The sequence below is a fragment of the Vibrio sp. OY15 genome (assembly GCF_000742455.1).
In the GTDB taxonomy this organism is placed as follows: domain Bacteria; phylum Pseudomonadota; class Gammaproteobacteria; order Enterobacterales; family Vibrionaceae; genus Vibrio; species Vibrio alginolyticus.
This window is the reverse complement of the sequence record NZ_JPIL01000006.1, coordinates 402,926-460,596: the sequence shown is the minus strand read 5'-3', so window position 1 is coordinate 460,596 and position 57,671 is coordinate 402,926. Positions and strand designations below refer to the sequence as shown.

The following is a 57,671-nucleotide window of genomic DNA, read 5'->3' as shown; positions in this document are numbered from 1 at the left end:
TTTGAGCATGTGTTTATCTCTGGTGGCCCTGGCATCACACCTGAAGAGCTAGAACGCAAACTGTACGTACTTCGTAACTACACTGTACGTGTTTGCCTAGAAAGCGTTTCGAACATTGGTGACGACTTCTACATTAACTCCATGTCTTACAAGACATTGGTGTACAAAGGTCAGTTAACGACCGAGCAAGTACCTCAGTACTTCCTTGATCTGCAAAACCCGACCATGGTGACTGCACTAGCACTGGTACACTCTCGTTTCTCTACCAACACCTTCCCGAAATGGCGTCTTGCACAGCCTTTCCGTTACATTGCCCACAACGGTGAAATCAATACAGTTCGCGGTAACTTGAACTGGATGAAAGCCCGTGAAGCAATTCTAGAATCAGACCTGTTTACTCAGGCTGAAATCGACATGCTTCTTCCAATCTGTCAGGAAGGCAGCTCGGATTCATCTAACTTCGATATGGCACTTGAGCTCCTAGTTCTTTCTGGTCGCAGCCTGCCACACGCATTGATGATGATGATCCCGGAAGCATGGCAAGAAAACAAAAACATGGATCCTAAACGTCGCGCGTTCTATCAGTACCACGCGAACATCATGGAACCATGGGATGGTCCTGCTTCAGTATGTTTTACTGATGGTGTTCAAGTTGGTGCGACACTAGACCGTAACGGTCTGCGCCCTTCTCGCTACACAGTGACCAAAGATAACTTCCTAGTGATGGCATCTGAATCTGGTGTTGTGGATATTGAACCAGAGAACGTAGAGTTCCGTGGTCGTCTACAACCGGGTCGTATCTTCGTTGCAGACCTAGAGCAAGGTCGCATCATCTCCGATGAAGAAGTGAAAGACACCATCGCAACGGCACAGCCTTACGAGAAATGGGTAGAAGAAAACCTACTGAGCTTGAAGAAGCTGCCAGATGCGAGCAACCAGTTCAGCCAACCTAAGCCAGAACACCTTCTACACCGCCAACAAGCGTTTGGCGTAAGCACTGAAGAAGTGAACGAAATCATCGTTCCAATGGCGAATGACGCGAAAGAGCCATTATCAGCAATGGGTGCCGACTGGCCTCTTGCGGTTCTATCTCATCAGTCTCAGCACCTTTCAAACTACTTCAAGCAGCTGTTTGCACAGGTAACCAACCCGCCGATCGACCCGATCCGTGAGCGTATGGTTATGTCGCTGAACACTTACTTGGGTAAAGACCAAAACCTTCTGACTGAAACACCACTTCACTGTCAGAAAGTCGAATTAGAATCGCCGGTTCTGGCGAACTCAGAGCTTGAAAAACTGCGTGCGATCGATAACGAGCACCTACAAGCGAAAACGTTGGATATCGTATTCCAAGCTAGTGAAGATCAAGGCAAACTTGAGCGTGCATTAAAACGTATCTGCCAATACGCAGAAGACGCGGTTATCGATGGTTACTCAATCATCCTACTCACTGACCGCGCAGTGAATTCAAACCACGCGGCGATTCCAGCAATGCTGGCAGTTGGCGCAGTGCACCACCACTTGATCCGTAAAGGTCTACGTGCGAAGTGTGACATCGTGGTTGAAACTGGTGACGCGCGTGAAACGCACCACTTTGCAACGCTACTTGGTTACGGTGCGAATGCGGTTAACCCTTACCTAGTGATTGAAACCATCATTGAACTTCAACGTACGAAGAAGTTGGATCCAGAAGCGAACCCTCGTGATCTGTTCAACAACTACCGTAAAGCGATCAATGGCGGTCTTCTGAAGATCTTCTCGAAGATGGGTATCTCAACGCTACAGTCGTACCATGGTGCGCAAATCTTCGAAGCCTTGGGCATCCATAAATCCGTGGTAGACAAATACTTCACAGGTACAGTTTCTCGTATCCAAGGTCTAACCCTTGATGATATCGCCAAAGAAGTGCTGATCCGTCACCGCATCGGTTACCCACAACGCGAAATCCCAATTCAAATGCTGGATGTTGGTGGTGTTTACCAATGGAAACAGCGTGGTGAGAAGCACCTATTCAACCCAGAAACCATTTCTCTACTGCAAGAGTCTACGCGCAACAAGAACTACGATCAGTTCAAGCAGTACGCGACAGCCGTAGATAAACAAGGTGACAACGCAGTAACTCTGCGTAGCCAGCTAGAATTCATTAAGAACCCAGCAGGTTCTATCTCTATCGACGAAGTCGAACCAATTGAAAGCATCGTGAAACGCTTCGCGACGGGCGCTATGTCATTCGGTTCTATTTCTTACGAAGCACACTCCACACTAGCTGTTGCGATGAACCGTCTTGGCGCGAAATCGAACTCTGGTGAAGGTGGTGAAGACCCAATGCGTTTCGAGCGCAAAGAGAACGGCGATTGGGAACGCTCTGCAATCAAGCAGGTGGCTTCTGGTCGTTTCGGCGTAACCTCTTACTACCTAACTAACGCTGATGAGCTGCAAATCAAAATGGCTCAAGGTGCGAAGCCAGGTGAAGGTGGTCAGCTACCAGGCGATAAAGTAGATGACTGGATCGGTGCAACGCGTCACTCGACTCCGGGCGTTGGCCTTATCTCTCCACCACCACACCACGATATCTACTCAATCGAAGATTTGGCTCAGCTTATCTACGACTTGAAGAACGCGAACCGCGCAGGCCGTGTAAACGTGAAGCTGGTATCAGAAGCAGGCGTAGGTACGATCGCTTCTGGTGTAGCGAAAGCGAAAGCGGACGTTGTACTAATCGCAGGTTTCGACGGCGGCACTGGTGCATCCCCAATGTCTTCAATCCGCCATACAGGTCTTCCTTGGGAACTTGGCTTGGCAGAAACGCACCAAACGCTACTGAAGAACGGTCTACGTAACCGTATCGTGGTTCAAGCGGATGGTCAGATGAAGACACCTCGCGACCTTGCAGTGGCAACACTACTCGGTGCAGAAGAATGGGGCGTGGCAACCGCAGCATTGGTGGTTGAAGGTTGTATCATGATGCGTAAGTGTCATAAGAATACCTGTCCTGTTGGTATCGCGACTCAAAATAAGACACTTCGCGAGCGCTTTGATGGCCGCGTAGAAGACGTCGTAACCTTCTTCCAATACATGGCACAAGGTCTACGTGAAATCATGGCTGAACTTGGCTTCCGCACTATCGATGAGATGGTCGGTCAAGGTCAGAAGCTGAAGATTCGCCAAGACGTTTCTCACTGGAAATACAAGAACCTAGATCTGTCTCCTGTTCTTCACGTTGAGCAACCACGTGAAGCTGATGGTGTATTCAACCAAGCTCAGCAGAACCACAACTTAGAAGAAGTGCTAGACCGTAAGCTGATTCAAGCAGCGATTCCTGCACTCGAGAAAGGCGAAGCGGTGAATGCCGAGTTCCCTATCGTTAACACGGACCGCTCTGCAGGTACCATGTTGTCGAACGAAATCTCGAAAGTGTACAAAGATGCCGGTCTACCTCAGCCAATGAACGTGAAGTTCAAAGGTTCTGCGGGTCAGTCATTCGGCGCATTCCTAGCTAAGGGCGTGAAGTTCGAAGTAGAAGGCGACGCGAACGACTACTGGGGTAAAGGCTTATCTGGCGGTACCTTAGTACTTTACCCAGATGCAAAATCAAGTATTGTCGCGGAAGACAACATCGTGGTTGGTAACGTGTGTTTCTACGGTGCAACTTCGGGTGAGTCTTTCATTCGCGGTATGGCTGGTGAACGTTTCTGTGTTCGTAACTCAGGCGCGAAAGTAGTAGTAGAAGGCGTCGGTGACCACGGTTGTGAATACATGACTGGCGGTGCAGCCATCATCCTTGGTTCAACAGGTCGTAACTTTGCCGCTGGTATGAGTGGAGGCGTAGCTTACGTATGGGATAAATCAGGTGACTTTGAGTCAAAACTGAACCCAGAGCTAGTAGACCTAGATCCAATCGAGCAAGAAGACAGAGATCTATTACTCGACATGCTAACTAAGCATGTTCAATTCACAGGAAGTGAAGTCGCTCAGTCTTTCCTAGACAACTTTAAAGCAAGCCTAGCCTCTATGGTTAAGGTAATGCCGCGTGACTACAAAGCGGTTCTTCAAAAGCGTAAAGCTGAAGCACAGTCTCAAGGAAACGAAACTCAAGTGGAGGCCGTATAATGGGTAAGCCTACTGGATTTTTAGAGCATGGTCGTGAACTACCACAGAAGATCGACCCAGCTGAACGCATCAAGAACAACAAAGAGTTCGTCCTGAACGAGGAGTTTGGTGACAAAATCAATACTCAAGCTTCTCGTTGTATGGATTGTGGTGTGCCGTTTTGTCATAACGGCTGCCCTATCGGTAACATCATCCCAGAGTTTAACGATGCAGTTTATCGTGATAGCTGGGAAGAAGCATGGAACATTCTAAGCTCAACCAATAACTTCCCAGAGTTCACTGGTCGTGTTTGCCCTGCTCCATGTGAAAGTGCTTGTGTACTTGGTATCAACCAAGATCCAATCACTATCTGTAATATCGAGAAAACCATCGTGGAAACGGCGTATAGTGAAGGGTACGCCAAACCAAAAACACCACGCTCTCGAACTGGCAAAACCGTTGCGATCATCGGTTCGGGCCCTGCTGGCCTTGCGGCTGCTGAGCAGTTAAACAGCGCTGGTCATACTGTGACGGTATTCGAGCGAGACGAGAAAGTGGGCGGTCTGCTACGTTTTGGTATCCCAGACTTTAAACTGAGCATGGAAGTCATTGATCGCAAGATCAATCTAATGGCAGAAGCTGGCATTGAGTTTAAAGTAAACCAACACGTCGGTGTTGATGTAAATGCTCAACAATTGCGTCAAGAGTTCGATGTGGTTCTACTAACCGGTGGCTCAACGGTTCCACGTGATTTGCCCGTTCCGGGTCGTGAACTAAAAGGCGTTCACTTCGCGATGGAATTCCTAGGTCAAAACAACCGTCGCGCCAATAACATGGACCTGAAAACGGAAGAAATTCACGCTGCGGGTAAACATGTTGTGGTTATCGGTGGTGGTGATACGGGTTCAGACTGTGTGGGAACATCAAACCGTCACGGCGCAGCAAGTGTAACTCAAGTGGAAATCATGCCGATTCCACCAGAGAAGCGCCCAGCCAATATGCCTTGGCCTCAATACCCAATGATCCTACGTACTTCGACCTCTCATGAAGAAGGTGTCGATCGTCACTGGAACATCCTGACCAAAGAGTTCATCGGAAATGACAAAGGTGAAGTCACAGGCCTTCGTCTTGCTGATATCGTTTGGCAAGATGCAAAACCAGGCGAGCGCCCAAGCTTCAAAGAAGTAGAAGGCAGCGAGCGTGTGATTCCATGTGATATGGCATTTCTAGCGATGGGCTTCCTACACCCTGAACCAACAGGCGTACTTGCTCAACTGGATATCGCACTAGACGATCGCGGTAACGTAGCAACTCAAGATTTTGCTACTAACCAAGAAGGCGTATTTGCTGCTGGTGATATGCGAACAGGCCAATCTTTGGTGGTTCGTTGTATCAATGAAGGCCGCGAATGTGCCCGTGCTATCGATGATTATCTAATGGGTGGCACAAACCTAGAAGCAAAAGCAGATTCACTGATGCTTTCTGCTTAACGAAGCAGTCACGCTTCTCTCTTTCAATTGCCTAATAGCCATCAGCAATATCGATGGCTATTGGTGAAGAAAGAAAACAATTCCTTCCAATCTTTCTATTTTGACCAGCATTTTATGCTGGTCTTTTTTATCTCCCACAGAATCAAATGTTACTTTTTTGTAACAATCAATTTTCTATCTATTTGAAATTATTAAACTATTTTAGCTTATTAAATGGTAAATCGTATATTCACGTGATGATCCACTAATAACTTGACCTTTTTTACAATAAGCTATAGCTTGTGAAGTTGATGAAAATAAAACACTCAAAAAATGTTAAATATTTCACAACTTTTACTGAATAATTATACATAAAGCTATAAAGATGACGCATAGTTAGTCATCGATATCAACGTAAGCAGTGTTGATATATCTGTCGGGATGACGGATAAGCAAAGGGAGAATTGCAATGGCTCTTTATGATCCAAGTCTTGAGAAAGACAACTGTGGATTTGGCTTGATCGCGCATATGGAAGGCGAACAAAGCCACAAGCTGGTACGTACAGCAATTTCTGCACTTGACCGCATGACTCACCGTGGTGGTATCGCCGCCGATGGTAAAACTGGTGATGGTTGTGGTCTTCTATTACAAAAGCCCGATTCCTATTTACGTCTTATTGCCGAAGAAAATGGTTTCAACCTTGGCAAGCAATACGCCGTAGGGATGATTTTCTTCAACCAAGATCCAGTCAAAGCTCAACTCGCTAAAGACATCGTCAACAAAGAACTGGCGCAAGAGACGCTAACTGTGGCTGGTTGGCGTGAAGTACCAACTAATTCAGAAGTACTCGGTCCAATTGCGGCCAACTCGCTTCCAAATATTCAGCAAGTCTTTATCTCTGCACCGGCAGGTTGGCGCGAGCGTGACATTGAACGTCGCCTCTACATCGCACGCCGTCGCATCGAGAAACAAATCACCGAAGATCCGGATTTCTACATCTGTAGCTTGTCGACTCAAGTTTTGGTGTACAAAGGCCTATGCATGCCTGCGGACTTACCGCGCTTTTATCTTGATCTTGCCGATCTACGTATGGAATCTGCTATCTGTCTGTTCCACCAGCGTTTTTCTACCAACACTCAACCGCGTTGGCCATTAGCTCAACCGTTCCGCTACCTTGCTCATAATGGTGAGATCAATACCATTGAAGGTAACCGACAATGGGCACGCGCTCGTGCTTATAAGTTCTCGTCACCACTGCTGCCTGACCTACAAACTGCAGCACCGTTTGTGAACGAGACAGGCTCAGACTCGTCTAGCTTAGATAATATGCTAGATCTCTTTTTAGCTGGCGGCATGGATATCTTCCGTGCCATGCGTATGCTCGTACCGCCAGCATGGCAAAACCACCCGGATATGGATCCGGATTTGCGTGCGTTTTACGATTTCAACTCCAAACACATGGAACCATGGGATGGCCCAGCAGGTATCGTACTGTCCGATGGTCGTTATGCTGCTTGTAACCTAGACCGAAACGGTCTACGTCCTGCGCGTTATGTAATTACCAAAGACAAGCTGATCACTCTGGCATCTGAGGTAGGGATTTGGAATTACGCCCCAGATGAAGTTGCCAAAAAAGGTCGTGTAGGTCCGGGGGAATTGCTCGTCATCGACACTCGTAAAGGTAAGCTTTGGCAGTCTAGCGAGATCGATAATGACCTGAAATCTCGTCACCCTTATCGCGAATGGATGGAGAACAACGTTCGCAAACTAACACCGTTCTCTCAGCTGCCTGAAGATCAAGTAGGTGAGCGCAGCTTTGATGAAGACTTGCTTAAGACTTATCAAAAGCAGTTTGCCATGAGCAATGAAGAAGTCGATCAAGTATTGCGTGTCCTCGGTGATATGGGGCAAGAAGCCGTCGGTTCGATGGGTGATGACACCCCGATGGCGGTTCTTTCTTCGAAAGAGCGCTTGGTGACTGATTACTTCCGTCAGAAGTTCGCGCAGGTCACCAACCCACCAATCGATCCGCTGCGTGAGAAACACGTCATGTCGCTAGCGACCAGCATCGGCCAGGAGATGAACGTCTTCTGTGAAACCGATGGCCACGCGCATCGTGTAACCTTTGATTCTCCAGTACTGCTCTATTCAGACATGCAGCAACTACTAGAGCTGAGTGACGATCATTACCGTAATACCATTCTCGATATCAACTACGACCCACAACAAAAAGATCTTAAACAAGCCATTAATGATCTGTGTGAGCAAGCAGAGCAAGTCGTTCGTGAAGGCACGGTTTTAGTGGTTCTTTCGGACAGAGCCTTGGTCAAAGGTAAGTTACCAATTCCGGCAGCAATGGCAGTCGGCGCCGTTCAAACTCGTCTGATTGACGCGAACTTACGTTGCGATGCCAACATTGTTGTTGAGACCGCAACAGCTCGTGACCCACACCAATTTGCTGTCTTGCTTGGCTTTGGTGCTACTGCGGTTTACCCATACCTTGCTTATGAAGCTTTAGGTAAACTGATTGATGATAAAGCACTAGAGAAAGACTACCGCGATGTGATGCAAAACTACCAATACGGCATCAACAAAGGCCTGTACAAGATCATGTCGAAAATGGGGATCTCAACCATCGCCTCTTACCGCTGCTCACAACTGTTTGAAGCAGTTGGCTTGAGCCAAGATGTGGTCGATCTGTGTTTTAAAGGCGTCACAACTCGAATTGAAGGCGCGAATTTTGACGACTTCCAGCAAGATCTTACAAACTTATCTCGTAAAGCATGGGCGAAACGCAAATCGATTGATCATGGCGGCTTGTTAAAGTACGTCCATGGAGGTGAATATCATGCTTACAACCCGGATGTCGTCGGCACGCTGCAACAGGCCGTTAAATCTGGCGAAAGTAACGACTATCAGAGCTTTGCTAAGCAGGTAAACCAACGCCCTGTTGCCATGCTGCGTGACTTAATGTCGCTGAAAAAATCAGACTCACCGCTGCCACTTGAGCAAATAGAACCACGCACTGAACTGTTCAAACGCTTTGACTCAGCGGCAATGTCTATTGGCGCACTTAGCCCAGAAGCGCATGAAGCACTTGCAACGGCGATGAACCGTCTTGGTGGTTACTCTAACTCGGGTGAAGGCGGTGAAGATCCTCGCCGTTTCGGTACTGAGCGTAACTCACGTATCAAACAGATTGCTTCTGGCCGATTTGGTGTAACGCCGCATTACCTGACTAATGCGGATGTACTGCAAATCAAGGTGGCACAAGGTGCGAAACCGGGTGAAGGTGGACAGCTACCAGGACACAAAGTCACCGCAGAAATCGCAAAACTGCGTTATTCGGTACAAGGCGTGACTCTGATCTCCCCTCCTCCGCATCACGATATCTATTCGATTGAAGATTTGGCCCAGCTGATCTTCGACCTTAAACAAGTCAACCCGAATGCGCTGGTTTCGGTAAAACTCGTCTCCGAGCCAGGTGTCGGCACCATCGCAACGGGTGTAGCCAAGGCTTACGCTGATCTTATTACCATTTCGGGTTACGACGGTGGTACCGCAGCAAGCCCATTAACTTCGGTAAAATACGCTGGTAGCCCTTGGGAGTTGGGGTTGGCAGAGACACAACAAGCTCTGGTTGCTAATGGTCTGCGTCATAAGATCCGCCTACAGGTAGACGGTGGTCTAAAGACTGGTTTAGACGTAGTTAAAGCCGCAATTTTAGGTGCAGAAAGCTTCGGTTTTGGTACTGCGCCAATGGTCGCTATGGGTTGTAAGTTCCTACGAATTTGTCACCTCAACAACTGTGCAACTGGGGTTGCGACTCAAGACGAGACACTGCGTAAAGAATACTTCAAAGGTCTACCAGAAATGGTGATGAATTACTTCATCGGCCTGGCAGACGAAGTGCGCGGATTACTCGCCGAACTTGGCGTTGAAAAGCTGACGGACTTGATTGGTCGTACCGATTTACTTGAGGCAGTAGAGGGATTTACAGCGAAACAGACCAAGCTGGATCTATCCAATATTCTAGAAGCTCCAGTATCACCTGAGGGCCATCCGCTATTTTGGACAGAGCCAAACAAACCGTTTGATAAAGCTGAGCTCAACCAAAAGATCGTTGATGATGCCATGCATGCGGTCGAAAACAGTCAATCGGCAAGTTTCTTCTACAATGTCATCAACACTGATCGTTCTGTTGGTGCACGCTTATCTGGCGAAATAGCAAAACGCTATGGCAACCAAGGGTTGGCGGCTTCCCCTATCAAAATCTATCTTGACGGCACCGCAGGCCAGTCCTTTGGTGTTTGGAACGCAGGTGGTGTAGAGCTTTACCTCACGGGCGATGCGAACGACTACGTGGGCAAAGGCATGGCGGGTGGTAAAGTGGTTATCAAACCTCACCTTGGCACTGCATTTAAGTGTAATGAAGCAACCATCATTGGTAACACCTGTCTGTACGGCGCGACCGGCGGTAAACTATTTGCAGCCGGTAAAGCAGGTGAGCGTTTCGGCGTACGAAACTCAGGTACGATAGCCGTCATTGAAGGTGCTGGCGATAACGCTTGTGAGTACATGACTGGCGGTATTGTTGCCATTCTTGGTGCGACAGGTGTGAACTTTGGCGCGGGTATGACTGGAGGCTTTGCCTATGTTCTGGATGAGAACCAAAGCTTTGAAGGTCGAGTTAATACTGAGTCTGTCGAAGCTATCTCATTGTCCGATCTTTACATCCACCAAGAACATTTGCGTGGCCTAATTGCGGAACACCTTGAAGAAACAGGGTCGAGTCATGCTGAAAATATTTTGGCGAACTTTGATGAATGGATTCCAAAGTTCTATTTGGTGAAACCACAAGCGGCAGATCTTCGCACGCTACTTGGTCACCAGAGCCGCAGTGCCGCAGAGCTGCGTGTTCAAGCACAGTAATCATGGAGGATGTTTGAATCATGAGCCAGAACGTTTATCAATTTATCGATGTGCAGCGTGTAGATCCTGCGAAAAAGCCTATCAAAGTTCGTAAGATCGAGTTCGTTGAAATCTATGAACCGTTCACTAAACAACAGGCGACTGCACAAGCGGATCGCTGCTTAGATTGTGGCAACCCATATTGTGAATGGAAATGCCCAGTCCACAACTACATCCCTCAATGGTTAAAACTTGCCAATGAAGGTCGTATTCTTGAAGCGGTTGAACTATCGCATCAAACCAACAGCCTACCGGAAGTATGTGGGCGCGTTTGTCCTCAAGACCGCCTATGTGAAGGTTCATGCACGCTTAATGATGACTTTGGTGCCGTCACCATCGGTAACATAGAAAAGTACATTACCGACAAAGCGTTTGAAATGGGCTGGAAGCCAGATATGTCCAAGGTGGAGTGGACCGATAAAAAGGTCGCAATCATTGGAGCAGGCCCAGCTGGCTTGGCTGCCGCGGATATCCTAGTGCGCAATGGCGTTAAGCCAGTCGTGTTTGACCGCTACCCTGAAATTGGAGGCCTTCTGACCTTCGGTATTCCTTCCTTCAAGCTTGAAAAAGGCGTGATGGAAAACCGCCGCCGTGTGTTCACTGAAATGGGCGTCGAGTTCCGCATGAACATGGAAGTAGGCAAAGATGTCCAAATGCAAGAGCTACTTGATGAATACGATGCTGTTTTCTTGGGCGTTGGCACCTATAAATACATGCGTGCTGGTCTAGATAATGAAGATGCGCCGGGTGTGTATGACGCGCTGCCATTTTTAGTTTCGAACACCTACAAAGTCATGGATCTTGAGAGTAACCAACCCTTTATCGATATGGCAGGAAAGAAAGTCGTCGTACTGGGTGGTGGTGATACAGCAATGGACTGCGTTCGTACCTCAATTCGCCAAGGTGCCTCCAACGTAGTTTGTGCTTATCGTCGTGATGAGGCCAACATGCCGGGCTCTCGTCGCGAGGTAAAAAACGCAAAGGAAGAAGGCGTGAAGTTCATGTTCAACCTTCAGCCTTTGGGAGTTGAAGTGGATGCGTCAGGCAAAGTCTCGGGGGTCAAAGTGGTGAAAACCGCACTTGGTGAACCTGATGAAGCGGGTCGCCGACGCCCAGAGCCCGTTGAAGGCAGCGAGCACGTTCTACCAGCAGACGTTGTTATCATGGCGTTTGGTTTCCAGCCGCACAAAATGGACTGGTTAGCACCGTTTGATGTCGATTTGGATCAGTGGGGTCGTATCAAAGCCCCTGCGAAGCAAGAGTTCCAATTCCAGACCAGCAATGAAAAGATCTTCGCGGGCGGCGATGCGGTACGAGGTTCTGATCTTGTCGTAACCGCAATTGATGAAGGACGAAAAGCGGCAGAAGGCATTCTCGATTACCTCGAAGTTTAATCTCAGCTAACCTCACAAAAAGGGTCCTGTTATTGGATCCTTTTTCTTTTGTATCCATATAATTAGAAACAAAATTATAAGAGTAAATATAATGAAAAAAGCCGCTCTCCTTTCCATTACTTTGCTCGGCTTAACCGCTTGTAGCCAAGGAGTCACAACCATGACGGATCGTTCTCAATCACCTTGTGGTGACAAACCAAACTGCGTCTCCACCCAAGACACGCGAGAAAAATACAACCTAACGCCATTTATCTTAGTTGATTCAGCGAACATCGACGCTATTGAGCAAGTTGCGCTTGAACTGCCAGGCGCGAAAACCGCGGTGAAAGAAAGCAACTACCTTCGTATCGAGTGCACATCTAAAATCATGCGCTTCGTGGATGACCTCGAACTAAAAATAGCAGGAGACCAACTGATTGTGCGCTCGGAATCTCGTGTGGGCTACTCTGACTTTGGCGTAAACAGAAAGCGCGCCGATCAATTACGAGAAAAGCTCACTCAAGCTAAGCTCATCAAATAGAAAACTGCCAACGGGGAGTGCTATACTCTCGGCCAACTAAAATATTTACCTAAAGAGAGTGTTATGAAAGTTGGTATCATCGGTGCGATGGAACAAGAAGTGACCATCCTGAAGCAAGCAATTACAAACTGCAAAACTGTAAATAAAGCAGGTTGTACGTTTTTCTCTGGTCAAATTAACGATGTCGAAGTCGTCGTACTACAATCGGGCATCGGTAAAGTTGCAGCGGCAGTGGGCACGACAATCCTTCTTGATGAATACCAACCAGACGTTGTGATTAACACAGGCTCTGCTGGCGGTTTCGATTCAAGCTTAAACCTTGGCGATGTAGTTATCTCTACAGAAGTTCGTCATCACGATGCAGACGTAACCGCTTTTGGTTATGAAATTGGCCAAATGGCCGGTCAACCAGCTGCATTCAAAGCGGATGACAAGCTAATGGACTTAGCAGAAAAAGCCCTAGCACAAATGGAAAACACTCATGCGGTTCGCGGCCTAATTTGTACTGGCGATGCGTTTGTTTGTACTGCTGAGCGTCAAGAGTTTATTCGTAAACACTTTCCGTCTGTTATCGCTGTAGAAATGGAAGCATCTGCTATCGCTCAAACTTGTCACCAATTCAACACACCGTTTGTTGTTGTGCGTGCAATCTCTGATGTCGCTGATAAAGAATCACCAATGAGCTTTGATGAGTTCCTGCCTCTAGCAGCAAAAAGCTCTTCCGAAATGGTATTCAAAATGCTGGAACTCATTAAGTAAACGACTCATTCATGGAAGAAGTTTTTCAGTCATTTTATGCCAACGGTGCGCTCCTCATTATGTGGGGTGCACTGATCTTGCACCTTTTAGTGCCAATCCCCCATTCAGCGCACCCCATCACTTTATGGCGAAAGCTAGCAGAGCAGCTAGCTAACAAAGTGAACAATAATCACAATTACTCACAGAGTGTAATCTCAGGCAGTCTTGCACTAGGCTTGATGCTGTTTCCTTGCTTGATATTACTGATTGCAGTAAAGCCATTTGTTTGGCAAATCCCTTTATATGAACTGGTTCTATTGATCCTTGCGCTAGACTGGCGCAACAGCGAAACGTTAACGAAACAGCTCGTCACAAGTATCTCTTCGGAAGACAAAGCCCAATGTCGAGCATTACTGCAACCATATCTTAATCGCGACACTGGTAACCTCTCGATCGTTGGCATAGGTAAAGCTGGCTCAGAAACCCTGATTATGGGATACAGCCGCAACGTGATCGGCGTGCTATTTTGGTACGCACTAACAGGTGGTATTGGTGCGCTAATGTATCGACTCACAACAGAATCAGCGCGAGTGTGGTCCCCTAGCCGACGCCAATATTTGCCCTTTGGTAAACCTGTGATTCAACTGGTTGCTACTCTGGATATTATTCCACTTCGTCTCTTTGCCATACTTTTAGCTGCCGGAAAGAATACAAGTAATGTGCTCTCTGGAATACAACAGCAAGCGAAGTCTTGGCCCTTACCAGGACCTAGCTGGGTGTTATGTACTATCGGACACAAACTACAACTGTCTTTATGCGGCCCTGCTATCTATCAAGGTGTGCGTGCAGAGCGCGCAAAAATCGGTGGGCGCATTGCGCCATCGGCTATTCACCTTTCACAAATACATACGCTGCTCGTTTGGCGCGTCCTGGCTTGGATCGCAATCCAAAGTTTGCTTTTAGGAATAATTTATCAAGGATTATGATGAATAAATTATGCTTCGCATTAACGCTGTTTGTTTCGACAGCGACCTTCGCTCAACCCGCTCAACCCGCTCAACCCGCTCAACCCGCTCAACGCATTATAAGTTTAGCTCCACATGCCACCGAAATTGCCTTTGCAGCAGGGCTAGGAGAGCAGCTTGTTGCTGTCAGCGAAATGAGCGATTATCCAGAACAGGCAAAGCAGCTAGAAAGAGCCTCAAATTATCAAGGAATTAAATTAGAGCGCATTATTGCTCTTCAGCCGGACTTAGTGATTGCTTGGCCAGCCGGAAACCCCGCTAAAGAGTTGGAGAAAATTAAACAGTTCGGTATTCCTATCTATTACTCCACTACAGGTTCATTAGAAGATATCGCCAATAATATCGAGCAACTCAGCCAATACAGCGAAACTCCACAAGTAGGAAAAAAGGCCGCTGAAGATTTTAGAACGCAGCTGAGTACACTAAAAGAACAGTACAACACGAACGAGAAAGTTAGTTACTTTTATCAGTTGAGTGAAAAGCCTATCATCACTGTCGCCGGAAAGAACTGGCCAAGTGAAGTCTTTACTTTTTGCGGTGGTGAGAACATTTTCGCCGCATCTAGCGCGCCTTATCCTCAAGTTAGCATCGAGCAAGTCATTACTCGCCAGCCAGAGGTTATTTTTACTTCTCGTCACGCAATGAGTAACGATGGTATGTGGGCTGAGTGGAGTAATGAGCTTCTTGCTCTTAAAAACAAACACATCTGGTCCCTAAACTCTGATTGGATTAACCGTCCCACACCACGCACATTGAACGCGATCAAGGAAGTGTGTGAGCACTTTAAAAGCGTTCGTCAAAAACGCTAACGATTTCGTGGCAAATACCGTACAATTTCCGCCCATTTTTTCTCACACTATTTAAAGGTACTAAGTAACATGGACTCCATGCTGCTTTATATGATCGATTTGTTTGGTACCGCTGTTTTCGCTATCTCTGGCGTATTACTGGCGGGCCGTTTAAAAATGGATCCATTCGGCGTTATCGTGCTCGGCAGTGTGACTGCTATAGGTGGCGGAACAATCCGAGACATGGCGCTTGGTGCCACTCCCGTATTTTGGATAACAGATACGACTTACTTATGGGTGATATTTGTTACGTGTCTACTAACCATGCTTGTTATTCGAAGACCCAAGCGACTCTCATGGTGGGTATTACCCGTTTGTGATGCCATCGGTCTCGCTGTATTTGTAGGAATAGGAGTAGAAAAGGCACTCGCCTACAATGCTTCTGGGATGGTCGCGGTGATAATGGGGGTTATTACTGGCTGTGGCGGTGGCATTATACGAGACGTGCTGGCTCGCGAAGTTCCTATGGTATTAAGAAGTGAAGTCTATGCTACGGCATGTATTATTGGCGGCATCTTCCATACGATGGCGGTAAACATGGGTTATGACCACTCAACGGCTTTACTCGCTGGTGTAATCTCAACGCTCATTATACGTCTCGGTGCGATTCGTTGGCATCTATCCCTGCCAACTTTCGCCATTAACCGTTAAACACCAACAACATCACTCACCATGGAGTCGACCAAGTGTCGGCTCCTCTCATTTATGCTCATTTGATTCGCCAATTCTTGGGCAATTCGCTAAATTATCTCAACCATTCCTAACTTTCATTAATCATTATGTTGCTTGAAGGTATTGAAACGTTACTTGTCCTCAGTAAAGAAAAAACCATGAGCCGCACAGGCAGTCAACTCTATATTAGTCAATCTGCCGTGAGTAAACGTATTTCAAATCTAGAGAAGAAGTTAGGAAAAAAATTGATAGAGCCGAATGGTCGGCACATAAAGCTGACCTCCGATGGCCTTGCCCTCATCAACACGATCGAGCCAACGTTCAATGAGTTAAGAGGTCAGATCTATGATCAACAACAAATAGAAGATACTTCTTTGATCAAGATAGACTGCTCTGAAACCTTAGTCGCTGGATACCTCAGCATGATCATGGCAGAACACTTTGCCCATGATCAGTACATACGAATATCGACCAATCATACGCCACGCATTATTGAGAATGTGAAATCAGGCAAAGCAACATTGGGATTTTGCGCTGGCTATCTACCACCTCATCATGGATTAATGAGCCTTCACCTCGCCGATGAACCTTTCTCAATTGTCAGTCGACATTCACTTTCACAACTACCTAAAGCTATTTTGACCAATGACCTAACTAACCCTGCCAACACATATCAACAAGCTATTTTATCCAAACACGGAATCGAACCTTTGATGGAAATGGATTCGTATACTGCGGCAGCACAACTGGCTTTGGGAGGTATGGCTCCCGCTTTAATCCCTAAATCTATCCTAACGACACTTAATATCACATCTAAGTTCTGCTATGACTTTGAAGAGCTAGATCAGTTAGTTCGACCAATACATATCTGCTTACGTCACAGCACATATCGTAGCGAACGAGTTAAAGCACTGACAGAATCCATTGCTGATGTTGTTGCCAAAGAAGTTTCGTTGCCATAAGCATCGACATCACTATAACTAGAGGACGAATCCATTTTTGTCCTTTACTTACCACGACCTTCGCTCCTAACTGAGCACCAAGAAAACCGCCAACAGCCATGGTTAAGCCAAGCTTCCACACGGGCAACCCAGCGAAGATAAAAAAGAGTAGTGCCGCAATGTTTGACGTGAAATTGAGAATTTTGGTTCTAGCAGTGGCTTCGACCAAAGAAAAGTGACCTAGTGCAACAAAACAAACAGTAAAAATAGATCCAGTCCCAGGGCCAAAAAAGCCATCATAGAAACCGATCCCGCCACCAATGCATAGCGCAAACATCGCTTCAGATAACTTTGGTTCTCCATCGATTTTTCGCGTACTTGGCGCGAGTAAAAAATAGAGGGAAATGGCTATCAAAAGAACAGGGATCAAACTGGTGAGTACGCTAGCATCAATAAACTGCACAGCCTCGGCACCGATTGCAGCGCCTATAAAAGTGCAGAGTATCGCAAAACGCATTTCCTTTAAGCTAACAATACCGTTACGCACGAAATACCAGCTAGCAGAGAAACTGCCAAACGAACTTTGTAACTTATTGGTCGCTAGAGCTTGAGTCGGACTCAACCCCGCAGCCAAAAGCGCAGGGAGCGTAATGAGCCCTCCCCCACCAGCCATCGCATCAATAAAGCCTGCGGCAGTCGCAACCAAAAATAAGGCCAACAAAATTTCAACCGTGATTTCCACTACACTTCCTTTTTGAAGAGGTATCAAAGAGGAAGAAACGGTAGCACTTATTCACAAAACTACCAATGGAAAGTCAAGACACCAATCTATTCCTAATTTTCATCAGTTAATAAATCTAGAGAATGATACATTAAAAATATCAATTACATCCAAATATAGAGCCTCACCTCAAGAGCCTCTTAATATTTTGATAGAAAAAGAAAATGCTGTCTTAATAGGAAATATTTAATCTGATAAAAAACGAAAATAATGGAAGCCTTACTGACTCGACCATCAATAAAAGAACAGCAATTACGCTTAAAAATCGAACAGATAGTGAATATTAATCAGCTATTCAGCGTTATTGACGCTAAACCAGAGACTAGCGGTGCGGGTGTAATTTATATTGATAACAAATTCACCGTTGTACGCTTAAGAGACTTTAAATCCACATGCCATATCAATCCTACCTTTATCATTCTACGAGAACCGATAAAATTACAATCATCTCAAGAATTTGCAAAAAAAATAAAACAGGAAGAGTCAAAATCAAGATTCAATCAAGAGCTTCTATCAGCGAGCATTAGCTGTATTGGTGCAGCGATTGGCTGGATTGGGGTAGTTGGTTCGGGGCTAACAATACCAGTAAGTGGTCCTGTGGGCGTAACTATGTCCTATATCTCACACGCCGCTACTGTTGCTGCCACAGCTCAATGTGCTATTGGAGTAGCAAGAACCCGTATGGTATCTAAATCACCAGACAAATTATCGGATATAGACAGTAATGAGTGGTATCAAAATACAACTAAAGCTTTAGATTACATCTCCTTAGCTGGAGCGGGCGCTAGTGGATATCAAACGATAAAAATGGTTCAATCTCTTAAGCAAACCACTAAGAAAGGCGTTCCCGAGATTCTAAAAGGCTTAAACAGACAAGAAAGAACAAGATTAACTAAAGAAATCATCCGTAAAAACCTTCCGAGCATTTCGAATAAAGCTCGTAAACAGCTAATGTTGTCAGGAGAAATTCCTAAGAGGTATTCACAAGCAACAATATCCGCATCCATTTCTCATCAGCTTCTAGATGCAATTGGAGGCTCAATTAGCATAGTAGGAAGCGGTTATTCGGGAGAGTTAAGAAATCTTGCTATTGGAATCTATGAGGAATTGAAAGTTGAATACTAAATCAATTAGCATAGCAAACATCTCACTAAGTATATGTTTATACTTGGCATTGACTATTGGTCTGGCTATTAGCTTAAGCATTTGGAATGACTGGTTTTCTTTCACTCAACACATTGCTCTAGATACTTACCTCCTTACATTGGGAGCTATTACGGTTGTTGTTGTATGCATTCCAAACATTCTGACAATAAGCAAAGGATTAAGTGTTGCTGCAAAAATAAACTTACTTACTATCTCTTTTATCATTCTCACTTGCAGCATTAATTTTGTTGTAGCAAATGGTAGTACTATTTCTTCATCTTTGGGTACATTGCTTGCCATCATTAGCTTAATGATCTTCAAAAGCGAAGCATACCAATCGTTCCTAGCACACTTTAATGCTCTTCATTTTAGAAAAACCTCGATATAAAAAAGCCCGCTCAAATGAGCGGGCAATGAGGTTGTCATGTAAGCCCTGATTAATGAGCTTACTGATTTTTATCTGTTACGCGTCTAGACTCGCTTTCACTTTAGCGTGTAACTCTTGAACCGAAGTTACTGACGCTTTTGCGTCTGCAGTATGAGACATACATGTTGCGAACGCTGCATTCAGTGTCGTTGTGTAGTTCACTTTTTCTGCCAGTGCACCACGTCGTAGAACTTTCGAATCTTCAATCGCTTGACGACCAGCAGCCGTGTTTACGATGTAGGTGTATTCGTTGTTCTTGATGCGGTCAAGAATGTGTGGACGACCTTCGTGTACTTTGTTTACCAAACGTGGGTTAATACCCGCTTCGCCCAGAATTACAGCAGTACCGTGTGTCGCATCCAACTGGTAACCCAGTTTCACTAACTTAGAAGCTAGGTCAACAACACGCTCTTTATCACCTTCACGTACAGACAGTAGCGCACGACCACCTTCAGGATAAACCGCACCACAACCTAGCTCTGCTTTCGCGTAAGCTTCTGCGAACGTTGCACCCACACCCATTACTTCACCTGTTGAGCGCATTTCAGGGCCCAATAGAGGGTCAACCCCAGGGAATTTGTTGAACGGCAGAACCACTTCTTTCACTGAGTAGTAAGGAGGGATAATCTCTTTAGTAAAGCCTTGTGACTCTAGAGATTGACCCGCCATTACACGTGCAGCGATTTTCGCTAGAGGAGCGCCTGTCGCTTTCGATACGAATGGTACCGTACGAGCAGCACGAGGGTTCACTTCAATTAGATAAACGTCGTTATCTTTCACAGCAAACTGCGTGTTCATCAAACCGCGTACACCGAGTTCGAATGCTAACTTCTCAACTTGCTCACGCATCTTGTCTTGAATTTCCTGACTTAGCGTGTATGCAGGCAGTGAACATGCAGAGTCACCAGAGTGAACACCCGCTTGTTCGATGTGCTCCATGATACCGCCGATAACGACGCGTTCACCGTCACAGATAGCATCAATATCAACTTCGGTTGCATCATCCAAGAAACGGTCTAGCAGAACTGGAGACTCGTTCGATACGCTTACTGCTTCGTTGAAGTAGCGACGCAGGTCTTGCTCGTCGTATACGATTTCCATCGCACGACCACCGAGTACATAAGATGGACGAACAACTAATGGGAAGCCAATTTCTTTCGATTTCTCAACCGCTTGCTCCATCGTTGTTACTGTCGCGTTTTCTGGCTGAAGTAGACCTAAACGGTCAACAGCGGCTTGGAAGCGTTCGCGGTCTTCCGCACGGTCGATAGCATCTGGGCTAGTACCAATGATTGGCACACCAGCCGCTTCTAGAGCACGAGCCAGTTTAAGTGGCGTTTGACCACCGTACTGAACAATCACACCTTTTGGTTTTTCAACACGAGCGATAGACAGTACATCTTCCAGAGTTACTGGCTCGAAGTACAGACGATCAGACGTATCGTAGTCAGTAGATACCGTTTCTGGGTTACAGTTAACCATAATGGTTTCGTAACCGTCTTCACGCAGCGCAAGTGATGCATGAACACAACAGTAATCGAATTCGATACCTTGGCCGATACGGTTTGGACCGCCACCAAGAACCATGATCTTATCTTTGTCTGTTGGGTTTGCTTCACATTCTTCATCGTAAGATGAGTACATGTAAGCCGTGTCAGAAGAAAACTCTGCTGCACATGTATCCACACGTTTGTAAACCGGATGAATATCAAACTGCTCACGAGCACGGCGAATTTCACTTTCAGCGACACCAAGCAATTTAGACAAGCGAGCATCAGAGAAGCCTTTGCGTTTCATCTGACGAAGCACTTCTTTGGTCAAACCTGCGTAGCCGCCCGCCTTGACTTGTTCTTCGAGTTTTACAATTTCTTCGATTTGAACCAGGAACCAGCGGTCGATTTGAGTCAAGTTGAACACACCGTCGACTGACATACCCGCTCGGAATGCATCGGCGATGTACCAGATACGCTCTGCACCTGCTTCTTTAAGTTCGTGACGAATCTTAGTCAGTGCATCTGGCGCTTCCAGATCGACCATCTCATCAAAACCAGTTGCGCCAACTTCTAGGCCACGCAGTGCTTTGTGAAGAGATTCTTGTTGGTTACGACCAATCGCCATTACCTCACCAACCGATTTCATCTGAGTTGTCAGACGATCGTTTGCACCAGCAAATTTCTCGAAGTTAAAGCGAGGGATCTTAGTTACGACGTAGTCGATAGTTGGTTCAAATGACGCAGGTGTTGCACCACCTGTGATGTCGTTTTGTAGTTCGTCTAGCGTAAAGCCAACAGCCAGTTTCGCGGCAATTTTCGCAATTGGGAAGCCTGTTGCTTTTGATGCTAGCGCAGAAGAGCGAGATACACGCGGGTTCATCTCGATGATGACCATACGACCATCTTTCGGGTTGATACCAAACTGTACGTTTGAACCACCTGTTTCAACACCGATTTCACGCAGAACAGCTAGCGATGCATTACGCATAAGCTGGTATTCTTTGTCAGTCAGTGTTTGTGCTGGAGCAACCGTGATTGAGTCACCCGTATGGATGCCCATTGGGTCAAAGTTCTCGATTGAACATACGATGATACAGTTGTCCGCTTTGTCACGAACGACTTCCATTTCGTACTCTTTCCAACCGATGAGTGACTCATCGATAAGAAGTTCGTTGGTCGGAGATAAGTCCAGACCACGACGACAGATTTCTTCGAACTCTTCTTTGTTGTACGCGATACCACCACCAGTGCCACCCATGGTGAACGATGGACGGATGATACAAGGGAAGCCAACCATATCTAAAACTTTGTAAGCTTCTTCCATGCTCTTCGCTGTATCTGCGCGAGGACACTCAAGGCCGATAGACTTCATCGCTTTATCAAAACGAGAACGGTCTTCCGCTTTGTCGATTGCATCAGCCGTTGCACCAATCATCTCTACGCCAAACTCTGCGAGAACGCCGTGCTTCTCTAAATCTAACGCACAGTTAAGTGCTGTCTGACCACCCATAGTTGGCAGAACTGCATCAGGACGTTCTTTCTCGATGATCTTGCGTACAACTTCCCACTGAATCGGCTCGATGTAAGTCGCATCTGCCATCTCTGGGTCAGTCATAATCGTTGCTGGATTAGAGTTAACTAGGATAACTCGGTAGCCTTCTTCGCGAAGAGCTTTACACGCTTGTGCGCCAGAGTAGTCAAACTCACATGCCTGACCGATAACAATCGGACCAGCACCAAGAATTAGAATACTTTGAATGTCAGTACGTTTTGGCATTATCTACTACTCCGAATTAAGCGCTGTGTTTTTTGATTAGTTCGATAAAGTGGTCAAATAGCGGTGCCGCGTCATGTGGACCAGGGCTCGCTTCTGGGTGACCTTGGAAGCTAAATGCTGGCTTGTCTGTGCGGTGGATACCTTGCAAAGAGCCATCAAATAGCGATACGTGAGTAGCACGTAAGTTTTCCGGTAATGTTGCTTCATCTGCCGCAAAGCCGTGGTTTTGCGAGGTAATCATCACAACGTTACGCTCTAAATCTTTTACTGGGTGGTTTGCACCGTGGTGACCAAACTTCATTTTCACCGTTTGCGCACCTGATGCTAGCGCCAGAATTTGGTGACCTAGACAAATACCAAAAATTGGCAGGCCTTTTTCTAGGAACACTTTGGTTGCTTCAATCGCGTAAGTACATGGTTCTGGGTCACCAGGGCCGTTTGATAAGAATACGCCATCTGGATTTAGTGCCAGAACTTCTTCCGCTGACGTTTCTGCAGGTACAACCGTTAAGCGGCAGCCACGGTCAACCAACATTCGTAAGATGTTGCGTTTTGCGCCGAAGTCGTAAGCGACAACGTGGTATGGCAGCTCGCTGTCATCTTTCGCCTCTGGAAGTCCACCTTCAAGCGTCCACGAACCTTGCTTCCATTGATACGCTTCTTTTGTTGTAACTTCTTTCGCAAGGTCCATTCCTTTTAAGCCTGGGAATTCTTTTGCTTTCGCTAGTGCCAAAGCTTCGTCTAGGTTGTTGCCCGCAACAATACAGCCGTTTTGAGCACCTTTTTCACGCAGGATACGAGTGAGCTTACGAGTATCGATATCAGCGATGCCAACGATATTTTGAGACTTAAGATAATCAGAGAGGGATTGTTCGTTACGGAAGTTAGAAGCGATTAGAGGAAGATCGCGAATCACAAGGCCTTGTGCATGAATGGAAGAGGATTCTTCATCTTCGGAAGTGGTTCCGGTATTGCCAATGTGAGGATAAGTGAGAGTGACGATTTGCTGAGAATAGGAAGGATCAGTGAGGATTTCTTGATACCCCGTCATCGAGGTATTAAAAACGACTTCACCAACGGAAAGACCATCTGCCCCTATGGACACTCCGCGGAACACTGTCCCATCTTCTAGGACCAACAGTGCTAATTTACCCAAGACAACCTCCAGAATAAAAATGCAAAAAAAATAAATCAAACTGCAAACATGCCTTCCTTTACCTATAAAATCTACATAAATAGGTATTTCAGACAAATTGGCGGTATTCTAAAGTTGGACTCGAAACCTGTCAACCTACAATCAAAAATAAATGATTAATTTCTAGCGAGTAAGGTCATTTTGAATCAGTAAGGCCCAAAAAGATAACTTTTACATGCTATTACATAGAGAGGCATAGAGGTTTAATGAATTTTACAAATTTGAACTTTTTAGAGATCACAAAAAAGTATGAATTTTTCACGCAAACGTTCACTCGACAAAAAAGACATTAGTTTTTAGACATCAAAACCCAAAACACCCACAAAACAACCAAAACAACGACAAAAGTAAGCACCAAAATACTTTCTGTTAGAATCATTTCATTTACAAATAATTCTATAGATATAAAAAAGCCGGCTACCGCCGGCGAATAATTATGTATTTAGAGTTCATTCAATCCCAAAACATCTGTCATGGTATAAAAGCCCGCTGGTTTGGCACTCAACCAAACAGCGGCCTTGACGGCGCCATTAGCAAACGTCATACGATCGGTCGCTTTGTGCGTTATCTCCACTCGTTCCCCGATATCAGCAAACATGGCTGTGTGCTCACCGACGATATCGCCAGCGCGAATTGTAGCAAAGCCGATCTCATCTTTAGTACGTTCACCTGTGATACCTTCTCGCGCATAGACAGCTACATCATTCAGCTTGTTGCCCATCGCACCAGCAATGGCTTCGCCCATCCCGATAGCGGTACCAGAAGGAGCATCAACTTTATGACGATGATGTGCTTCGACAATCTCAACATCACAGTAGTCGCCCATCACTTTGGCTGCTTTCTCAAGAAGCTTAAATACTAGGTTCACACCAACAGAGTAGTTAGGAGCCATGACAACAGGCACTTGCTTAGCGGCTTCGTCAATCAGTTCACGCTCTGCATCACTGAAACCAGTCGTCCCAATCACAATACTCTTTCCATGCTTCTTACACAGTTCAAGATTCGCCAACGTACTTACTGGGGCAGTAAAATCGATGATTACATCAAAATTATCGACGTCTTTAGCAAGATCATCCGTTAAGAACACATCGAATTTGCCTTCACCACAAAGTTCACCGATATCGACACCGACAAGTGAGGACTCAGGTCGTTCTGATCCCGCGCTCACTGTCGCCTCTGGGTTAAGGTGTGAAGCTTTAACCAAATTACGGCCCATTCGGCCTGCTGCTCCTGCGATTGCAATACGAACCATTGCGCTTTCTCTCCTTCTCTGGATAACGAGGTTTGCTCTCGTTCTCTCGTTTCGCTTAATCTGTTTAAACTAACAACATACCGTGGTTACCACAAGCAAGTTCATCAGGCTTAAGCGAACTCTTTTACGACACGCTCCAAGATAGGCACGTTCGCTTCAGGAAAGGCATAGTTACCCAATTCTCTTATCTCAACCCAGCGACCTTCTTGACCTTCTCGGCCGTAAGGCTCATTACTGAACTTAGATACCGTAATAAAATCAAACTTAAGTGATTTGTCTGGATAGTCATATTCCAAATGCTCGAAAAGGGCTTGCTCAGTAACTTCAATTCCTACCTCTTCTTCAAGTTCTCTTGCTAGAGCATGTTCAATACTTTCTCCTGACTCGACTTTCCCGCCGGGAAACTCCCAAAACCCGCCTTTATGCTTGTCGTCTGGACGCTTTGTAATAAAAATTTTTGATTTGTCTTGGTTAAAAATAATAGCCGCGACTATGTGAATTCTTTTCATAGGGGTTCCTAACTCTCAAGCCGTTACACTTCAACGGTCTTTGCATCTCTAAAACTATCCGATGCTATCAAAACTTATGAAATTCGACAGCCACAGAATTTGCTTAAAAAAAGAGCCGCCTAGGCGACTCTTTAAAACATTATCTGACTAATACGTTAGTCGATTTTGCCGTGGCACTGTTTATACTTCTTACCACTACCACAAGGGCAAGGCTCATTGCGACCTACTTTACGTTCATCACGTACCATTGGCTGACTTGAACCTTCTTCAGATTCTTCACCTTCAGAAAGAGGGTTTTGTGCTGCTGCGTGTTGCGCTTGAGCACGACGAGCGGCCTCTTCAGCTTGCGCACGACGTTGCTCTTCCATACGTTCAACTTCTTCTTGTTGCTGAACTCGAACGCGAGATAGAACAGTAATCACATCAGTTTTCAGCGCTTCTAGTAGACCTTCAAACAGTTCAAACGATTCACGCTTGTATTCCTGTTTCGGGTTCTTCTGCGCATAGCCGCGTAAGTGAATACCCTGACGCAAGTGATCCATTGCTGCCAAGTGCTCTTTCCAAAGCGTATCCAGAGTTTGAAGCATAACCGATTTCTCGAAGTTACGAAGTACTTGCGCACCCACCACTTCCTCTTTCTCTTTGTACACTTCAACGGCTAGATTGATGATCTTCTCGCGTAGCGCCTCTTCGTAAAGCTTATCGTCTTCTTCAAGCCATTGCTTCACTGGCGCATCAAGATCGAAGTCTGCTTTCAAGCGCTCTTGTAGACCTTCAACGTCCCACATATCTTCTAGTGATTGTGGCGGGATGTACTCATCAATAACCGCTGTTAGCACATCTTCACGGTTTTGCTCGATCATACCGCTGATGTCTTCAACGTTCATCAATTCGTCGCGCAGCTCGTAGACAACCTTACGCTGATCGTTCGCCACATCATCGTATTCTAGTAGCTGCTTACGGATATCAAAGTTACGGCCTTCCACTTTGCGCTGTGCTTTTTCAATTGAGCGAGAAAGCATTTTCGATTCAATAGCTTCACCTTCTTCCATACCACTTTGAATAAGGCTCGCCATACGATCAGAAGTGAAAATACGTAACAAAGAGTCTTCCATAGATAGGTAGAAGCGCGATGAACCCGCATCACCTTGACGACCAGAACGACCACGTAGCTGGTTATCAATACGGCGAGATTCGTGGCGCTCAGTACCAATGATGTGTAGACCACCAGCATCTAGTACTTGATCATGTACCACTTTCCACTCTGCTTTAATCGCATCGATTTGTTCTTGAGTTGGGTTCTCCAAAGCTTCCACTTTTGATTGCCAACTACCGCCAAGCACAATATCCGTACCACGACCGGCCATGTTGGTCGCGATAGTTACCGCACCCGGCATACCCGCTTCAGCAACAATTTCCGCTTCCTTCTCATGGAATTTCGCATTCAATACGTTGTGTTTGATCTTCGCTTTCTTCAAGGCGTTGGAGAGTAGTTCTGATTTTTCAATCGATACGGTACCAACCAATGTTGGCTGACCTTTCGCAACGCGCTCTTTGATATCTTCAATGATTGCAGCAAACTTCTCAGCTTCGGTGCGGTACACCACATCCGGCATATCGTTACGAATCATAGGTTTGTTGGTTGGGATAACCACCGTTTCCAAGCCATAAATAGATTGGAACTCAAACGCCTCAGTATCCGCAGTACCTGTCATACCAGACAGTTTTTCGTATAAGCGGAAGTAGTTCTGGAAGGTAATCGAAGCCAAAGTTTGGTTTTCGTTTTGAATCTTAACGCCTTCTTTCGCTTCTACTGCTTGGTGAAGACCTTCAGACCAACGACGACCTGGCATTGTACGACCAGTATGTTCATCAACAATTACTACTTCACCTTCGTCAGTAACGATGTAATCAACGTTGCGCTCAAACAACACATGAGCACGCAAAGCGGCATTCACGTGATGTAACATGCTGATGTTAGTCGGAGAGTAAAGTGTGTCACCCTCTTCCATAAGACCATTTTTCACCAACAGTTCTTCAACGTACTCTTGGCCCGTTTCTGTGAGGTATACTTGCTTTGATTTCTCATCAACAGTGTAGTGACCATCACCACGATATTCTTCAGAGTCTTCTTTGTCTTGCTTTTTAAGATGCGGGATCAAAAGGTTGATTCGGGTGTATAGCTCAGAGCTATCTTCAGCAGGACCAGAAATGATTAAAGGGGTACGAGCTTCATCAATTAGGATTGAGTCCACCTCATCGACAACTGCAAAGAAGCGTTCACGTTGTACGCGATCTTCGCTACGGAAAGCCATATTGTCACGAAGGTAGTCAAAACCAAATTCATTGTTCGTTCCGTACAAGATGTCAGCTTGGTACGCTTCTTTTTTCTCTTGAGGAGGCATGTTTGGCACGTTTACGCCAACAGTCATACCTAAAAATTCAAATAGAGGGCGGTTTGTCTCTGCATCACGTTTAGCTAGATAATCGTTCACTGTTACAATGTGAACGCCTTTACCAGCCAGGGCATTTAGGTAAGCAGGAAGCGTTGCCGTCAGCGTTTTACCTTCACCCGTACGCATTTCAGCGATTTGACCCGCATTTAGAACCATACCGCCGATAAGCTGGACGTCGAAGTGGCGCATACCGTAGACACGCTTAGATGCTTCACGAACCGTAGCAAAAGCTTCTGGAAGTAGTTTATCAAGAGTTTCACCTTTCTCTAGGCGCTCACGGAATTCAACCGTCTTTGCTTTTAACTCTTCATCACTTAGAGCCTCGAATGTTGGCTCATAGTTATTAATTTCTTTTACAATTTTTCTAAGGCGGCGCAGTGTTCGGTCGTTGCGACTGCCAATCACTTTTGTCAGTAGCTTAGTTATCATTTTTCGTGAATCTCTCTTTATTCAGACCGTTCCCGATCTACTCATAATGCCTTCAGTCTCTGCCAGTTTGGAACTAAGAATACTGAGATAAATCATTTATCAAAGATATTGAGTTCAAACATCCATATTTCAAGGCTAAGTTTTGAAACAATGTGGCTTAGTGTAAGGATTTTTAATCGATACAACCATAAATAGACGTATTTGTTTGAAGCACTCTGAAGTTTTTACTTAAAGTGGTGACTGATTAGCCGATATTGCATACCGCAATATGTGTAATCCATCCAGAGCAAACTTTGCTTTTTACCTTGCTACATTGTAAAACTGAAGCTAAAGACGTTAATGTAAACTATACCTTGATAGAAAGCTGCTCTAGAATAGCTATATCTCAACAAAATTAGATTTTACCTATGCGTGATCACCGTCCAACCTCGACTGAAGATGTTATTGCTGAGTCACAGTTCAAGCAGATTCAAGAACATGCTGGAGAAATCTTACAGCTTAACCAAGCTTTGCAAGAGGTCTTACCCACGGGGACGGCCGATCATTGCCGAGTAGCGAATGTTCGTAACGGCCATCTATTGATCGATGTCTCTAGTGCCGCGATCAAAATGAAGATCGATTACGATCGCCTCATGATCCTAAATAAACTTCGTACTCAAGGCTTTGCCAAGCTGATGAGCGTTGAAGTGAGGATCAATCCTTCACTATATCGAAACCGCTTTCAACAAGACGACAGACCTAAGCGTCCACCACTAACCGAATCTGCAGCAAAGTCATTAATGACGATTGCCGACATGGCGCCACCGAAAATTCAAGAGCGTTTAAAACGATTAGCCGATATGGCAGAAAAGGAAGATCGTAAGTGAACGTTATTTCAATATGCTGAAAGCTTGAATGTTATTGATAAATCCAGGATTAAAGCCAAATAGCAAAAAACCAGGCATAAGCCTGGTTTTTTATTAATTCTAATGCCAAGTATTTACGCAAGCACCATATTTGGTTCTGCGAATGCTACTGGTGAGCCGACTTCTTCTTCGAATGTAGTCCACTCCCACGCTTCCTGATCTGCAAGAACAGCACGTAACAGTTGGTTATTTAAACCGTGGCCAGATTTAAAGGCACGGAATTCACCAATGATTGGGTGGCCACACATGTAAAGGTCACCAATCGCATCCAACACTTTGTGAGTCACAAACTCATTTTCAAAGCGTAGACCTTCTTCATTAAGAATACGGTAATCATCCAAAACGATAGCATTGTCAAAACTACCACCCAAAACTAGGTTTTGAGATTGTAGATATTCGATATCACGCATAAAGCCAAACGTACGTGCTCGAGAAATCTCACGAACAAAGCCTTTTGACGAGAAATCAAACAGCAAACGTTGCTCGTCTGATTCAATCGCTGGGTGATTAAACTCAATTTCGAAGTCCATACGGAAGCCGTTAAATGGTACAAATTCTGCCCATTTATCACCATCTTCAAAACGAACTGGCTTTTTGATGCGGATGAAGCGTTTTGGCGCATTTTGCGTTTCGATACCTGCTTGTTGTAGCAAGTATACAAATGGGCTTGCACTACCATCCATGATCGGAATTTCAGGTGCGTCTACTTCGACAACAATGTTATCGATGCCCATACCAGCAAGTGCCGCATTCAAGTGCTCAACAGTTGAAATACGCACACCTTCATCGTTTACCAATGCAGTACAAAGCATGGTGTCACGAACCGAAGCTGGATCAGCTGGAAAATCTACAGGTGGATTTACATCTGTACGACGGTAAATGATACCTGTATTTGCAGCAGCCGGGCGCAGAGTAAGTGTGACTTTACGACCAGAGTGGAGACCCACACCAGTTGTTTTCACTATTTCTTTCAGAGTACGTTGTCTGATCATCTGCTTGCCTCTCAAAAATTTGCTACAAAACACGGCCGTCTGTAACGTCGACCGTGAATGCTACCATAATTTTGAGCCATGTCAAATTTATGGGTTAAAGATTAATCAGCCTGACGACGCAAAAATGCCGGTATATCTAAATAACCACTTTCCTTTTCTTGCTTTGGAGCCGCAGAACTTTGGCTCGACGAAGCTGGAGAAGAAGGAGCAGTGTTTGTCGGCTGAGGAGTTACCTGTGGCTTCTCTTGCACTTGATTATTTTGCAAGGTCTGTGCCGGTTTTTCTTCAGCTTGCGTTGCCGCTGCTTGTTGCTGTGGTTGAGCTTGCGGCGTCGGTGCCACTTTCGCTTTACCACCCGCAACTAGCGTGATATCTGGCTTTTTCTCATTACCAATACCTGTCGCTACAACTGTTACGCGGATTTCGTCAGTCATATCAGGGTCTAGAGAAGTACCGATAACAACAGTCGCATTGTCAGAAGCGAATGCCTTCACTGTATTACCAACCGTCTCAAACTCGTCAAGACGCATATCCAGACCAGCAGTAATATTGACAAGAACACCACGAGCGCCCGCTAGATCGATGTCTTCCAGAAGTGGGCTAGAAATTGCCATTTCAGCCGCTTCTTCAGCACGGTCTTCACCTTTGGCGATGCCGCTACCCATCATTGCGTGACCCATTTCAGACATTACAGTTCTTACGTCCGCAAAGTCGACGTTGATCATGCCAGGGCGAGTAATTAGCTCAGCAATACCTTGAACGGCATTCTTAAGAACATCGTTAGCGCTTGCAAAAGCTTCTAGTAGTGTTACACCACGACCAAGTACTTTAAGTAGCTTTTCGTTTGGAATCGTGATCAAAGAGTCAACATGCTTAGAGAGCTCATCGATACCTTGCTCAGCAAATGCCAAACGCTTTTTACCTTCAAAACTAAACGGTTTAGTTACTACCGCTACTGTTAGAATGCCAAGCTCTTTAGCCACTTCAGCAATAACAGGCGCTGCACCAGTACCGGTACCGCCACCCATACCAGCTGCGATAAACACCATATCGGCGCCAGTCAGGGAATCTTTAATTCGATCTCTGTCTTCGAGAGCTGCGTCACGGCCAACCTGTGGATTAGCACCTGCACCCAGACCTTTAGTGATATCACCACCGATCTGAATAACATTGCCAACGCTTGTCTTACGAAGTGCTTGCGCATCAGTGTTGACGCTGATGAATTCCACACCTTCGATGGATTCACGCACCATGTGTTCAACGGCGTTACCACCGCCGCCACCAACCCCAACGACCTTGATTACTGCATCGTCAGACATTTCCATCATCGGTTCAAACATGTGTTGTCTCCGTTTATCCTGCAACTCAGGTTAAAACTCTTTTTGTATCCAGTTACGCAATTTATCGAAAAAGCCAGTTACAGATGAGCGTTTAGGTTCATTATAATCGCTATCGTCGCTAGACTGCATGTCTCTTGCGTAATGAAGTAATCCAACTGCCGTAGAATGGTACGGCTCTTTTACATAGTCAGTTAATCCGCTGACTTCGAGCGGTTTGCCGACCCTTACTTGATTGCGGAATACGCGTTCCGCACATTCTACCACTCCGTCCATTTGCGCAGCACCGCCGGTGAGTACAACTCCCGCAGCCAGATGGTGCTTGATACCCTCTTCGCGCAATTTTGCTTGTACAGAGTCGATAGTTTGGTTAACCAGTCCCATAAGCTCAGAGTAGCGTGGCTCAATCACTTCTGACAACGTTTGACGTTGCAGGCTACGTGATGGTCGTCCACCTACGCTTGGTACATTAACCGTGTCATCCTTACTGACCAGTTCACTCAAAGCACAGCCATATTTGACTTTTATTTCTTCAGCATCGCTCACTGGCGTGCCAAAAGCAAAAGCAATATCACTGGTTACAGCATTTCCTGCGTACGAAAATACTTCTGTGTGACGTAACGCACCGCCAGTCCAGATGGCCACATCCATCGTGCCGGCGCCAATATCAACCACACAAACTCCAAGCTCTCTTTCATCCTCAGTGATTACTGCATTACTAGCAGCAAGCCCAGAAAATACGAGTTGTTCTACTTTAAGGCCGCAGCGTTCTACCGCCTTAATAATGTTGCGTGCCATGTCATTATGGCATGAGATAAGGTGGACACTCACTTCCATTCTTACCCCAGATAAACCAAGCGGATTTTTGATTCCTTCTTGGTAATCAATGGTGAACTCTTGCGGGATCACATGAAGAATTCGCTGTTCATCACCGATTTTAATCGATTTTGCGGTATGGATAGCGCGATCCATGTCTTCTTGAGACACCTCTTCATCAGAAATCGTGCCCATACCTTTTTCAATTCGGCTTGCGATATGCTTACCAGACAACGAAATGAAGACTCGGCTGATCTGGCACTCTGCCATTAATTCAGCTTGATCAATTGCACGTTGTACTGATTTTACAACCGACTCCAAATCATTCACGCCACCTTTATCCATGCCGCGTGAGGGGCTACTACCTGCGCCAATAATATTAATTTGACCGTCTGGTAAAACCTCACCCACTAGAGCCGATACGGTTGCAGTGCCTATATCAAGACCAACAATAATGTTGTCATCAGCGGCCTTAGTCATCTGTACTCTCTTCTAACTCTTGTTCAGGAAACCAACCAACTGCGGCTCCTGTATCGTACCTAAGATCGATATAACTGATTCTTTGCGTGTCACTGCCAAGCTTATTATAGAGCTTAAAAAAGCGCTCTATACGCTCAAGAAGAGACTCTTTACCGAGCTCTAATCGAATACCGTTATCAAGGATGATTTGCCAAGCTCGTCGCTCGTTTAATACCAGAGACGATATCGCTAAACCCAATTGCTGAAACTTAGGACTCAAATCACGGTAAGTCTGTAAGACTTCCGGTCCGCTATCTTTGGGTCCGTACAGCTTCACTTTTTCTTCTTGCAACAGAGCAACATCTCCATCAAAAACGAACCCGTTTTTATCTAACAGTTCGTTGCCATTCCAAATGGCTTCTGGTTGATGCTCCGTCAAAAAAACTTTTACTGTATCCGGCCACTGCTTTCGGATTGCGGCATGCGCTACCCATGGCAGAGCTTCGACACTTTGCTGTAATACATCAATATCCTGAGACATAAATGTACCGATGTGATCAATTCGACTAAATGCAGCCTGCACATCGTCAGCTTGGACATACTCCAGTTTCCCCTGAAGTACTATTTTGGAGAGAGGTAACCTTTGGTCATCCCACATCCAACTGATCGCCGCGTACAAAACAGAACTAATTAAAGTCACAACCACAACGAAAAATAACGCACCCAAGATTTTTTCTTGGCGACCACGGTTGTTACCCGTGTTTGGTCGCTCGTCATTCAGTGCAATATTCAACAACGTCTTCGTTTCCTGACTTTTGTCGTGTACTTTTTACCCATATAATTACGCAGAGGTAAAAGTCTTGACTTTAACCTTGGGATTATACTGAGCTCTTGTAAACTATCAAACACTGATAGCAATAAATCACAATGATATTGACGCAAAATCGAGATCTGAGTCTTTATCTGTCCTTCGCGTCAACAATATGTGTCAGCCAAGCATCTTGTTTATATTCAATTTAAGACCTGCCAGCTGTTTCGCCACTTTACCAATATCACCCGCACCTTGCGTTAAGATTAGGTCGCCGTCTTGTATAACGTTAGCTAAAACTGAAGGTAATTGCTCGATTTCTGGAACAAAAATCGGATCTACCTTGCCTCGGCTGCGAATTGTGCGACATAAAGCGCGCCCATCAGCCCCTGCAATCGGCTTTTCACCCGCTGCGTAAACATCCAGCATGATCAATACATCTACCTGTTCAAGCACATTCGCGAAATCATCGTATAAATCACGAGTACGGCTATAACGGTGCGGTTGGAAAATCATCACCAAACGCTTGTCTTGCCAACCACTGCGTGCTGCATTAATGGTTACATCCACTTCTGTGGGATGATGGCCGTAATCATCAACAAGCATTGCATGGCCGTTGCCAGTATCAAACTCGCCAAGGTGATCAAAACGTCTTCCCGTACCTTGCGTACCAGCCATTGCCTTTAGGATCGCATCGTCTTCAATGTCATCTTCAGTAGCAACCGCAATCGCAGCAGACGCATTCAATGCATTGTGACGACCTGGAATATTCAGCGTGATATCTAAGTTAGCTCGCCCTTTACGTACTACCGTAAATTTGCCTTGCTGCCCCTCTTGACGATAATCTTCAATACGTACGTCGGCATCTTCAGAAAAACCGTAAGTTATCACTTGACGACTAATACGTGGGATTAACTCTCGAACCACAGGATCGTCAATGCAAACAATTGCTTGGCCGTAAAACGGTAGATTATGAAGGAAATCGATGAAGGTTTGCTTTAAGGTTTCAAAGTCACCACCATAGGTATCCATATGATCGGCTTCGATATTGGTAACAATGCTCACCATTGGTTGCAAGTGCAGGAATGACGCGTCACTTTCATCTGCCTCTGCAATTAGAATACGACTCGAGCCTAGACGCGCATTTGTACCTGCGCTTTTCACCAAACCGCCATTCACAAACGTTGGATCAAGACCGGCTTCAGAATAGATTTGAGTAACAAGAGCGGTCGTCGTGGTTTTACCGTGTGTACCCGCAACGGCAATACCGTGACGGAATCGCATCAATTCAGCCAACATCTCTGCGCGGCGTACAATAGGGATGCGTAATTCACGTGCCGCCATCACTTCTGGGTTTTCTTCGTTGATCGCCGTTGACACAACAACCACACTGGCTTTTTCTACATTACTGGCTTGATGACCAATAAATACCGTCGCACCTTTTGATACCAAACGCTCTGTCACAGCGTTCTCTGATAGATCAGAACCTGTGATTTGGTAGCCTTCGTTCAACAGCACTTCTGCAATGCCGCTCATGCCCGCACCACCAATACCGATGAAGTGGATGGATTTCACGCGGCGCATCTCTGGCACCATTGCGCGAATCTGAGCTAAGTCTTGTGTATGTTGGATTGTCATCAATTCTATTCTCAATAATTCGGTTAACGCTTTTCGGTCAAAGCGACAATGGCTTGTGCGACAACTCGGTCAGCATTCAATTTTGCAGCGCCACGCGCTTGCTCAGCCATTGTAAGTAAAGCTTGGCGATCCAATTGTTGGATCTGCAGAGTCAGAGACTCAACGGTTAAATCTGGTTGTTCAATCATTTTCGCCGCGCCGCAATCCACCAAGTGGTCTGCATTAAGTGCTTGCTGGCGGTCTTTGTGCATGAATGGAACAAAAATAGCGCCTACACCTGCCGCCGAGACTTCAGATACGGTTAACGCTCCAGAGCGACAAACTAAAAGGTCAGCCCATGCGTAAGCTTCTGCAACGTCATCAATGAATTCCATTACTTCTGCATTTACCACACCATTAGCTTGGTATGCTGCATTCACTTCTTCGGCGGCACCTTTACCCGCTTGATGACGAATACAGTAATCTTCGCCCAATTTCGACATCACTTCTGGCAGAGTTTGGTTAAGAATACGTGCGCCTTGGCTGCCACCCATCACCAAAATGCGAATTGGACCTTGGCGCTCTTGCATGCGCTCAGTTGGCGCTGCTAATTGAGTCACGTCTTCACGAACTGGGTTCCCAACCACTTCGGCATTTGGAAAAGCGCCTGGGAAAGCCTGAAAAACCTTCTTAGCGATTTTCGATAACCATTGGTTCGTTAAACCTGCTACTGCATTTTGTTCATGCAGAACAACAGGAATACCACTCATCCAAGCGGCAATACCACCCGGGCCGCTAACATAACCGCCCATACCAAGCACTGCGTCTGGCGGCCAGCGTTTCATGTGAGCACGAGCCTGCATAATGGCATTGATAATTTGAAATGGTGCTGCAAGAAGACGTGTAACGCCTTGACCTCGTAACCCTTTCACTTTGATAAAGTCGATTTCAATGCCATGTTTTGGCACCAAATCCGCTTCCATTCGATCCGCCGTACCTAACCAACGGATCTCCCAACCTTGCTCTTGAAGCTGTTTTGCTACCGCCAAACCTGGGAATACGTGACCGCCAGTACCACCAGCCATCACCATCAAACGTTTATTTTGTTTCATTAGCTTGTTGTTCTGATTGTTGTTGCTCGCGTTTCAAGCGGCATTCGTAATCGATACGCAGTAGTATGGACACTGCGACGGACATAATTATTAGACTAGAACCACCATAACTGATGAGTGGAAGTGTTAAACCTTTAGTTGGAACAATACCGGCGGCAGCTCCAACATTAACCAAGGTTTGAAACGCAAACCAAATACCAATTCCGAAAGCCAGATAACCTCCGAACATTTCGCCTTCTTCAAATGCACGCTTGCCGATGTAAACCGCTTTTAGCACCAAGCTAAAAATCAGCATTAAGACCAGCACTACGCCTACGAAACCAAGCTCTTCAGCAAGTACGGCAAACACAAAGTCGGTATGCGCTTCCGGTAGATATTCCAGTTTTTGAATTGAATTACCGAGACCTTGTCCGAACCATTCACCACGACCAAACGCCATCAAAGACTGAGTCAACTGATAGCCACTGCCAAATGGATCTTCCCACGGGTCAAGGAAGGAGGTTACTCGTCGCATACGGTATGGCTCGACGAGAATCAAACCTACTACAGCGCCGATACCTGCCACCATCAAGGCGAGAAACTGGGTTAGTTTTGCACCTGCGATAAAAAGCATGCCAAACAGCGTGACCAGCATCACGACGACCGTCCCCAAGTCTGGCTGACCAAGTAGTAATACTGCGAAGAAGGCAAACACCATGATTGGCTTCATAAAGCCACCAAAGAACGTTTGTCGTACTTCGTCTTGCTTTCGAACTAAGTAACCAGACATGAAGATAAACAGCGATAGCTTCGCGACTTCCGCTGGCTGAAGGTTAAACAGCCCAAGGGGAATCCAACGAGACGCACCATTAACCGACTTACCCGCCAAGAGCACGATGATCAACAGTGCGAAAGAAGCCCAAAGTAAGTAATGGCTCTTCTTAAACCACTCTTGCAAAGGCACTTGCAAAATAACAGCGGAGGTCCCTAACGCCAGCACGAGAAACGTCGCATGACGAAACATAAAGTGGAACGGCTGTTCCGTTAATCGAGAGCTGATTGGAAATGATGCAGAGGTTACCATGACCAAACCAGTCAACATCAAACCCAGTGCAATCCACACTAACTGACGATCAAACATCGCCTCTGGGGCTGGATGCTTGAGCCAATTGCCAATACTGCGTTTAACGTTACCTAAACCCACGAAGTGTGTAACCTTTAATTATGCATATTTCTGAGCAAGAGCAGCGAAAGCATCACCTCTTGCCATAAAGTTGTCGAATTGATCAAAGCTAGCACATGCAGGAGACAGCATCACCATATCACCTGGTTTTAACTGCGAAGATACTTGTTGAATCACATCTTCCATAGTGTCGAAACGTATTGCAGATTCATGCAGTGGCATAAATTCATCGCCATCAGCGCCAAAGCAACACAGTTGCAAGTTAAGCGTCGCGAAGATCGGTTTTAATGGCGAGAAGTCAGCACCTTTGCCAACACCACCAACGAGTAAGTAGAGCTTGCCTGTCGATTCCAAACCAGATAGCGCAGCCATAGTGCTGGCAATATTAGTTGCTTTAGAGTCATTCACCCATTTGACGCCTTGATTATCCGCAACCACCTGGCATCGGTGTGTCAGTCCCGTGTAATTTTTAAGTGCATTCAATGCTTTGTGATAGTTTACGTCCGCAGCTTTTAATAGCGCTAAAGCAACCAGAGCGTTAGATAAGTTGTGCTTACCAACCAACTTAAGCTCATCACTTGCGACAACTCGTTGACCGTGATCGAGCAGCCAAGTACGGTTGCCATCCACCTCGAGACCAAAGTCCTGATTGTCGCTGCCAAATGTCACCAATGGCATCTCTGCGTCTGGGAAGGTTTCTTGATCATCACGGTTCACGACTGCAAGAGCAGCATGGTTAAAAATACGCAACTTAGCTTGTCGATAGTCAGACATGCCTTGATAACGATCCATATGATCTTCAGAAAGATTCAGAAACGCAGCGGCTTTGAGCTTTAAGCTTGACGTCGTTTCTAACTGGAAGCTCGAGAGTTCGAGTACATATAGGTCTGCGTCTTGTTCTAACAAATCCAGAGCAGGCACACCGATGTTACCACCAACGCCAACATCCAAACCTGCAGCGTTAGCCATCACACCTGTGAGGTCGGTTACTGTGCTCTTACCGTTTGAGCCCGTAATCGCAATCACCGGTTTCTGCACCGCCCAAGCGAATAACTCGATATCACCTACTACTGCCGTACCTTTTGCTAATACGGCTTGGATCTCTGGTGTCGCTAGCGCAATACCAGGGTTGGTCACGATAAGATCCGCGTCAGAAAGCCAGTCTGTATTCCAACCACCACTATGCAGTTGAACATCTTCCGGCAAGCGCTCTGCACCCGGAGGGTTTACGCGAGTATCAATGACTTTGACCACAAGCTGTGGCTGATTTTTTCTTAGGTGTTTAACGACAGAGAGCCCGGTAATACCGAGCCCTACGACGACAACACTATGTATGTTTTGCCAACGTTCCATATTTGATCACACTGTAAATCTTGTTCTTGGAAAGTGCGATTAACGCACTTTCAATGTCGCAAGACCAATCAGAACAAGAACCATAGAAATAATCCAGAAACGCACGATTACGCGAGGTTCTGGCCAACCTTTCAATTCGTAGTGGTGGTGAATCGGTGCCATACGAAAAATGCGCTGACCACGCAGTTTGTATGAACCCACCTGTAGAATTACCGACAGCGTTTCCATCACAAACACACCGCCCATGATCACCAACACCAACTCTTGACGAACGAGAACAGCAATAGTGCCTAACGCGCCGCCAAGCGCTAGTGAGCCGACATCACCCATGAACACTTGTGCTGGATACGTGTTAAACCACAAGAAACCAAGGCCTGCACCGACGATTGCTGTACATACGACAACCAACTCAGAAGCATGTGGTAAGTATGGAATATGAAGGTATTCAGAGAAGTTAACGTTACCGGTCGCCCATGCAATAACCGCGAAGCCTGCTGCAACAAGAACCGTTGGCATGATTGCCAAACCGTCTAGACCATCAGTCAGGTTAACCGCGTTACTTGTACCTACAATGACAAAGTAAGTCAGAATGATATACATCAAACCAAGCTGCGGCATGATGTCTTTAAAGAATGGCACCACTAGCTGAGTTGCTGCTGTGTCTTTACCGTAAGCATACAATGCGAAAGCGACGACAAACGCGATCAACGACTGCCAGAAGTACTTCCAACGCGCGATCAAGCCATCGGTATTTTTGCGTACCACTTTACGATAATCATCAACAAATCCGACCGCACCGTAGCCAAGTAAGACTGTCAGTACCGCCCATACGTAAGGGTTGGATAAGTCTGTCCATAGCAAAATCGTGATTGAGATGGCCGCTAAGATCATGATACCGCCCATTGTTGGGGTACCACGCTTACTAAAGTGAGATTCAGGACCTTCGTTACGCACTACCTGACCAATTTGCAGCATTTGCAAACGCTTGATCATGATTGGTCCCATCCATAATGACAGACCTAGAGCGGTTAATACGCTTAGGATTGCTCGAAAAGACAAGTATTCAAACAATCGGAAAAAAGACAGGTATGGCTGTAGCAGCTCGGCAAGCCAAATAATCATTAATAATACTCCTTCAAAGCAGCAGCGACTTCAAACATACGTGCACCATTCGCTCCTTTCACCAATATCGTATGGTTTTCAGGAACGGCTTGGTCTAGATGCTGCTTGATGTATTCAATCATCTCTTGGTGCGTCTCAAAATGAATGCCTTGGCAAAGATCACTGATCACCTTGGCGTCTGCACCATATGTGAGAACATGTTCAAATTTTTGTGGGGCAGCATGTTCCCCGACTTGACGATGAAGTGCAAGACTTTCCTCGCCCAATTCCGCCATATTACCTAAAATCAGCCAGCGTTGACCTGGGAAAGCGGCCAATAAATCAACTGCCGCTTTCATGGCTGGCACGCTCGCGTTGTAGCTGTCGTCAATCAATTTTATCTTTTCGCTCAGCGCTTCAACCTCGACGCGACCTTTCACTTTGTTCAAATGTTTAAGGCCAGCGCGAACCTCTTCTAATGTGGCGCCCATTTGTAACGCAATAATAGAAGCAGCGATCGCATTCGCAACGTTGTGTTGACCTATAATACCCAGAGACAGTTCAATTTCTTGTGAGCTTGCTGCGATATGTAAGTCAAAGCTTGCTTCACCTGCGGCGTTCAATACGATGTTAGAAGCGAAGAAGTCTGCATCAGTATTACTTTGTGAAAAAGTAATGACTTTCTTATCTGCTAACACTTCATCCCACTTGGCTTCACCATTGCTGTCTAGGTTAACAATCGCAATACCACCAGCTGAAAGGCCTTGGTAGATTTCACCTTTGGCTTGTTTCACGCCATCGATAGAACCAAAGCCTTCAAGGTGAGCGGCGGCTACATTGTTCACTAACGCGATATCTGGTTTTACTAACTGAGTCGTGTAAGCAATTTCACCTATATGATTAGCACCAAGCTCAATCACGGCATAATCATCATCCTGCTGTGAGCGCAATAATGTCAACGGAACACCAATATCATTATTGAAGTTACCCGCCGTGAATAACACTTTGCCTTTCAATTGCAGGATACTCGCAACCATTTCTTTTACGGTCGTTTTACCGCAACTTCCGGTGATGGCAACGGTAGGTGTTTTGCATGCTTGATACACCCAAGAAGCAAACTCACCCAATGCAAGTTTGGTATCCGACACCACAATTTGCGGCACATTCACATCTAAGCGTTTTTCTACGAGTAAAGCACCGGCACCTGCATCTACCGCTTGTTGGCAAAAGTTGTGCGCATCAAAGCGCTCCCCAACTAACGCGACGAATAAAGCCCCACGCTCAATCGTTCGTGTATCAGTAGAAACCGCGTCGATAAGTAGCTCGTCGCCGAATCGCTCACCACGAGTGATGTCTGCAATTTGAGATAACGTTACTTTGATCATGAGGTCAATCCTAAAAGTTGCATTGCGGACTCGCGGTCGGAGTAATGAATCGTTTCGCCATTACGAATCTGATAATCTTCATGGCCCTTTCCAGCTAACAAGATAATGTCGTTTGGCGAAGCATTTTCAATGGCATAAGACAGCGCTTTGAAGCGGTCATGCTGAACAATCGCTTCAGCAGGTTTTGACAGCCCAGCTAACATATCTTTCACAATCTGAACCGGATCTTCGCTGCGTGGGTTATCGTCAGTCAACACCACTCTGTCGCCCAGACGCTCTGCAATTTCCGCCATCATTGGACGCTTACCTGCATCGCGATCGCCACCGCAGCCAAAAATAGCCCACAGCTGGCCTTCACAATGAACTCGTAAAGCTTGCAGCGCTTTTTCTAAAGCATCAGGAGTATGAGCATAATCGACCACGACTTTGGCACGATCCTCAGTTTGGAATAACTCCATTCGGCCGAGTACGGGTTGCAGTTGACCTGCAGTTTCGAGTAACGCTTGTTTCTCTTTACCTAAGCTTAATAAGGTCGCAAAAGCGAGCATTAAGTTGGTTGCATTAAACTCACCAATCAATGGCGCGTGCAATTCACCTGAGCCAAATTTACCATCGAACTTAATAGTAATCCCTGACTCCGCGTAACTGACTTCCGTCGCCCAAATTGCGCTTTCAAATTCAGTGTTCGGCTTGAGCGAAACAGCGACCGCATTACTTAACTGCGACGCCCATTGATGACCTACTTCATCATCAGCATTGATAATGGCACGTTCACATTGGTGTTGCGTGAACAACCCAAGCTTTGCATTGGCATACTCTTCCATCGTGCCATGATAATCTAAGTGGTCACGACTTAAGTTAGTAAACACGCCCGCCGCAAATGATAGTGCTTTGACACGACCTTGCGTCAGGCCATGGGAAGATACTTCTAGCGCGGTGTATGTGGCTTGTTGATTTGCGAGAGAGGAGAGCGTTTTCTGAATTTCAACGGCATTCCCCGTTGTATTCGCAGCTTGTTGCAAGTTATTGAGGAAGCCATTTCCTGTTGTTCCCATTACCGCCGCTTTATGGTCAAGCAGTTCTAGCCATTGCGCTATTAACTGGGTAATGGTGGTTTTGCCGTTGGTGCCGGTGACACCAATCAAATCCATATTAGGGTAAGCATAGAGCTTTCCAGCAATTGCGGATAAACGTTGGTCCAACCTATCGATGTAAATGACGGGAACATCATCAATGATTTCCACCGTACCATGTGTTTTGACATCGCAGGCTTGCGCCAGGGCTGCATTTGCACCTTGCTCAATTGCAGAGGCAATGAATTTACGCCCATCCACAACATGGCCAATCACTGCTACAAACGTGGTTCCAGGTTGAACTCTTCGGCTGTCGAGCTCCAATTCAGAAACAAGAACGGACGATAAGCTAGGGCAATCCACCCAAGGGGAAAGCAGCACGTCCATACTGATGGCTTTAGTCATATTTGTTCTCCGAGCTTTGGCTCAGGTTTTCTTAATTTTGTTTGCTCAGTAAACCACAGGGCTTACTGTTGGAATTTGTTTTCGTCAGGTGCAACATTGAGTATTTGTAGCGCGCCTTTCATGATTTCAGAGAAAACAGGAGACGCTACCGAACCACCATAGTAGTCATCACCTTGAGGCTCGTTTACGATCACTACTAAAGCAATTCGCGGATCGCTAACCGGAGCAAGCCCAGCCGTGTAGGTGATGTACTCGTCGCTGTACCCACCGGCAGAAGCTTTACGTGATGTACCCGTTTTCGCTCCCACTCGATAACCAGGAACTGCCGCTCTGCGAGCCGAGCCCCCTTTTTGAGTTACGGTTTCCAACATGTCTAATACTTGACGCGCATACTTCGCACTCACTACTTGACGTGACATGTCATGATCATTGCTTTCGATAATATGAATAGGCTCGTATTTGCCAAGGTTTCCAAGCGTCGCATAAGCATGGGCTAGCTGGATTGGTGTAATTGATAGACCATAACCAAACGCAATCGTGGCGCGCTCAATTGGCGACCAACGAGTTCGTGTAGGAAAAATACCCGTCACTTCCCCAACTAGGTTTAGGCCAGAAAGCTCACCAAAACCCACTGAACTGTACAGCCCAAGAAGCGCCTCTACCGGCATTTGCATTGCTAGCTTCGTCACACCGATATTACTCGACTTTTTAAGGATCGTGGTCAAGCTCGCTTTGCCTACGCGAGAGACATCTCTGACTCGACTACCACCTAAACGTAGGACACCATTACCGGTATCTACGATGGTATCTTTATCGGCTATCCCATTTTCTAAGGCGGCTAAAATAACGAAAGGCTTAATGGTCGAACCGGGCTCCATTGAGTCCGTGATCACTCGGTTACGCATTTGATAGCTTTGCCAATCGCTACGATTATTAGGGTTGTAAGAAGGAGCATTAACCATGGCCAATACGGCGCCCGTTTTTACATCCAACATGACAACGGAACCTGAAGTGGCGCGGTGGTCCGCAACGGCTTGCTTAATCGCACGATACGCAATCGCCTGTAGGCGCTGATCGATGGTTAACTGAAGTGATTTACCTTCTTGCTTGTCTTGCCAAGCAATGTTTTCCACAACACGACCATAACGGTCTTTACGAATAGTTTTCTTACCCGCCGCGCCAGTGAGCCACTCATCGTAGCTACGCTCCACACCTTCTAGGCCATGCCCGTCAATGCCTGTTACACCGACTAAGTGAGCACTAACCTCACCTGCAGGATAATAACGACGAGATTCCGACTTAAGGCCAACACCTGGCAGCTTTAGCTCACGAATATAGTTCGCCATGGCCGGACTGACCTGGCGCTGCAAGTAGATAAAGCGACGTTTTTCATTGCGCTTAATTTTGTCTATTAACCCTTGTCGGTCAATACCAAGAACATCCGCTAATGCATGCCAACTTTTGGTCTGGCTTAACGCGTTTTCTTTAAATATAGTGGCAGGATCTGCCCAAACCGCCTCAACCGGTACACTGACAGCAAGCGGCTCACCATTTCGATCCGAAATAATACCGCGAGCAGAAGGAATGGATTTAACACGAACCGAACGTAGGTCACCTTGTTTAATCAGGTTATCTGGCTCAATGATTTGGATGTAGGCTACGCGTGCCACCAAAAGGGCAAATGCACAAAAAACAAAAAACAGTAATAGATGGAAGCGCCAACGAATCAAGAAAGATTCTTCGACCGCCACTTTCACTGCTTTGTTATCGGTTTTCTTATCCCCCGTAGCCGCTTTCTCTTTTGCTACAGGTTTACGCTTATTGGCTTGTTTCGTGTTGGATTTTTTTCTAATCATTTGAGCGTGACAACCACTTCTTTATCGCCATCAGGTCGTTTCATTTCAAGTTCTTTTTTGGCAAGGTCTTGAACACGACTGTGTTCCGCGAGGGCAGTTTCTTCCAACATTAAGTTACGCCATTCGCTATCTAATCGTTCTCGTTCAACCAACGTATGGTCTTTCTCGGTGATCGCTTGACGCGCATGGTGGGTAGCAAATACCACTCCCATTGCCGATGCCACGATCAATAGCAACAACAGTAATGGCCAGCGACCAACAGTGAGGAGATCCGTTGCAATCAACTTAGCAAGATTAGGAGTGGATTTCGTCATAATAATTAAAGCTTTTCTGCAATTCTTAACACAGAGCTGCGCGAACGAGGGTTCATTTCAATTTCTTGTTTGCTTGGTTTAATCGCTTTGCTCACCGCTTTCATATTCGCACTACCAAGAGCACGAATTTGCTCTTCCGTCATTGGAATACCGTGTGGCACTTCAGGCCCTTTGCTCTCTTTACGGATAAAACGTTTGACCATACGGTCTTCCAGAGAGTGGAAGCTAATCACAGATAAACGGCCTTCAGGAGCAAGAATGCTCGCCGCGCCTTTAAGTGCCGTATCAATTTCTTCTAACTCACTGTTGATGTAAATACGAAAAGCCTGGAAAGCACGAGTCGCAGGGTGTTTTTTCTCTTTAAAACTTTTCGGTGCGGCATCTGAAATCAATTTTGCCAGCTGACCAGTGCGAACCATTGGCTCATTTTCTTCATCTTCACGGTAGGCAACAATCGCTTTTGCAATACGGCGCGCATGTTTATCTTCCCCGAACTCGCGAATGACCCAAGTGATATCATCGAGGTCTGCTTCCATCAACCATTGAGATACTGGAACACCTGATGTCGGGTCCATACGCATATCTAGCGGACCGTCTTTCATAAAGCTAAAGCCACGCTCTGCGTCGTCTAACTGAGGAGAAGAAACGCCTAAATCCAGCAGAACACCATCCACTTTTCCAACTAGCCCATACTCTTCAGCATACTCAGCAATACCAGAAAATGGACCATGAATAATGGTGAAGCGAGGGTCATTGATTTTGCCTGCCTCAGCGATCGCTTGAGGGTCACGGTCGATACTGTACAGTCGGCCATTTTCACCGAGTTTAGATAGAATTGTCCGGCTGTGACCGCCACGGCCAAATGTTCCATCAATATAGACGCCGTCTGGTTTGATAGCTAAGCCATCAATGGATTCATTTAATAACACGGAAATATGTTGGAAGGTTTCGGTCATAGCTTTCTCGTTGAATGATCTTGAAGCGATTCTTTAGTGTACTGATTTCCTACATCATCGCCACCACAAGTCTAAAGTTAGACGTGATTTACGCCAAGTTTATTGGTAATGACATAGTTTGCGTCAATTAAATGCAAAAAACCCATCACTACCGAAGTAGAGATGGGTCTCGAATAGGTGGAGCCGACACATAAGCCGGGTTCTGTTCCGCTTGCGCGGCGGTAGCCATTCGTCTAGGCCAGCAATCACTCACTGGCTCGAGCAACCTACCCGCCTCCTTACGCGAGCAACGCAATGTGGAGGCCTATTTGGTCTTGCTTCAGGTGGAGTTTACCCTGCTACGAACTATTGCTAGTCGTCCGGTGCGCTCTTACCGCACCCTTTCACCCTTACCTGTACCCTTACGGGCCATCGGCGGTCTTCTCTCTGCTGCACTTGTCGTAGGCTTGCGCCCCCCAGGCGTTACCTGGCACCTTGCTCTATGAAGCCCGGACTTTCCTCCCCTTTGTCAGTCTCCCGAAGGACGTCAACGTCAGTCTCCCAAAGGGACTTCGACGTCAGTCTCCCGAAGGACATCAACAAAGCAGCGACTACCCAGTCAGCTCCGAGGGCGGATTGTATAGAGTTCTCACTTCAGAGTCTAGTTAGATCACAGATATGATGAAATGAATGCACTAAGTGATGACTTTTTAGTCAACGTGCCAAAAATAGATTAATAAAAAGGCCGATGCCTAAACATCAACCCTCATTGACCATTTATCTCGCTAGCGGCACTTAGTCTAAGTTTTCTAAGCCCCATTTATATAGCGCATTCTTCTTCAAGTTATGTATTTCTGCCACCAAAGCAGCTGCTTTTTTTAAAGGCAGCTCTTTGGTCAAAATCCCTAACGTGCGTAAAGCATCTTCAGGTAGTGAGTCGTCTGTTGTTTCACGATGGCCATGTACCAACAATACCATTTCACCACGCTGTTGGTTATCGTCACTTTTCACCCATTCAATCAGCTCACCTAACGGCATGCCTTGAATGGTTTCAAAGGTTTTTGTTAGCTCTCTTGCCAACACAACTTCTCTATCTGGGCCAAGAACGTCTAACATGTCTTGTAGAGAGTCTAAAATACGGTGCGGTGACTCGTAAAAAATACACGTACGCTCTACCGAAGCAATCTCTAGGAATTTATCCTTACGACCTTTGCTTTTCGGTGGTAAAAAACCTTCGAAGCTAAAGCGATCCGATGGCAAGCCAGAGGCACTTAACGCCGTAATGACCGCACAGGCACCTGGAAGAGGCACAACTCTAACGCCCGCTTGACGACATTTTGTCACCAAATGGTATCCTGGGTCGCTGATAAGTGGCGTACCAGCGTCAGAAACTAATGCGATAGACTGACCGGAAAGCAGCTTTTCTACCAAAACTTGTGCTTTTTGCTGCTCATTGTGGTCATGTAGAGCAAAAGTTTTGGTTTGAATATTGAAGTGAGACAGTAATTTGCCCGTATGTCGAGTATCCTCAGCGGCAATGATGTCCACAGTCGACAGAATTTCGATAGCACGTTGGGTGATATCCGCTAAATTTCCGATTGGAGTCGGTACGATATAGAGAGTTGGCCCCTCATTCGGCAACTTATTTTTATCTGTCATTTGTTTACCATCACTTCAACGATTAATATAGAGACAATTTTGTACAAAATTATAGAGAACTCACGGCAATGATTAACCATAAGAGACTCAGTGTACCACGCATACTTACTCCTGTTGCACTAGCAATTACGCTCGCCGCCTGTTCTTCAGGTCCAAGACAGCCTGATGGCGTTGATGTAACACTTGAGCCTACTCAGTCTGTTCAGAACTATATGATCCAAGCTGATAGCACGGAAGGCAGTTTACAAAATGACTGGTTGATCATGGCAACCAAAGCCGCGATTCAAGCAAACCAGTTTGATCAAGCAGAAATGTTGATCAAGCGCCTGGCTCGTCAACAGTTAACCGAAGTTCAGCAAGCAGAGTGGCAACTAGCGCGTGCGACCATACAGCAAAAACAGAGTAATTACTCTCAGTTGCTGCAATTGTTGAATTTTAAACCTTGGTGGAAGTTGCCAAATGAGCAATGGAAAGACTATTACTTGATGCGTGCCGACGCTTATCAAGGTCTTAACCAAGCGTTTGAGGCAAACCGCCAACTGGTTGCATTTAGTCAATATGCATCGTCCGCGGAGCAGAGAGAGATTTCTAGCCGTATTTGGATGAACTTTGGCAGCTACTCCGAGTACGAACTGACCTCATTAGAAACAGAGCCAAATGAAGATGTTTTGGATGGTTGGCTACAACTCGCTATTTATGCGAAAACGTTGTCGGGCAACTTATCTCAACTAAAAAATACCCTAGAACGCTGGTTAAACGAGAACCCATCGCACCCAGCCGCTATCTACACACCAGAAGAGATTCAAAACATTCTCTCTCTAGACATCGTTAAACCAAACAACACCGCTTTGTTACTGCCGCTTACTGGTAAATTCTCGCCACAAGCGCAATTAATTCGTGATGGTTTTGTGTTTGCGATGATGAATGATCGTAACCGTGATCCAAGCGCTACCCTCACGGTAATAGACACTAATGCGTATAACGCCGACCAAATTAAACAACGTTTGATCAATGAAAACATCGACTTTGTTGTTGGTCCCCTAGAAAAAGAAAACGTTGAGCTATTGCACACAACCATGGATGGCTCAGAAAATGGTCCTACGATTCCAGCCCTTGCGCTAAATATTCCCGAAGATGTGCAACCAGATAGCAATATTTGCTACTTGGCATTATCACCAGAACAAGAAGCCGCACAAGCAGCGAAACACTTGTTCAGCGAAGGCTATAACTTCCCTCTGATCCTGGCACCAAAGGGCAGCTTTGGTGAGCGCGTAACTGAAGCGTTCAACAAAGAATGGCGCAAGTACAGCTCTAATAAAGTCGCAGCAAGTTATTTTGGCGACAAGCGCCAACTTCAAAAAGACATCAATGAAGTATTTGGTCTGCAAGAAAGCAAACAACGTATTGCTCAGATGCAATCACTAATGCGTATCAAGCTTGAAACACAGCCACGTAGCCGTCGTGATGTCGATGCGGTTTATATTGTTGCTAGAAGCACGGAACTGACTTTGATCAAGCCATTTATTGAGGTAGCGATTAACCCAGACGCCAAAGCTCCTCAAATTTTCTCTAGCTCGCGTAGCAACAGTGGCGGCGCGACTTACGAAGATCTAACAGGCATCATCTACAGCGATATCCCATTACTGATTGACCCAGACCCTAGCGTGACCGCTGAAATGAACGAGTTGTGGTCAGAGCAATCTAACATGGAAAAACGTTTGAAAGCACTGGGTATGGATGCGTATAAATTGATTGGGGAGCTGCCACAAATGAAGGTCGTTCCGGGCTACTCAGTTGGCGGCCAAACCGGTATTTTAAGTATCGACAATAATTGTGTTGTACAGCGTGAGCTAAGCTGGGCTGAGCGTGGGGCTCTTTAGCAAGCGCCAAATCGGAAATCAATATGAAGCTCTGGCGAAGCAATATTTACAACGCCAGGGCTTAAACTTTATTGAACAAAATTTTCTGACTAAGGTCGGTGAGATTGATTTAATCTTCCAACAAGGTGAAACTATTGTGTTTGTTGAAGTCAAATACCGTAAGAACAATCACTTTGGCTCGGCAGCAGAAATGGTGACGCACGCTAAAATGCGCAAGCTAGTCAAAACCGCACAAGTTTGGCTTAGCCAACAAAAGCGCTTAAAACACAATATCGATTATCGATTTGATGTCATCGCCATTCATGATAATGGGCGAGATATCAACTGGATAGAAAACGCAATCTCTGAAGGATAAGCGATGCTAGACAGCATTAAAGACAGCTTTACAGAAAGTATTCAAATTCAAATCGCAGCAGCAGAGGCGCTGCCTGATGCCATTACTCATGCAGCTCAAGCGATGGTGTCGAGCCTGCTTAATGGCAATAAAATTTTATGTTGTGGTAATGGCGGCAGTGCTTCAAACGCTCAACAATTTGTTTCTTGTCTTTTAAACCGTTTTGAAACTGAGCGCCCTAGCCTACCAGCAATGGCCTTAACCGCCGATAATACTACCCTAACCGCAGTGGCCAACGATTACCACTACCAGGAAATCTTCTCAAAACAGGTACGAGCGTTTGGTCAACCAGGCGACATTTTGCTTGCCATGTCGACTAGCGGTAACAGTAAAAATATTATCAAAGCGATGGAAGCAGCCGTAACTCGAGACATGACGATTATCGCGCTCACAGGAAAAGATGGCGGAGAGATGGCAGGACTGCTAGGTGAGAACGACGTCGAAATTCGTATTCCATCACACCGCACTGCACGTATTCACGAAGTACATATGGTAACACTCCATTGTCTTTGTGATCTTATTGACCAGGTGCTTTTCCCTGCTCACGAAGAGTAACCAAGACTGAGAGTCAGAATTATGATACGTAGCCTCGTTATCTTATTAACAGCATTGAGTTTAAGTGGTTGCGCAGGTTTGTTTATCGCAGGTGCAGCAACCACAGCGAATATTGTCACGGACACACGCACGACAAAACAAATCTGGCAGGACAATAACATCGAATTCGAAGTTGCGGCGATCGGCAATAAAGCACCGTTTAAAGGTGAAGTTCGTGTCGTTGCCAGTTCATATAATGGGACTGTAGTCCTTATGGGACAAGCTCCGACACAAGACCTTATCCTTGCTTTAGAGCGAAGGGCTCGAGAAGTTAGTGGTGTAAAAGTCATACACAATCAAATCAAACAAAAAGAGCCACTCACTGTTACCCAGATTAGCAATGACAGCTGGATCACAACCAAAGTAAAGTCAGCTTTGCTTACTGATTCTGAACTTAATGGTGTTAAGGTTAAAGTGATCACCGAAGATGGCGACGTTTTTCTGTTTGGTTATGTCACGCCAGAGCAAGGCGATCGAGCGACAGAAATCACGCGTAATATCTCAGGCGTAAAACAAGTCATTAAAGGGTTCCAATACGGCGAAATGGAGCCTGTTGAAGTAGACTTACCGAGTGACGGTGTACAAACAATAGAAAGTGAGGCAAGTACAGAAAGTGAAGAGAACGTCGAAGTCTTTACGATTAGTGAGTAATTTCCAAAGTCTGGCTTGAAATCATCTTCAACAAGTTAAAAAGAAAAAAGCAGCGTTACGCTGCTTTTTTATTATTTAATCACTCTTAAGCTTGGTTTGCCTTTTGGTCGAGGAGCATCGTCCTCTTCGGCATCTGAATCAGAAACTAACTCAGAAGGCTCATCGCTAACCGTTGTGAACGATGGGGATGATTCTTCCTCGGTCATCGCTTCTTCTTCGATGTGAGTGTACGCTTCTTCTGGTTCAAACATAGTACCAGCACCATTCTCACGTGCATAAATAGCTTGAACAGCATACATAGGCACGATCACTGAGTGCGGACGACCGCTAAAGCGAGCATGGAAGGTAATCGCATCATTACCTAACTCAAGATTACCCACTGCACGTGGCGCAATATTCAAAATAATTTGACCATCTTGAATAAATTCAACCGGGACACGCACCCCTGGCATTGTTGCATCCACAACCAAGTGAGGAGTCAAGTCATTGTCTACTAACCAATCGTAAAATGCGCGAAGCATATACGGGCGGCGAGCAGTCATTTTTGCAATATCCATAACGTGTTTTAAATCGCTTAGCGAACTAGGCGCATTTCACGTTCAGCTTCAGTCAAAGAAGCAAGGAACGAATCACGTTCAAATACGCGGTTCATGTATACCTTGATTTCTTTTGAACCAGGGCCAACAAGATCGATTCCAAGTTGAGGCAAACGCCACAATAGTGGTGCTAGGTAACAATCGATCAAGCTGAATTCTTCGCTCATGAAGTACTCATATTCAGCAAAAATTGGCGCTAACGTCAGAAGATCATTACGCAGCTTTGTGCGTGCTTTTTCTGATTCTTCCGCATTACCTTTCATCACTTTTTCAGCGAGTGAATACCAGTTGCGTTCGATACGGTACATCATCAAGCGGCTGTTGCCACGAGCAACAGGGTAAACCGGCATTAGAGGTGGATGAGGGAAGCGCTCGTCCAAGTACTCCATGATGATTTTTGAATCGTAAAGAGCTAGCTCACGGTCAACAAGAGTTGGCACTGATTTATATGGGTTTAGCTCAACAAGCTCAGCAGGAAGGTTTGCTTCGTCAACAAGCTCAACTTCAACACTTACGCCTTTTTCAGCTAGTACAATGCGAACCTGATGGCTATACAAATCTGATGCACTTGAGAAAAGAGTCATCACAGAACGTTTATTGGCAGCTACAGCCATGGAGCCCTCCAGTACACTTACAAATAAAAACAATGGAGGCTAAGCCTCCATTGTACATCAATTAAAATTGGGAATTAGCACGGTATTTTAGCACAATTAATGCACATCGCGCCAATACTCTTTCTTGAGCATCACAACAACGATGGTTAGAAGCACTAAGAAGCCCATTACCCACCAGCCTAGAGCATGACGCTCAAGCTGCACTGGGTCACCTGAATAAACTAAGAAGTTAACGAGATCGCCAACCGCTTTGTCATATTCGCCTTCACTCAGCTCACCCGTGCCATCGGTTTCAGTACCAACAACAACTTGTACTTCTTCGCCATCTACGATTTTCGTATCGTAAATCGGCGTCGGGATGCCCTGTAGCTCTTCAAGCACATGCGGCATACCAACACTCGGGAAGACGATGTTGTTCACGCCGAATGGACGAGATGGATCAACATAGAAAGAGCGTAAGTAAGTGTATAACCAATCAGCACCACGAACTCGTGCAACCAACGTAAGATCTGGTGGTGGAGCACCAAACCAGTTTGCCGCTTGCTTCGGTGGCATAGCATTGACCATTAGATCACCGATTTTCGCTTCAGGATTGAAAATCAGGTTTTCTTTCATTAAGTCTGTTGGAATTTCCAAGTCTGTTGCTACACGCTCGTAACGCTGGTATTGCGTAGAGTGACAAGCAAAACAGTAGTTCATGAACAACTTCGCGCCGTTTTGTAGCGAAGCTTTATCCGTAAGGTCAACATTCGCTTTATCCAGCGGAACATTGGCCCCAGCTGCCATCGCTAGTGATGGCAACATAGCAAATAGAATTACAATCCACTTCTTCATTTGAATGTCACCCTCTCTGGTAATGGTTTGGTTGCTTCATTTTTGCTGTAGAAGAACAGCAACACAAAGAACATGAAGTAACACAAGCTAAAGATCTGAGATAGTAGTGTGTACGTTGGTGTAGCAGGTAACGCACCTAAAATACCCAGAGCGATAAAGGCGATAGTGAACTGTACAATATTCAATAAATGAAGTTTGCTACGGTAACGGTATGAACGAACTTTACAACGATCCAACCAAGGTAGAACAAACAGCACTGCAATTGACGCGCCCATTAGGATAACACCTAATAGTTTGTCTGGAACCGCGCGTAAGATTGCGTAGAACGGCGTGAAGTACCATACCGGAGCAATATGCTCTGGTGTCTTCAGTGGGTTTGCAGCTTCAAAGTTAGGCGGCTCAAGGAAGTACCCACCCATCTCTGGGTTAAAGAACAGCACGTAACAGAAGAAGAACAAGAAACCAGCGACACCGACCAAGTCCTTAACCGTGCCGTACGGATGGAAAGGAATCGAATCAATGATGTCATATTTCTTCGTATAGTAATCGTGGAACTTGAATTGCGTTTTGTAATCGTCGCCCATTGAGCCTTTTGGCAGCTTAGTTTCGATACCATCCGGGTTGTTTGAGCCTACTTCGTGCAGCGCCAATACGTGCAGAACAACAAGAAGAAGCAAAACAATAGGCAGGGCAATAACGTGTAGTGCGAAGAAACGGTTTAGCGTTGCACCAGAGATGATGTAGTCACCACGAATCCAAAGCGTTAGGTCATCACCGATAACAGGAATAGCACCAAACAGGGAAATGATTACCTGTGCACCCCAGTATGACATCTGACCCCATGGAAGTAGGTAACCCATGAACGCTTCAGCCATGAGAACAAGAAAGATCAACATACCGAAGATCCACAATAGTTCACGAGGTTTTTGGTATGAACCGTAGATCAAACCACGGAACATGTGAAGATACACAACAACGAAAAACGCTGACGCGCCAGTGGAATGCATGTAACGCAGAAGCCAACCGTACTCTACATCACGCATAATGTATTCGATAGACGCAAATGCACCGTCACCTGAAGGAACATAGTTCATCGTTAGCCAAATACCCGTTAGGATTTGGTTAACAAGAACCAGCATCGCCAGAGAACCGAAAAGGTACCAAAAGTTGAAGTTCTTAGGCATTGGGTATTCAGACAAATGCTTTTTATAAGCATTCATTGCAGGAATACGCTTTTCAACCCAATCTAACATTGCTTGCATTATGCATCTCCCTCATCAACACCCACAATGAGCTTGGTATCGCTCAAATACATGTGCTTAGGAACGACAAGGTTCAACGGAGCAGGTACTCCTTGGAACACTCGACCAGCCATGTCGAACTTAGAACCATGACAAGGACAGAAGAAGCCAGATCTTACGCCCTGCACCTGCTCTGAGAAAGAGTCAGGTAGATAGGTTGGTGAACAACCTAAGTGGGTACAGAAACCAACTGCGACGAAAAACTCTTCCTTAATCGAACGAAACTCATTCTGAGCGTACTCAGGCTGCTGCTCCATTTCAGATTGTGGATCGCGAAGCTTATCACCGATCGATTTTAAGTTATCCAGAACGCTTTGAGTGCGGCGAACAATCCATACAGGTTTTCCCTGCCACTCAACACGAACCAGCTGACCTGGTTCAATTTTACTTATATCCACTTCCACCGGTGCGCCCGCCGCTTTGGCTTTAGCACTCGGATTCCATGATTTGATAAAAGGCACGGCGACGGCGACTGCCCCTAACCCACCAACAACTGCCGTTGTAGCGGTTAGAAAACGCCTGCGACCGTTATTTAAAGGCGCGTTGCTCATCCAAACATTCTCCCATTTGCTCCCTTTGGATCGTTATTATTCCGCTTATAAGAGCATGGCTAACAAATAATGAATTTAGTTCTATTTATTGGAGGGAAATGATAAAGAAAACCCTACTTTTTGACAAGATAAAGCTACCTTTTTGTAACATTTGTGAGGCAAATCGCTCGCGTCGTCACAAAAGCGGCAGAATTATAAAAAATTGATGTGATTTGTAACAAGAAAGCACCACATAGAAGCCCCGCTGAAAGTAGATAAAACCTTTTATCTTGGTAGTTTTCAGTTAATTACACAGAGAAATATTTCGTATTACGCGTTCAGCTTACTGTGTTTATATTTTCAATTTTGTAGCACGCAGAATGCTCAAAAAGGAGCGTAAGTCATTTTAAAACATGTTACAGGAAGAATAAGATACAAAGACACTCTTGCTGATGAATACATCTATGCTGCATCGCAAGAGAAAGCGTGGTGAGTCGCGATTAAATAAGGCACAGATATAAAACGGCACTGGCAACCTTTCGACGAAGAGGACGAATAAGAAGGCCTGCTCGGAGTGTGATGATAAGTGAAGGCTGTTCGTTGCTTGAAGACAAGTATGATGTCTTTAAATACAAAAAAGCCCGGCATAGAGCCGAGCTTTTGGTACACAGTTTCCAGAGTAACTCTGAAAAGCATAATTCCCGATAAGAGGAAATTAACGCTTAGAGAACTGTGGACGACGACGTGCTTTACGTAGACCAACTTTCTTACGTTCAACGCAACGAGCGTCACGAGTAACGTAGCCAGCTGCGCGTAGAGCAGGACGTAGAGACTCATCGTATTCCATAAGCGCGCGAGTGATACCGTGACGGATAGCACCAGCTTGACCAGAAATACCGCCGCCTTTAACTGTTACGTAAAGGTCTAGCTTTTCAGTTAGTTCAACTAGCTCTAGAGGTTGTTGTACAACCATACGTGCTGTTGGACGACCGAAGTATTCGTCAAGGTTACGCTTGTTTACTACAATGTTACCGCTGCCTGGTTTAATGAAAACACGTGCAGCTGAGCTTTTGCGACGGCCAGTGCCGTAGTATTGATTCTCTGCCATTTTCGAAATCCCCAATTAGATGTCTAGTACTTGTGGTTGTTGAGCAACATGGTTGTGCTCAGCGCCCGCGTAAACTTTTAGCTTACGGTACATAGCACGGCCTAGAGGACCACGTGGAAGCATGCCTTTAACTGCAAGCTCAAGAGCCATCTCAGGTTTACGATCGATCAACTTTTCAAAAGTGATAGATTTTAGACCACCTGGGAATTCAGAGTGACGGTAGTACACTTTGTTCTTAGCTTTGTTACCAGTTACAGCAACTTTCTCAGCGTTGATAACGATGATGTAATCACCAGTGTCAACGTGAGGAGTGTATTCAGCTTTATGTTTGCCACGTAGGCGAGATGCAATTTCACTTGCTAGACGGCCAAGAGTTTTACCTTCAGCGTCTACAACGTACCAGTCGCGTTTTACAGTTTCTGGTTTAGCAACGAAAGTTTTCATGCTAACAATAACCCGTTAATTAAATTTTAAACTTTAAAGGAACACCCAATAGTGCTCCCACACTGTCTAAGAGCCCAGTCATCACCCCTTCGAGTCGTTGGTACTCTCGACCTTCAATTTCGAAATAACTTCGATAATCAGGTCTGCAGTAACGGTGGGTCGCAGGATTATAGAGAAGAGCGAAGAAAAAATCACCTTTTTTTGCGCCAAATCACTAATTTTTTCTTCACTTTTTTAAGAACCCATTGGATCTAGGCCAAATGTTCACGCGCGAGATACTCATGACTTTGCATCTCAGTAAGCCGAGACAAACAGCGCTTAAATTCGAACTCTAACTGCCCGTCAGTATATAAGTCGGCCATTGGCACTTCAGCAGAAATAATCAACTTAACATTGCGCTCGTAAAACTCATCGACCAGCGCGATAAAGCGTCTCGCCGCATCATCTATTTTTCGGTTCATTTGTTGAACATCTGCCAGTAATACCGTGTGGTAAATACGAGACAATTCAATGTAGTCATTTTGACTGCGAGCAGTTTGACACAACTGAGCAAACGACGCATGCAGCACCCCGTCGCTTGCTTCAATCACCGCTAGTTGACGGTGGTTAACTTCGATTTGATGAGCAACAAACTGACGCTCTCCAGTCAGCTGCTGATAATATTTGTTAAGGTTTATGCTAGCCTGCTCATCAAGCGGGTAATGGTATATTTCAGCCTGTTCTAACGTTCTTAAGCGATAATCAACGCCACTATCGACATTCAACACTTCACAACGTGCCAAAATCATATCGATCGCGGGCAAAAAGCGCGCTCTTTGCAAACCGTTACGATATAAGTTCTGCGGCTCAATGTTTGAAGTCGCGACTAGGATCATCTGCCGCTTGAACATTTCTTGAAGTAGCGTTGCAAGGATCATCGCATCAGTAATGTCGGAAACAAAAAATTCATCAAAGCAAACCACATCGGCTTCTTCTTTAAATTTATCCGCCACTTTTGATAGCGGATTTTCGACATCACCTAACAGCTTCAACTCATCATGTACTCGATACATAAATCGATGGAAGTGGACGCGCATTTTTCTTTGGGTCGGTAAAGCATCAAAAAATGCATCCATAAGGTAGGTTTTACCGCGACCTACCCCACCCCAAAAGTAAAGACCTTTTGGTGGTTCAGGCTTGTCGATTTTTTTCCCCATTAGCTTTTGCCATTTGGAAAGCTGAGGAACAGGCGCTGACTGAAATTCAACGATAGCATGGTAAAGCTTGTCTAATGCAACGACCGCTTGATACTGAGCTTCATCAC

General features: G+C 45.8%; 46 protein-coding genes and 1 other RNA gene (2 of these 47 running past the window's edge). 17 read left to right on the top strand and 30 right to left on the bottom strand.

The features are described from left to right. The 10 genes from gltB (IJ23_RS09250) to IJ23_RS09205 all read left to right on the top strand — a co-directional run. Positions 1 to 4,110, top strand: partial view of a glutamate synthase large subunit gene (gene gltB / locus IJ23_RS09250; protein ID WP_033906099.1) — the 3' portion only. Its footprint begins 441 nt before the window's first position; only the last 4,110 of its 4,551 coding nucleotides appear in the window; the start codon falls outside the window, past its left edge; its stop codon occupies positions 4,108 to 4,110. Next, a complete protein-coding gene (locus IJ23_RS09245; RefSeq protein WP_033906098.1) occupies positions 4,110 to 5,579 on the top strand; it encodes a glutamate synthase subunit beta in 1,470 nt (489 codons plus the stop codon). The genes gltB (IJ23_RS09250) and IJ23_RS09245 overlap by 1 nt, the downstream gene beginning before the upstream one ends. A gap of 448 nt (positions 5,580 to 6,027) precedes the next feature. Beyond that, complete coding sequence (gene gltB, locus IJ23_RS09240; protein WP_033906097.1) at positions 6,028 to 10,491, top strand: glutamate synthase large subunit; 4,464 nt, start codon at positions 6,028 to 6,030, stop codon at positions 10,489 to 10,491. A 20-nt stretch (positions 10,492 to 10,511) separates the two neighbouring features. Further along, positions 10,512 to 11,924: an FAD-dependent oxidoreductase gene (locus tag IJ23_RS09235; RefSeq protein WP_005381833.1), complete on the top strand. Its 1,413-nt coding sequence runs from the start codon at positions 10,512 to 10,514 to the stop codon at positions 11,922 to 11,924. Positions 11,925 to 12,015: 91 nt separating this feature from the next. Further along, positions 12,016 to 12,444: a DUF1499 domain-containing protein gene (locus IJ23_RS09230; RefSeq protein ID WP_025768418.1), complete on the top strand. Its 429-nt coding sequence runs from the start codon at positions 12,016 to 12,018 to the stop codon at positions 12,442 to 12,444. Positions 12,445 to 12,507: 63 nt separating this feature from the next. Then, positions 12,508 to 13,203, top strand: a complete 696-nt coding sequence (gene mtnN, locus IJ23_RS09225) for a 5'-methylthioadenosine/S-adenosylhomocysteine nucleosidase (protein WP_005381837.1) — start codon at positions 12,508 to 12,510, stop codon at positions 13,201 to 13,203. 11 nt (positions 13,204 to 13,214) lie between these two features. Further along, the gene (locus IJ23_RS09220; protein ID WP_033906096.1) at positions 13,215 to 14,168 is read left to right on the top strand and encodes a cobalamin biosynthesis family protein; all 954 of its coding nucleotides are present in this window, start codon (positions 13,215 to 13,217) and stop codon (positions 14,166 to 14,168) included. Next, positions 14,168 to 15,016 (top strand): vitamin B12 ABC transporter substrate-binding protein BtuF, encoded by an 849-nt coding sequence (gene btuF, locus IJ23_RS09215; RefSeq protein WP_033906095.1) that lies wholly within the window; start codon positions 14,168 to 14,170, stop codon positions 15,014 to 15,016. The genes IJ23_RS09220 and btuF overlap by 1 nt, the downstream gene beginning before the upstream one ends. 69 nt (positions 15,017 to 15,085) lie before the next feature. Further along, positions 15,086 to 15,706 carry a TRIC cation channel family protein gene (locus IJ23_RS09210; protein WP_005387377.1) on the top strand — a complete coding sequence of 207 codons (621 nt, stop codon included), beginning with the start codon at positions 15,086 to 15,088 and terminating at the stop codon, positions 15,704 to 15,706. Positions 15,707 to 15,834: 128 nt separating this feature from the next. Continuing rightward, positions 15,835 to 16,689 (top strand): LysR family transcriptional regulator, encoded by an 855-nt coding sequence (locus tag IJ23_RS09205; RefSeq protein ID WP_017821479.1) that lies wholly within the window; start codon positions 15,835 to 15,837, stop codon positions 16,687 to 16,689. On the opposite strand, the gene IJ23_RS09200 is transcribed toward IJ23_RS09205, so the two are convergent. Then, positions 16,631 to 17,410 (bottom strand): TSUP family transporter, encoded by a 780-nt coding sequence (locus tag IJ23_RS09200; RefSeq protein ID WP_005381847.1) that lies wholly within the window; start codon positions 17,408 to 17,410, stop codon positions 16,631 to 16,633. The two genes, IJ23_RS09205 and IJ23_RS09200, sit on opposite strands and share 59 nt — an antisense overlap. A gap of 249 nt (positions 17,411 to 17,659) precedes the next feature. Between IJ23_RS09200 and IJ23_RS09195 the strand changes: the two genes are divergently transcribed. Next, positions 17,660 to 18,574, top strand: coding sequence for a hypothetical protein (locus IJ23_RS09195; RefSeq protein WP_025768414.1), 915 nt, complete (start codon positions 17,660 to 17,662; stop codon positions 18,572 to 18,574). Next, complete coding sequence (locus IJ23_RS25290) at positions 18,564 to 18,983, top strand: hypothetical protein (protein ID WP_155396149.1); 420 nt, start codon at positions 18,564 to 18,566, stop codon at positions 18,981 to 18,983. Before IJ23_RS09195 ends, IJ23_RS25290 begins: the two co-directional genes overlap by 11 nt. A gap of 75 nt (positions 18,984 to 19,058) precedes the next feature. Here IJ23_RS25290 and carB read toward each other — a convergent pair whose 3' ends face one another. From carB to secA, 5 genes are all read right to left on the bottom strand, one after another. After that, on the bottom strand, positions 19,059 to 22,292 hold the full coding sequence (carB, locus tag IJ23_RS09185) for a carbamoyl-phosphate synthase large subunit (RefSeq protein ID WP_005381854.1): 3,234 nt from the start codon (positions 22,290 to 22,292) through the stop codon (positions 19,059 to 19,061). Positions 22,293 to 22,308: 16 nt separating this feature from the next. Then, entirely contained in the window at positions 22,309 to 23,448 is a 1,140-nt protein-coding gene (gene carA / locus IJ23_RS09180) for a glutamine-hydrolyzing carbamoyl-phosphate synthase small subunit (protein WP_017821483.1), read from the bottom strand. 481 nt (positions 23,449 to 23,929) lie between these two features. Beyond that, positions 23,930 to 24,739 (bottom strand): 4-hydroxy-tetrahydrodipicolinate reductase, encoded by an 810-nt coding sequence (gene dapB / locus IJ23_RS09175; protein WP_005381860.1) that lies wholly within the window; start codon positions 24,737 to 24,739, stop codon positions 23,930 to 23,932. Between the two features lie 110 nt (positions 24,740 to 24,849). Then, positions 24,850 to 25,248: an 8-oxo-dGTP diphosphatase MutT gene (mutT, locus tag IJ23_RS09170; RefSeq protein ID WP_005387387.1), complete on the bottom strand. Its 399-nt coding sequence runs from the start codon at positions 25,246 to 25,248 to the stop codon at positions 24,850 to 24,852. A 155-nt stretch (positions 25,249 to 25,403) separates the two neighbouring features. Then, the gene (gene secA / locus IJ23_RS09165; RefSeq protein WP_005387389.1) at positions 25,404 to 28,133 is read right to left on the bottom strand and encodes a preprotein translocase subunit SecA; all 2,730 of its coding nucleotides are present in this window, start codon (positions 28,131 to 28,133) and stop codon (positions 25,404 to 25,406) included. 407 nt (positions 28,134 to 28,540) lie between these two features. Here secA and IJ23_RS09160 point away from each other — a divergent pair, with 407 nt between their 5' ends. Beyond that, on the top strand, positions 28,541 to 28,999 hold the full coding sequence (locus IJ23_RS09160) for a DUF721 domain-containing protein (protein WP_033906094.1): 459 nt from the start codon (positions 28,541 to 28,543) through the stop codon (positions 28,997 to 28,999). Positions 29,000 to 29,112: 113 nt separating this feature from the next. Here IJ23_RS09160 and lpxC read toward each other — a convergent pair whose 3' ends face one another. The 16 genes from lpxC to rsmI all read right to left on the bottom strand — a co-directional run bounded on the left by lpxC (position 29,113) and on the right by rsmI (position 47,422). Further along, positions 29,113 to 30,030: a UDP-3-O-acyl-N-acetylglucosamine deacetylase gene (gene lpxC / locus IJ23_RS09155; protein ID WP_005381871.1), complete on the bottom strand. Its 918-nt coding sequence runs from the start codon at positions 30,028 to 30,030 to the stop codon at positions 29,113 to 29,115. Positions 30,031 to 30,131: 101 nt separating this feature from the next. Next, a complete protein-coding gene (gene ftsZ, locus IJ23_RS09150) occupies positions 30,132 to 31,370 on the bottom strand; it encodes a cell division protein FtsZ (RefSeq protein WP_017633617.1) in 1,239 nt (412 codons plus the stop codon). 30 nt (positions 31,371 to 31,400) lie between these two features. Beyond that, positions 31,401 to 32,663 carry a cell division protein FtsA gene (ftsA, locus tag IJ23_RS09145; RefSeq protein WP_005372946.1) on the bottom strand — a complete coding sequence of 421 codons (1,263 nt, stop codon included), beginning with the start codon at positions 32,661 to 32,663 and terminating at the stop codon, positions 31,401 to 31,403. Then, on the bottom strand, positions 32,656 to 33,438 hold the full coding sequence (locus IJ23_RS09140; RefSeq protein WP_005387393.1) for a cell division protein FtsQ/DivIB: 783 nt from the start codon (positions 33,436 to 33,438) through the stop codon (positions 32,656 to 32,658). The genes ftsA and IJ23_RS09140 overlap by 8 nt, the downstream gene beginning before the upstream one ends. 192 nt (positions 33,439 to 33,630) lie before the next feature. Beyond that, positions 33,631 to 35,088, bottom strand: coding sequence for a UDP-N-acetylmuramate--L-alanine ligase (murC, locus tag IJ23_RS09135; RefSeq protein WP_005387395.1), 1,458 nt, complete (start codon positions 35,086 to 35,088; stop codon positions 33,631 to 33,633). Positions 35,089 to 35,111: 23 nt separating this feature from the next. Continuing rightward, entirely contained in the window at positions 35,112 to 36,179 is a 1,068-nt protein-coding gene (gene murG, locus IJ23_RS09130) for an undecaprenyldiphospho-muramoylpentapeptide beta-N-acetylglucosaminyltransferase (protein WP_033906093.1), read from the bottom strand. Next, complete coding sequence (gene ftsW, locus IJ23_RS09125) at positions 36,166 to 37,362, bottom strand: cell division protein FtsW (protein WP_005372933.1); 1,197 nt, start codon at positions 37,360 to 37,362, stop codon at positions 36,166 to 36,168. Before ftsW ends, murG begins: the two co-directional genes overlap by 14 nt. An 18-nt stretch (positions 37,363 to 37,380) precedes the next feature. Beyond that, positions 37,381 to 38,694: a UDP-N-acetylmuramoyl-L-alanine--D-glutamate ligase gene (murD, locus tag IJ23_RS09120; protein ID WP_033906092.1), complete on the bottom strand. Its 1,314-nt coding sequence runs from the start codon at positions 38,692 to 38,694 to the stop codon at positions 37,381 to 37,383. A 39-nt stretch (positions 38,695 to 38,733) separates the two neighbouring features. Beyond that, positions 38,734 to 39,816, bottom strand: coding sequence for a phospho-N-acetylmuramoyl-pentapeptide-transferase (mraY, locus tag IJ23_RS09115; RefSeq protein WP_005372931.1), 1,083 nt, complete (start codon positions 39,814 to 39,816; stop codon positions 38,734 to 38,736). After that, positions 39,816 to 41,180, bottom strand: a complete 1,365-nt coding sequence (locus IJ23_RS09110; protein ID WP_033906091.1) for a UDP-N-acetylmuramoyl-tripeptide--D-alanyl-D-alanine ligase — start codon at positions 41,178 to 41,180, stop codon at positions 39,816 to 39,818. The genes mraY and IJ23_RS09110 overlap by 1 nt, the downstream gene beginning before the upstream one ends. Next, entirely contained in the window at positions 41,177 to 42,658 is a 1,482-nt protein-coding gene (gene murE, locus IJ23_RS09105) for a UDP-N-acetylmuramoyl-L-alanyl-D-glutamate--2,6-diaminopimelate ligase (protein ID WP_033906090.1), read from the bottom strand. The genes IJ23_RS09110 and murE overlap by 4 nt, the downstream gene beginning before the upstream one ends. Before the next feature lie 62 nt (positions 42,659 to 42,720). Further along, a complete protein-coding gene (locus IJ23_RS09100; protein WP_086046525.1) occupies positions 42,721 to 44,514 on the bottom strand; it encodes a penicillin-binding transpeptidase domain-containing protein in 1,794 nt (597 codons plus the stop codon). Further along, positions 44,511 to 44,828, bottom strand: a complete 318-nt coding sequence (gene ftsL / locus IJ23_RS09095) for a cell division protein FtsL (protein WP_005372920.1) — start codon at positions 44,826 to 44,828, stop codon at positions 44,511 to 44,513. The genes IJ23_RS09100 and ftsL overlap by 4 nt, the downstream gene beginning before the upstream one ends. A 5-nt stretch (positions 44,829 to 44,833) precedes the next feature. Then, complete coding sequence (gene rsmH, locus IJ23_RS09090; RefSeq protein ID WP_005372918.1) at positions 44,834 to 45,784, bottom strand: 16S rRNA (cytosine(1402)-N(4))-methyltransferase RsmH; 951 nt, start codon at positions 45,782 to 45,784, stop codon at positions 44,834 to 44,836. 175 nt (positions 45,785 to 45,959) lie between these two features. Next, positions 45,960 to 46,390: RNase P RNA component class A (gene rnpB, locus IJ23_RS23755), an RNA gene on the bottom strand. Between the two features lie 168 nt (positions 46,391 to 46,558). Next, positions 46,559 to 47,422, bottom strand: a complete 864-nt coding sequence (rsmI, locus tag IJ23_RS09085; protein ID WP_005372907.1) for a 16S rRNA (cytidine(1402)-2'-O)-methyltransferase — start codon at positions 47,420 to 47,422, stop codon at positions 46,559 to 46,561. A 68-nt stretch (positions 47,423 to 47,490) separates the two neighbouring features. Between rsmI and IJ23_RS09080 the strand changes: the two genes are divergently transcribed. From IJ23_RS09080 to IJ23_RS09065, 4 genes are read left to right on the top strand one after another with little or no spacing between them, the layout of a single operon-like run. Continuing rightward, positions 47,491 to 49,302: a penicillin-binding protein activator gene (locus IJ23_RS09080; protein WP_033906089.1), complete on the top strand. Its 1,812-nt coding sequence runs from the start codon at positions 47,491 to 47,493 to the stop codon at positions 49,300 to 49,302. Beyond that, a complete protein-coding gene (locus tag IJ23_RS09075) occupies positions 49,289 to 49,657 on the top strand; it encodes a YraN family protein (RefSeq protein ID WP_005372903.1) in 369 nt (122 codons plus the stop codon). The genes IJ23_RS09080 and IJ23_RS09075 overlap by 14 nt, the downstream gene beginning before the upstream one ends. A gap of 3 nt (positions 49,658 to 49,660) precedes the next feature. Next, positions 49,661 to 50,251 (top strand): phosphoheptose isomerase, encoded by a 591-nt coding sequence (locus tag IJ23_RS09070; RefSeq protein ID WP_005372901.1) that lies wholly within the window; start codon positions 49,661 to 49,663, stop codon positions 50,249 to 50,251. Between the two features lie 21 nt (positions 50,252 to 50,272). Further along, positions 50,273 to 50,941 (top strand): BON domain-containing protein, encoded by a 669-nt coding sequence (locus tag IJ23_RS09065; RefSeq protein WP_033906088.1) that lies wholly within the window; start codon positions 50,273 to 50,275, stop codon positions 50,939 to 50,941. Between the two features lie 71 nt (positions 50,942 to 51,012). Here the strand turns inward: IJ23_RS09065 and sspB are convergent, their stop codons facing one another. The 8 genes from sspB to zapE all read right to left on the bottom strand — a co-directional run. Further along, on the bottom strand, positions 51,013 to 51,498 hold the full coding sequence (gene sspB, locus IJ23_RS09060) for a ClpXP protease specificity-enhancing factor (RefSeq protein WP_033906087.1): 486 nt from the start codon (positions 51,496 to 51,498) through the stop codon (positions 51,013 to 51,015). A 17-nt stretch (positions 51,499 to 51,515) separates the two neighbouring features. Continuing rightward, positions 51,516 to 52,151, bottom strand: coding sequence for a stringent starvation protein SspA (gene sspA / locus IJ23_RS09055; protein WP_005372897.1), 636 nt, complete (start codon positions 52,149 to 52,151; stop codon positions 51,516 to 51,518). Positions 52,152 to 52,247: 96 nt separating this feature from the next. After that, a complete protein-coding gene (locus IJ23_RS09050) occupies positions 52,248 to 52,985 on the bottom strand; it encodes a cytochrome c1 (RefSeq protein WP_005372881.1) in 738 nt (245 codons plus the stop codon). Beyond that, the gene (locus IJ23_RS09045; RefSeq protein ID WP_005372880.1) at positions 52,982 to 54,247 is read right to left on the bottom strand and encodes a cytochrome b; all 1,266 of its coding nucleotides are present in this window, start codon (positions 54,245 to 54,247) and stop codon (positions 52,982 to 52,984) included. The genes IJ23_RS09050 and IJ23_RS09045 overlap by 4 nt, the downstream gene beginning before the upstream one ends. After that, positions 54,247 to 54,837 (bottom strand): ubiquinol-cytochrome c reductase iron-sulfur subunit, encoded by a 591-nt coding sequence (gene petA / locus IJ23_RS09040; RefSeq protein ID WP_005372877.1) that lies wholly within the window; start codon positions 54,835 to 54,837, stop codon positions 54,247 to 54,249. Before petA ends, IJ23_RS09045 begins: the two co-directional genes overlap by 1 nt. Before the next feature lie 694 nt (positions 54,838 to 55,531). Then, positions 55,532 to 55,924: a 30S ribosomal protein S9 gene (gene rpsI, locus IJ23_RS09035; RefSeq protein WP_005372876.1), complete on the bottom strand. Its 393-nt coding sequence runs from the start codon at positions 55,922 to 55,924 to the stop codon at positions 55,532 to 55,534. A gap of 15 nt (positions 55,925 to 55,939) precedes the next feature. Then, complete coding sequence (gene rplM / locus IJ23_RS09030) at positions 55,940 to 56,368, bottom strand: 50S ribosomal protein L13 (RefSeq protein ID WP_005372872.1); 429 nt, start codon at positions 56,366 to 56,368, stop codon at positions 55,940 to 55,942. A gap of 251 nt (positions 56,369 to 56,619) precedes the next feature. Next, positions 56,620 to 57,671: the 3' portion of a cell division protein ZapE gene (gene zapE, locus IJ23_RS09025; protein WP_005387411.1), read on the bottom strand. 52 nt of this gene lie beyond the right edge of the window; only the last 1,052 of its 1,104 coding nucleotides appear in the window; its start codon lies off the right edge, out of view; it ends in the stop codon at positions 56,620 to 56,622.

What these genes read in the sequence shown, in the direction of transcription:
- ftsA (WP_005372946.1), bottom strand. Translation starts at nt 32,663, where the DNA reads ATGACTAAGGCCGCTGATGACAACATTATTGTTGGTCTTGATATAGGC.
- ftsZ (WP_017633617.1), bottom strand. Translation starts at nt 31,370, where the DNA reads ATGTTTGAACCGATGATGGAAATGTCTGACGATGCAGTAATCAAGGTC.
- murD (WP_033906092.1), bottom strand. Translation starts at nt 38,694, where the DNA reads ATGGAACGTTGGCAAAACATACATAGTGTTGTCGTCGTAGGGCTCGGT.
- ftsL (WP_005372920.1), bottom strand. Translation starts at nt 44,828, where the DNA reads ATGACGAAATCCACTCCTAATCTTGCTAAGTTGATTGCAACGGATCTC.
- IJ23_RS09210 (WP_005387377.1), top strand. Translation starts at nt 15,086, where the DNA reads ATGGACTCCATGCTGCTTTATATGATCGATTTGTTTGGTACCGCTGTT.
- IJ23_RS09230 (WP_025768418.1), top strand. Translation starts at nt 12,016, where the DNA reads ATGAAAAAAGCCGCTCTCCTTTCCATTACTTTGCTCGGCTTAACCGCT.
- gltB (WP_033906097.1), top strand. Translation starts at nt 6,028, where the DNA reads ATGGCTCTTTATGATCCAAGTCTTGAGAAAGACAACTGTGGATTTGGC.
- mraY (WP_005372931.1), bottom strand. Translation starts at nt 39,816, where the DNA reads ATGATTATTTGGCTTGCCGAGCTGCTACAGCCATACCTGTCTTTTTTC.
- IJ23_RS09160 (WP_033906094.1), top strand. Translation starts at nt 28,541, where the DNA reads ATGCGTGATCACCGTCCAACCTCGACTGAAGATGTTATTGCTGAGTCA.
- IJ23_RS09050 (WP_005372881.1), bottom strand. Translation starts at nt 52,985, where the DNA reads ATGAAGAAGTGGATTGTAATTCTATTTGCTATGTTGCCATCACTAGCG.
- IJ23_RS09195 (WP_025768414.1), top strand. Translation starts at nt 17,660, where the DNA reads ATGGAAGCCTTACTGACTCGACCATCAATAAAAGAACAGCAATTACGC.
- lpxC (WP_005381871.1), bottom strand. Translation starts at nt 30,030, where the DNA reads ATGATCAGACAACGTACTCTGAAAGAAATAGTGAAAACAACTGGTGTG.
- dapB (WP_005381860.1), bottom strand. Translation starts at nt 24,739, where the DNA reads ATGGTTCGTATTGCAATCGCAGGAGCAGCAGGCCGAATGGGCCGTAAT.
- rplM (WP_005372872.1), bottom strand. Translation starts at nt 56,368, where the DNA reads ATGAAAACTTTCGTTGCTAAACCAGAAACTGTAAAACGCGACTGGTAC.
- btuF (WP_033906095.1), top strand. Translation starts at nt 14,168, where the DNA reads ATGAATAAATTATGCTTCGCATTAACGCTGTTTGTTTCGACAGCGACC.
- rsmH (WP_005372918.1), bottom strand. Translation starts at nt 45,784, where the DNA reads ATGACCGAAACCTTCCAACATATTTCCGTGTTATTAAATGAATCCATT.
- IJ23_RS09220 (WP_033906096.1), top strand. Translation starts at nt 13,215, where the DNA reads ATGGAAGAAGTTTTTCAGTCATTTTATGCCAACGGTGCGCTCCTCATT.
- IJ23_RS09100 (WP_086046525.1), bottom strand. Translation starts at nt 44,514, where the DNA reads ATGATTAGAAAAAAATCCAACACGAAACAAGCCAATAAGCGTAAACCT.
- mtnN (WP_005381837.1), top strand. Translation starts at nt 12,508, where the DNA reads ATGAAAGTTGGTATCATCGGTGCGATGGAACAAGAAGTGACCATCCTG.
- mutT (WP_005387387.1), bottom strand. Translation starts at nt 25,248, where the DNA reads ATGAAAAGAATTCACATAGTCGCGGCTATTATTTTTAACCAAGACAAA.
- IJ23_RS09065 (WP_033906088.1), top strand. Translation starts at nt 50,273, where the DNA reads ATGATACGTAGCCTCGTTATCTTATTAACAGCATTGAGTTTAAGTGGT.
- IJ23_RS09235 (WP_005381833.1), top strand. Translation starts at nt 10,512, where the DNA reads ATGAGCCAGAACGTTTATCAATTTATCGATGTGCAGCGTGTAGATCCT.
- petA (WP_005372877.1), bottom strand. Translation starts at nt 54,837, where the DNA reads ATGAGCAACGCGCCTTTAAATAACGGTCGCAGGCGTTTTCTAACCGCT.
- secA (WP_005387389.1), bottom strand. Translation starts at nt 28,133, where the DNA reads ATGATAACTAAGCTACTGACAAAAGTGATTGGCAGTCGCAACGACCGA.
- murG (WP_033906093.1), bottom strand. Translation starts at nt 36,179, where the DNA reads ATGAAACAAAATAAACGTTTGATGGTGATGGCTGGTGGTACTGGCGGT.
- murC (WP_005387395.1), bottom strand. Translation starts at nt 35,088, where the DNA reads ATGACAATCCAACATACACAAGACTTAGCTCAGATTCGCGCAATGGTG.
- IJ23_RS09080 (WP_033906089.1), top strand. Translation starts at nt 47,491, where the DNA reads ATGATTAACCATAAGAGACTCAGTGTACCACGCATACTTACTCCTGTT.
- IJ23_RS09110 (WP_033906091.1), bottom strand. Translation starts at nt 41,180, where the DNA reads ATGATCAAAGTAACGTTATCTCAAATTGCAGACATCACTCGTGGTGAG.
- rpsI (WP_005372876.1), bottom strand. Translation starts at nt 55,924, where the DNA reads ATGGCAGAGAATCAATACTACGGCACTGGCCGTCGCAAAAGCTCAGCT.
- carB (WP_005381854.1), bottom strand. Translation starts at nt 22,292, where the DNA reads ATGCCAAAACGTACTGACATTCAAAGTATTCTAATTCTTGGTGCTGGT.
- rsmI (WP_005372907.1), bottom strand. Translation starts at nt 47,422, where the DNA reads ATGACAGATAAAAATAAGTTGCCGAATGAGGGGCCAACTCTCTATATC.
- sspA (WP_005372897.1), bottom strand. Translation starts at nt 52,151, where the DNA reads ATGGCTGTAGCTGCCAATAAACGTTCTGTGATGACTCTTTTCTCAAGT.
- IJ23_RS09245 (WP_033906098.1), top strand. Translation starts at nt 4,110, where the DNA reads ATGGGTAAGCCTACTGGATTTTTAGAGCATGGTCGTGAACTACCACAG.
- IJ23_RS09070 (WP_005372901.1), top strand. Translation starts at nt 49,661, where the DNA reads ATGCTAGACAGCATTAAAGACAGCTTTACAGAAAGTATTCAAATTCAA.
- sspB (WP_033906087.1), bottom strand. Translation starts at nt 51,498, where the DNA reads ATGGATATTGCAAAAATGACTGCTCGCCGCCCGTATATGCTTCGCGCA.
- IJ23_RS09045 (WP_005372880.1), bottom strand. Translation starts at nt 54,247, where the DNA reads ATGCAAGCAATGTTAGATTGGGTTGAAAAGCGTATTCCTGCAATGAAT.
- murE (WP_033906090.1), bottom strand. Translation starts at nt 42,658, where the DNA reads ATGACTAAAGCCATCAGTATGGACGTGCTGCTTTCCCCTTGGGTGGAT.
- IJ23_RS09205 (WP_017821479.1), top strand. Translation starts at nt 15,835, where the DNA reads ATGTTGCTTGAAGGTATTGAAACGTTACTTGTCCTCAGTAAAGAAAAA.